Annotated in this window: 44 protein-coding genes and 1 pseudogene; 7 read left to right on the plus strand and 38 right to left on the minus strand. The window is 35.0% G+C overall.

The features are described 5' to 3' along the window. Positions 1 to 222 (plus strand): hypothetical protein (locus QZV68_RS07530; RefSeq protein ID WP_296880110.1); only part of this gene is annotated, 222 nt, incomplete at its 5' end. 276 nt (positions 223 to 498) lie between these two features. Here the strand turns inward: QZV68_RS07530 and QZV68_RS07535 are convergent. From QZV68_RS07535 to QZV68_RS07570, 8 genes are all read right to left on the minus strand, one after another. After that, on the minus strand, positions 499 to 771 hold the full coding sequence (locus QZV68_RS07535) for a winged helix-turn-helix domain-containing protein (RefSeq protein WP_296880112.1): 273 nt from the start codon (positions 769 to 771) through the stop codon (positions 499 to 501). A gap of 296 nt (positions 772 to 1067) precedes the next feature. Next, positions 1068 to 1919 carry a hypothetical protein gene (locus tag QZV68_RS07540; RefSeq protein ID WP_296880114.1) on the minus strand — a complete coding sequence of 284 codons (852 nt, stop codon included), beginning with the start codon at positions 1917 to 1919 and terminating at the stop codon, positions 1068 to 1070. 457 nt (positions 1920 to 2376) lie between these two features. Beyond that, positions 2377 to 2811 (minus strand): hypothetical protein, encoded by a 435-nt coding sequence (locus tag QZV68_RS07545; protein ID WP_296880116.1) that lies wholly within the window; start codon positions 2809 to 2811, stop codon positions 2377 to 2379. Further along, positions 2766 to 2963, minus strand: a complete 198-nt coding sequence (locus QZV68_RS07550) for a hypothetical protein (RefSeq protein WP_296880118.1) — start codon at positions 2961 to 2963, stop codon at positions 2766 to 2768. Before QZV68_RS07550 ends, QZV68_RS07545 begins: the two co-directional genes overlap by 46 nt. Positions 2964 to 3207: 244 nt before the next feature. After that, positions 3208 to 4098 carry a CPBP family intramembrane glutamic endopeptidase gene (locus tag QZV68_RS07555; RefSeq protein ID WP_296880120.1) on the minus strand — a complete coding sequence of 297 codons (891 nt, stop codon included), beginning with the start codon at positions 4096 to 4098 and terminating at the stop codon, positions 3208 to 3210. A 100-nt stretch (positions 4099 to 4198) separates the two neighbouring features. Then, the gene (locus tag QZV68_RS07560) at positions 4199 to 4627 is read right to left on the minus strand and encodes a hypothetical protein (protein WP_296880122.1); all 429 of its coding nucleotides are present in this window, start codon (positions 4625 to 4627) and stop codon (positions 4199 to 4201) included. An 86-nt stretch (positions 4628 to 4713) separates the two neighbouring features. Continuing rightward, on the minus strand, positions 4714 to 5529 hold the full coding sequence (locus QZV68_RS07565) for a hypothetical protein (protein WP_296880124.1): 816 nt from the start codon (positions 5527 to 5529) through the stop codon (positions 4714 to 4716). A gap of 124 nt (positions 5530 to 5653) precedes the next feature. After that, positions 5654 to 6487 (minus strand): SseB family protein, encoded by an 834-nt coding sequence (locus QZV68_RS07570; protein ID WP_296880126.1) that lies wholly within the window; start codon positions 6485 to 6487, stop codon positions 5654 to 5656. Between the two features lie 236 nt (positions 6488 to 6723). Here QZV68_RS07570 and QZV68_RS07575 point away from each other — a divergent pair, with 236 nt between their 5' ends. Further along, entirely contained in the window at positions 6724 to 6951 is a 228-nt protein-coding gene (locus QZV68_RS07575; RefSeq protein ID WP_296880128.1) for a hypothetical protein, read from the plus strand. A 70-nt stretch (positions 6952 to 7021) separates the two neighbouring features. Here the strand turns inward: QZV68_RS07575 and QZV68_RS07580 are convergent. The 4 genes and pseudogenes from QZV68_RS07580 to QZV68_RS07595 form a co-directional block, all read right to left on the minus strand. Further along, positions 7022 to 7212, minus strand: a pseudogene (locus QZV68_RS07580) (hypothetical protein); the annotation flags it as partial. 60 nt (positions 7213 to 7272) lie between these two features. Continuing rightward, complete coding sequence (locus QZV68_RS07585) at positions 7273 to 10341, minus strand: lectin like domain-containing protein (RefSeq protein WP_296880130.1); 3069 nt, start codon at positions 10339 to 10341, stop codon at positions 7273 to 7275. A gap of 245 nt (positions 10342 to 10586) precedes the next feature. After that, a complete protein-coding gene (locus QZV68_RS07590; protein WP_296880132.1) occupies positions 10587 to 11945 on the minus strand; it encodes an MFS transporter in 1359 nt (452 codons plus the stop codon). Positions 11946 to 12337: 392 nt separating this feature from the next. Then, the gene (locus QZV68_RS07595) at positions 12338 to 12616 is read right to left on the minus strand and encodes a hypothetical protein (RefSeq protein WP_296880134.1); all 279 of its coding nucleotides are present in this window, start codon (positions 12614 to 12616) and stop codon (positions 12338 to 12340) included. A gap of 353 nt (positions 12617 to 12969) precedes the next feature. Between QZV68_RS07595 and QZV68_RS07600 the strand changes: the two genes are divergently transcribed. Further along, the gene (locus QZV68_RS07600) at positions 12970 to 13110 is read left to right on the plus strand and encodes a hypothetical protein (protein WP_296880136.1); all 141 of its coding nucleotides are present in this window, start codon (positions 12970 to 12972) and stop codon (positions 13108 to 13110) included. A 392-nt stretch (positions 13111 to 13502) separates the two neighbouring features. On the opposite strand, the gene QZV68_RS07605 is transcribed toward QZV68_RS07600, so the two are convergent. The 5 genes from QZV68_RS07605 to QZV68_RS07625 form a co-directional block, all read right to left on the minus strand. Then, positions 13503 to 13862, minus strand: coding sequence for a cyclophilin-like fold protein (locus tag QZV68_RS07605; protein ID WP_296880139.1), 360 nt, complete (start codon positions 13860 to 13862; stop codon positions 13503 to 13505). Between the two features lie 97 nt (positions 13863 to 13959). Continuing rightward, the gene (locus QZV68_RS07610) at positions 13960 to 15114 is read right to left on the minus strand and encodes a cyclophilin-like fold protein (protein ID WP_296880141.1); all 1155 of its coding nucleotides are present in this window, start codon (positions 15112 to 15114) and stop codon (positions 13960 to 13962) included. Between the two features lie 11 nt (positions 15115 to 15125). Next, positions 15126 to 15515 carry a helix-turn-helix domain-containing protein gene (locus tag QZV68_RS07615; RefSeq protein WP_296880143.1) on the minus strand — a complete coding sequence of 130 codons (390 nt, stop codon included), beginning with the start codon at positions 15513 to 15515 and terminating at the stop codon, positions 15126 to 15128. Between the two features lie 140 nt (positions 15516 to 15655). Further along, on the minus strand, positions 15656 to 16549 hold the full coding sequence (locus QZV68_RS07620; RefSeq protein WP_296880145.1) for an aldo/keto reductase: 894 nt from the start codon (positions 16547 to 16549) through the stop codon (positions 15656 to 15658). Between the two features lie 95 nt (positions 16550 to 16644). Continuing rightward, positions 16645 to 17334, minus strand: a complete 690-nt coding sequence (locus tag QZV68_RS07625) for a hypothetical protein (protein ID WP_296880147.1) — start codon at positions 17332 to 17334, stop codon at positions 16645 to 16647. 186 nt (positions 17335 to 17520) lie between these two features. On the opposite strand from QZV68_RS07625, the gene QZV68_RS07630 reads away from it, so the two are divergent. Then, complete coding sequence (locus tag QZV68_RS07630; RefSeq protein ID WP_296880149.1) at positions 17521 to 18375, plus strand: zinc-ribbon domain-containing protein; 855 nt, start codon at positions 17521 to 17523, stop codon at positions 18373 to 18375. Between the two features lie 119 nt (positions 18376 to 18494). Here QZV68_RS07630 and QZV68_RS07635 read toward each other — a convergent pair whose 3' ends face one another. Next, positions 18495 to 18851: a hypothetical protein gene (locus QZV68_RS07635; RefSeq protein WP_296880151.1), complete on the minus strand. Its 357-nt coding sequence runs from the start codon at positions 18849 to 18851 to the stop codon at positions 18495 to 18497. Positions 18852 to 18947: 96 nt separating this feature from the next. After that, positions 18948 to 19346 carry a hypothetical protein gene (locus tag QZV68_RS07640; protein ID WP_296880152.1) on the minus strand — a complete coding sequence of 133 codons (399 nt, stop codon included), beginning with the start codon at positions 19344 to 19346 and terminating at the stop codon, positions 18948 to 18950. Positions 19347 to 19389: 43 nt separating this feature from the next. Here QZV68_RS07640 and QZV68_RS07645 point away from each other — a divergent pair, with 43 nt between their 5' ends. Beyond that, positions 19390 to 19887 carry a hypothetical protein gene (locus tag QZV68_RS07645; RefSeq protein WP_296880154.1) on the plus strand — a complete coding sequence of 166 codons (498 nt, stop codon included), beginning with the start codon at positions 19390 to 19392 and terminating at the stop codon, positions 19885 to 19887. A gap of 28 nt (positions 19888 to 19915) precedes the next feature. Here QZV68_RS07645 and QZV68_RS07650 read toward each other — a convergent pair whose 3' ends face one another. From QZV68_RS07650 to QZV68_RS07690, 9 genes are all read right to left on the minus strand, one after another. After that, positions 19916 to 20164, minus strand: a complete 249-nt coding sequence (locus tag QZV68_RS07650; protein ID WP_296880157.1) for a winged helix-turn-helix domain-containing protein — start codon at positions 20162 to 20164, stop codon at positions 19916 to 19918. 100 nt (positions 20165 to 20264) lie between these two features. Further along, positions 20265 to 21221 carry a tetratricopeptide repeat protein gene (locus tag QZV68_RS07655; RefSeq protein WP_296880159.1) on the minus strand — a complete coding sequence of 319 codons (957 nt, stop codon included), beginning with the start codon at positions 21219 to 21221 and terminating at the stop codon, positions 20265 to 20267. A gap of 35 nt (positions 21222 to 21256) precedes the next feature. Then, the gene (locus QZV68_RS07660) at positions 21257 to 24958 is read right to left on the minus strand and encodes a UvrD-helicase domain-containing protein (RefSeq protein ID WP_296880161.1); all 3702 of its coding nucleotides are present in this window, start codon (positions 24956 to 24958) and stop codon (positions 21257 to 21259) included. A gap of 2 nt (positions 24959 to 24960) precedes the next feature. Next, positions 24961 to 25806 (minus strand): hypothetical protein, encoded by an 846-nt coding sequence (locus QZV68_RS07665; RefSeq protein ID WP_296880163.1) that lies wholly within the window; start codon positions 25804 to 25806, stop codon positions 24961 to 24963. A 196-nt stretch (positions 25807 to 26002) separates the two neighbouring features. Beyond that, on the minus strand, positions 26003 to 26308 hold the full coding sequence (locus tag QZV68_RS07670; RefSeq protein WP_296880165.1) for a hypothetical protein: 306 nt from the start codon (positions 26306 to 26308) through the stop codon (positions 26003 to 26005). An 81-nt stretch (positions 26309 to 26389) separates the two neighbouring features. Next, positions 26390 to 26740, minus strand: coding sequence for a hypothetical protein (locus tag QZV68_RS07675; protein ID WP_296880172.1), 351 nt, complete (start codon positions 26738 to 26740; stop codon positions 26390 to 26392). Between the two features lie 31 nt (positions 26741 to 26771). Further along, a complete protein-coding gene (locus QZV68_RS07680) occupies positions 26772 to 27299 on the minus strand; it encodes a hypothetical protein (protein WP_296880174.1) in 528 nt (175 codons plus the stop codon). A 642-nt stretch (positions 27300 to 27941) separates the two neighbouring features. Continuing rightward, complete coding sequence (locus QZV68_RS07685) at positions 27942 to 29510, minus strand: AMP-binding protein (RefSeq protein WP_296880176.1); 1569 nt, start codon at positions 29508 to 29510, stop codon at positions 27942 to 27944. Between the two features lie 157 nt (positions 29511 to 29667). After that, positions 29668 to 30240, minus strand: coding sequence for a helix-turn-helix domain-containing protein (locus QZV68_RS07690; RefSeq protein WP_296880178.1), 573 nt, complete (start codon positions 30238 to 30240; stop codon positions 29668 to 29670). 503 nt (positions 30241 to 30743) lie between these two features. Here QZV68_RS07690 and QZV68_RS07695 point away from each other — a divergent pair. Then, complete coding sequence (locus tag QZV68_RS07695) at positions 30744 to 31433, plus strand: hypothetical protein (protein WP_296880180.1); 690 nt, start codon at positions 30744 to 30746, stop codon at positions 31431 to 31433. A 347-nt stretch (positions 31434 to 31780) separates the two neighbouring features. Further along, a complete protein-coding gene (locus QZV68_RS07700; RefSeq protein ID WP_296880182.1) occupies positions 31781 to 32479 on the plus strand; it encodes a thymidylate synthase in 699 nt (232 codons plus the stop codon). Positions 32480 to 32492: 13 nt separating this feature from the next. Here the strand turns inward: QZV68_RS07700 and QZV68_RS07705 are convergent, their stop codons facing one another. From QZV68_RS07705 to QZV68_RS07750, 10 genes are all read right to left on the minus strand, one after another. Further along, positions 32493 to 37352: a C1 family peptidase gene (locus tag QZV68_RS07705; RefSeq protein WP_296880184.1), complete on the minus strand. Its 4860-nt coding sequence runs from the start codon at positions 37350 to 37352 to the stop codon at positions 32493 to 32495. Between the two features lie 237 nt (positions 37353 to 37589). Beyond that, positions 37590 to 38570, minus strand: coding sequence for a choloylglycine hydrolase (bsh, locus tag QZV68_RS07710; RefSeq protein WP_296880187.1), 981 nt, complete (start codon positions 38568 to 38570; stop codon positions 37590 to 37592). Between the two features lie 75 nt (positions 38571 to 38645). Then, positions 38646 to 39191: a rubrerythrin gene (gene rbr / locus QZV68_RS07715; RefSeq protein WP_296880189.1), complete on the minus strand. Its 546-nt coding sequence runs from the start codon at positions 39189 to 39191 to the stop codon at positions 38646 to 38648. Between the two features lie 96 nt (positions 39192 to 39287). Further along, positions 39288 to 39833 carry a rubrerythrin gene (rbr, locus tag QZV68_RS07720; protein WP_296880191.1) on the minus strand — a complete coding sequence of 182 codons (546 nt, stop codon included), beginning with the start codon at positions 39831 to 39833 and terminating at the stop codon, positions 39288 to 39290. A 182-nt stretch (positions 39834 to 40015) separates the two neighbouring features. Further along, positions 40016 to 40729 carry a DUF4013 domain-containing protein gene (locus tag QZV68_RS07725; protein WP_296880192.1) on the minus strand — a complete coding sequence of 238 codons (714 nt, stop codon included), beginning with the start codon at positions 40727 to 40729 and terminating at the stop codon, positions 40016 to 40018. A 131-nt stretch (positions 40730 to 40860) separates the two neighbouring features. Next, positions 40861 to 41832, minus strand: coding sequence for a methenyltetrahydromethanopterin cyclohydrolase (gene mch, locus QZV68_RS07730; RefSeq protein ID WP_296880194.1), 972 nt, complete (start codon positions 41830 to 41832; stop codon positions 40861 to 40863). A gap of 124 nt (positions 41833 to 41956) precedes the next feature. Further along, positions 41957 to 42628: an Ig-like domain-containing protein gene (locus QZV68_RS07735; RefSeq protein WP_296880196.1), complete on the minus strand. Its 672-nt coding sequence runs from the start codon at positions 42626 to 42628 to the stop codon at positions 41957 to 41959. Positions 42629 to 42828: 200 nt separating this feature from the next. Beyond that, on the minus strand, positions 42829 to 43722 hold the full coding sequence (locus tag QZV68_RS07740; protein WP_296880197.1) for a radical SAM mobile pair protein B: 894 nt from the start codon (positions 43720 to 43722) through the stop codon (positions 42829 to 42831). An 82-nt stretch (positions 43723 to 43804) separates the two neighbouring features. Next, positions 43805 to 44305, minus strand: coding sequence for a nitroreductase family protein (locus QZV68_RS07745; RefSeq protein ID WP_296880199.1), 501 nt, complete (start codon positions 44303 to 44305; stop codon positions 43805 to 43807). Further along, positions 44306 to 45865 (minus strand): ClC family H(+)/Cl(-) exchange transporter, encoded by a 1560-nt coding sequence (locus tag QZV68_RS07750; protein WP_296880201.1) that lies wholly within the window; start codon positions 45863 to 45865, stop codon positions 44306 to 44308. It lies immediately after the preceding gene. Positions 45866 to 45913: the final 48 nt, after the last annotated feature.

Here is a 45913-nt window from a genome sequence, read left to right on the forward strand (position 1 = left end):
TTCAAGGAACTCATCAGAAAAACAGGATTTGAATTTCTCAAATGCAGTGGAGGATATGTCATAGACTATACATTCGCCTCAGACGATTTTAAAATGAAAGATGAACTGGAACTGAATGTATGGTTCAGAGTGGGTTCCAATGATAGAGTCTACAAACTGGATTTGGATAAAATGGAGCTTAGCGAAAATTATTTTGAGTATGATTCAGATGATTACATATAATCTCCAGAATAGCATTCCAAATATTAAGATAGAATGTGCAGGAAATCCGGAGTCCACCAGCTTTGAAGTAAAATGACAGTTGGCATCACCACTATTTGCAACATAAACTACTTTAACGCCATTTAAATAAACCGCAATGACATCAAATCAATATGCATTGTTCAGCTCTTTTACAAGAGAAAAAATCATTTCCTTTACAAATTTCAGACAGCATAATTGAATTTGGACTATCTGAATGATTTTGCACACTTCAGGCTGCAAGGCATCCGGCTATAGTTAAATACAATCAATATTATCCAGCAATTCCTCGCCCTTATCAGTCAGTCTGTACAGTCTGCCCTTTCGAACTTCAGGATTAATGCATTCAACAAGTTCATGCTCTTTTAATTCAGAAAGAACTCTTGAAATATGATTCGGGCTTATTTCTGAACTCTTTGCAATCTGAGTCGGTATCAATATTTCCCCATCCAAAGAATTCATCACCCTATACCTGTATTGTGATGTCTTTACATAACTTATTTCTATTAACATTTCATCTGACAATTCCATATTATTACTTATGAACTTCATATAAAATATAATTGTTCCTTTACACAACATATGATAGTGAATTTGAAAGACAAAAATCAGCATTCGCATACAATACTTAACTAAATTATTTTGACATTCATGGAATGCTTAAGTATTAAAATAATTGATTCAAAAAAAGTAATATTAAAAGAGGATTTACCCTTATTAAATCTTTAAAGCCTATTGAAAAGACCCATTCATTTAAAACTGTTTGAAATTTTAGAAAATATCATAAACCAATAGCCTCTAAAAGAATTTATCCCCATTATAATAATTTATCTTTTTAACCCCATCAGTGACTGGCTTTCACGATAATTGTTTTCCAGATAGGTTCCATAAAATGTATTTGATTTGAGCTGATAATTTGTTGTTAAAAACATATTATATGCACGATTTTGTGCAGGATAACGACAAATTCCATAGTTCAATACAATACATACTTTGGCATTTACTGTTTTAAATTTTTTAAATATAGGTTTATACCAGGCAAGATAATAGTTTCCTTTCTTTTTATAGATATTAACATACCCAACCTTACCCCTTATTTTTTTTACTTTTTTGATGTAATAATCGACCCATTTTTCAGCTTTTTTGTATGATTTAATTGTTTTCGGCATCTTTATGGTTAAATCCTTATGACATTTTAATCCAACACCGACCTTCTGTTTGATGGTTTTACCAGTGTATTTTATAAGAGTTCCACCGATTCCACTTTCACCATAGGATATAAGGCCACCAACAAATTCAGTACCCTCAGGATAATAGCCATATTTTGCATATGAGTCAATATTTTTTGCATCAACCCAATTTTCCATTTGGTCTTGAGTCAATACTACTTTATATTTGCCTATTTTAAATGTTCTATCACCAACACTCCATGAATTTCCAACACTGCCCGCTGAAGATATTTCAAATTGTTGGTTATCTTCTAAAGTTAGGGCATTTTCACTTTGTGAAGTATTTTCGACATAAGAAATACCTATTTCACCATTATTGCTTGCGTCCAATGATTCATTATTATCATTTAAAGCATTCAATGTTGCAGTTTCATTGTCCTGTGCAGATACACAGCCGATTATCAAAAACAATACTATTGAAGCAAGCAATATTTTAATTATTTTTTTCATAAAATTTCCTCGGCAATAAAATTTTCCATATTAATGGTATAATTATGTGTGTATGTTGGAATTAATACATTTTACTATTTTGAATCAAAAAAAATAGATAAAACCTATGTTCAAACATTACTGTTTAAGCGGCATCCCGAATCCTACCCTTTAGCTCGGATGCAGAAAAACCTTTCAGATTTGGCATAGTAACTGTTAACAACATTGCTCATTATTTTATCATCACCCAGTCCACAGGATTGCTCATATTCGATTCATTCACAGCAACATTATTAAACATAAAAAAAAGAATTCATAAAAGGACAGACGTGAACAATGAGGATTTAAACAAAATCCGAAATTCCTATGATTTCCAAACAATTAATCCTCTGTTCGTCTTTCAATCAGTTTTTTCCGATTGGTCTGTCTATTTAATTCCCATATTTTCGGGAATTTCAACATTGATTTTTCTATTCGATTAAATTTCAAATATTAACGGAACGTGATCGCTCAGTTCCATCCAGGATTCTGGATCAGGAATCTCCAAGTCCGTAACCCTGCCCTTGGATGCGAATACATTGTCTATGTGAAATGAATCTCCATCCATGAAAAATGTTGATTTGGTTTCTTCGCCGTAATCTTCACCGGTTGTGTCGTGATAGACGTCTACAAGACCTAGTTTTGATAATGTTTCAATCATTTCATAAATATTCTCTACATGGGCCTCATTTACAAGTCCCACATCACATCCAAAGTCTCCGCACATTATCATTTCGTCATTGAAAAATCCTGAATCCTTATGCTCATCATAATAGCGGATTATTTCCTTAGGATAATTAATCGGCTTGTCATAGACATCCGGATTGTTCAGGCAAAAATTCCAAGACCATATTCCTGATTGTGACCTGTCCAAAAGTGATTGGATGCAAATTCACGATATGCATCTGAATCAGATTCTGATGGGTTTTCACATCTCTGGATTACATAAATGTCGGCATCTTCTTCAAGAACAGCCGGAAACTTTGTACTGAATTTACCATTACAATTCCATGATATAATTTTCATTGTAATCACTCACCTAATATTATGTCATCGGTTGTTAATGTTATTTTGCATCCATCAGCCATTAACATTTTTCGACAAAAAACAAATGACTTAATAATAAAATTAAACCATGATTATTTTAACAATAACCCTCAAAAATATCCAAATAATCAACCAATAATTAAAGCAAAAGAAATATGCCTATAAATAACCGCACAAGCATACAGGCACATCCATACATAAAAAAGAAAAAAAATAGAAAAAATCATTCCGGAGAACTTTCAGCCTTCATCCCGATCCAGTTGAATTTTTTCTCAATCAGAAATATTGCGGCAATTGCCACAACAGTCATGATGATTCCTTCAAGAGCGCCTTCAAAGCCGACATTGTTTGAAATTTGAGTTGTAGTGATTCCGGCAATGAAGAATACTGTTATGTTATTTACGGAATGAAGTGCAGAGGACACCTCCAGACCGTCACAGTACCATGCAAGCAGACCGTAGCACAGACCGGAGAACAGCACTGAGACAAGACCTGCCATATTGTATGAGTGGATTGCTGTGAAAATCACTGCCTGAAGGATTATCGCAACGACAGGTATCCTGAACCATGACCCGAAAGTTTGCATCAAAAATCCACGGCACATCAGCTCTTCGGCAAAGCACTGAAGAAGAGTGACAACAATCATTGCCAGAAATGTCACTGCTGTGAATTTGATGTCTATTTTAGCGCCAAAAATCAGGATTTCAACCAATGATATTATCCCGTATACCACAAGTATAATCAAAAATGATTTTGCAAAGATTTTCCAGTTCCATCCGCCTCTTGAAGAGAGATATGATGAAAAGGGCCTATCGCGAACTATCTTGGAAGCGATGAAAAATGAAGGAAAAATAAGGGCAATGTCTATTGAAGTATACAGACCTCCCAGTGTTTCCAGACCTGGACTTGAATTTGAACCCGGCACATATAAGCTGGCCAAAGCCTGCGGGAACAGAGTGCTAACTATAAAGCCCAGAAGCATTGAAAATACGAAATACAGAACGGCTGCCAAAGCGCCAACAAGAATGGGCTTGTACCACCCATACTTTTCAAATGACATTGGAAATGTGCAGAAGTCTTTACCTACATCCTCAATTTTTTGAAACAAATTCATAAATAATTCACCTACATTTTAAAAAAATCAATAGTTAATGTAAATTTAATTAAATATGTCTATAAATAATTTTTCTAAAAATTGAACTGAGATTGACGTTTCAATCTATCAGAGCGTCAATCATTTCAAAAAGCTCATGACATCCTTCAAAAAGGCTTTTGAACTCATCATCGCTTCTTGACATCAAAATGACCTTAAGCCTGTCTTCCTTTTTAAAGACCTTAATCTGGTCGGATTCGCTGTCAATGACATCCAAAACAAGGGATTCGATTTCGTCATATGTTTCCTTGCTCAGGTTATGCATTCTCTGATGGTTGAGGACATCCATGGCATGGACAATCCCATTTTCAGGCATGTCAATGCAGGAAGACATTTTGATTCCGGTCATCATATAGTAGGGAGCCTCGATCTTGTCCCTTCGAAGCACGATTGAAATCTTTGAAACCACATGCTCGTCGCTGCAGTTCTCGTTAACGAACCTGAGCAGCTGAAACTGCTTTATGTTTGCACCAGTATTCATGAAATTCATGGTAATATATTGGTTTTTAAAATATAAAAAATGAGGATAAAACCTCAATTTAAAATAGCTTTTAATAAAAATATGCCATTACTTTATCATAGAGAATATTTTTTATAAATAAATGATGAAGGATAAAGTTTAGACCTGTTTAAGTGGGTGAAAGTAGAGCTGCATTTACATTTGCCGAAATATTTGGCATTTGCACCCAGAACTTTAACCTGATTAAAATAACGGTTATAATATCCATAGTAATGTATTAAAAAAGCCATGTGTTTATAAGCTACACCACTTTGTCCCTGACCATATGAAAACATCATATAAACACGGGAGTTCCTATAATAGACATTTTTATAAGATGTAAGCTTTACCCTAACATATTTATTTGTCATAACAGTTACATATGTCCTTAATCCTGATCCAGTTATATCATAACCCCTATACTTTTCTCCGACATAATAATAGTTATAGTCTTCATCAAAGAAATAATCCTCAATAGGTGAAATCATATAAAGTCTTTTATATTGAGCATTATTGAGAACTACCTTATATCCTCCAATATTGAAAGTTCTCTGATTTTTAGTTGGCTGCTTGTATGTAGGTGAGGAAACACTAACGCTGCTAGCTAAAACATTGCCTGATGATGAAACGCCCAGCACTTCAGCATTTTCACTTATTGTCAATACATCATCACCATTAGTTTCATTTGGGTTTGAAGAATTGCTTTCAACAGCCACTGCTACAGATTCATTTTCGTTTGAAACAGAAATAATATAATTATCCTGCTCGCTAATTGAAATAACATCACTGTTTTGCTCTTTAACAATATCAGTGCTATTATCAATAGCATTAACGCAAGATATACTTAAAATTGCCAATAAAATGCCTAAAATTAACATATATCTTTTTTTCAATTGTACCACCCATAAGTTGTATTAAAGTTATGTTTATTTTAGGATTATAATAAATATTGCCTATGGAAAAATATTTTCACCGGAAGAAATTACCTTATAAAAAAATCATATATCATAAGTCATGCTACACTCCGTTCTTTTCATCATAAAACGGCTGGTCACCGCACAGCCAAAGGTTTTGAGTTTTATCCATTACATCCTGAAGCTTGAATTCAGTTCCAGGAGCAATTATTACATCCAAATCATCATCAGACACTATCGGCAGAATTCTTTTGGATTCGGGCATAAGCAGAATGTTTGTGTATTTGAACTGCCCTGCGTGTTTCGGGTTGCTGCTTGCATGAAGTGGAAGGTCATGGACGAATACGCCGTCAACCGCATTTTCAATCATGAAGTTTTCATCTGAACTGATGAATAATGTAGTGTTTTCTTCAAGCTCGACAGAATGCTTTTTTATAGCATCAAAAAGTTCAATCAAACGTTTTAAAGGATTGTCATCGTCCGGTTCTTCAAACAATCTCAAAAACGCTTCAATCGGCATGTTTATCTCTAACTCAGTAAAAGGATTTACTACAATAACGGAGTATTTTTCACTCTGTTTCAGCATGTCTGCCAAATCGCTCATGAATATTGCAATAGCTGAGCTTTTAAGGCCTGTCTGCTCCATTATTTGGGAGCTGGTAAAGAGGGGCACAGCAATGGTTCCATCCTTTGAAGCCAAACAGTTTATGTCAAAGCTGATCTGTCCTTGCGGTTGGATTACATCTCCAGGTTCTGCATTTTCAATGCCTTCAAAAAGGTTGTCGCTATAGATGACAGGCATGAACAACTGTGAGTCCTTTAAAATCTCGAGAAAATCCCTTTGGGATTCGGGAGTTATTTCCCTTTTCATTATCTCTTCAAGTTCTGAATTGTCAACGCCGTTCTGCTCTTTTAAGTCTTCGAAATCACTGTCCATGTTATCACCTGTTTCAATCATGTTAATTTTTCTTTGACGAATGTAATATATATTGTGTTAAAGGTGTTAATAATATATTCCGGAACAATTCACCTAATGATTTTGAAACCACCGGATCTGATGATGAAGACGATGCCAATTCACCATCATATTCAGAATATTCAAGTTCCGGCACAGGATATAGGAGCATAGACCAAATAACAGTAGGAAATCGTCAAATTTCAATCATCGACAATATGCTAACACTGGATGTATTGAATCAGATATTCAACAAGGACTTCAGAAACGGACACATTCTGGTTTATATTGATGGAATACTTGTGTTGAATGCCACAACCACCGATGATTTGACACAGATTATCATTGACCTGTTAAGCCTGTTGCTTGGAGAACACGAAATCAAAGTAGTGTTCACTGATGGAAACGGAAATACAAACACTTATACCGAGAATATAACAATTTAATTATATTCTCCTTTTTTTAAATTTTTTGAGTCTGTAAAAATTTTATAGGCATATTTAGATATTTTTCAGTTCAATTTTTCAATTGATAGTCTAAAAATGTTAGAATTCCATTTTTAGTCTTGTATAATTTCTTTATTATTTCGGGATTAGTTTGTCTGTAGTAATTTTCGACTTGTTTGATGTTTTCTCAATATTTTCATCATCCAAGTGTCGTACGTATCTGTAAAAGTGATTGACGATGTGTTTTCTTATGAAATCTTTACAGACTAAAAAAAAAGAAAAAATTGGGAGTTTCATGCACTCCCATATAGATGAACCCAATCATCTATTTACTTTAACTGTTGTTTTAATGGTATTCTTAATGTAGGTTACCCCAACGGCATAGGTTCTGCCCTTCCTAAGCTTTTTAATAACATTCTTGTTAAATGTTTTTAGCGCAATACCTTTTGAATTGGTTTTGGCATGATATGTTTTTCCAAGGAATTTAAACTTGATGATTGCTCCTTTGATAAATTTGCCGTTGATTTTAAGTTGAGCCTGCAGGATAAGTCTTTTGGATGTCTTTTTGACTATTACCTTTTTAGCGGATAAAACCTGTTTTACAGTAACTGTGTTTTTAACACTTTTTCCCTTGTATGTGGTTGTTATCGTATATTTTTTAGGAAGCTGTGTGATTTTGATTTTGGCAATTCCGTTATTGTTTGTTTTTACAGCAGTTGTCTTTTTATTGATTGTGAACTTGACAACCTCACCTGCTCCAACAGCGCGTCCGTCAGCAGTTACAACCTTCACGCCGAAGTATGATCCGCCATTATAATCAACTGCAATGTTTTTGTTGTTGATTATCTTGGTATCATCCTTAACTGTGTAGACCTTAAGACAGACTGTCTTGTTTTCAAGTGTTATATCCTTCCATGACTTGCCGTCAGTACCTACAAAACTCATTCCTGAAAGGTAGTGCTGTCTTGAGTAAGCCTGATACGGAAGATTATTGTTGTGGAATACCACTTTAAACTTGTCGCCTGTTTTAACCGGAATGTATTTATTTAAAACTATGGTTCTGAATCCTCCAAATTCACTTACACCGCTTTGAGAGTGGACCTTAACGCCATTGACAAAAATGTCAAATGAATAATTGATTCCGGATTGGTTGAAGTAGGTACCTACCGCTCCGATAAGCTCATCATATTTGGATGTGAATTCATTGGAATAATAGGTATAATTGCTGTCAAAACCAGTCAATCCAGTCAGGTCTGTCTGATAATTCACATGGTAGTCTATATCATTCTCAAAGATATATGCTATGGCAGGGTTTTGAGGAACAAGAGCAAAATAATCCATGTCCATAAAGCCGTCAAGATCATTATAATCGCGATAGTTGATGGACTGTGATAATGAATCCTTGACCAGCCATCCTCCTCTAGTCTCTTCTGCGCTATACTCACTGGCGTAATTGTCATTCCATCCTATGATATTAAAGAAATGAATTGCATGTTCCATGACTGAAATATCATCTCCGCCATAAATAATATCATCCTTATTTTGGCCCAAAATTAACTGAACTGCAACAGCACCATATTTCATTATGGTCTTCTTAATCAAATCAGTATTATTTTTTCCATTCAGAATAATGATTGCATCTTGAACATGGATTCTGGAATCGTTTAAATCAGTATCACCCATTGTTCCTCTGTCATCATATGGAGAATCCATTGGAAGAGCTCCAATCCAGTTTAGAGCATATCCCAAACCGCTGTAACCAAAACCAGTTAAACTAATCCTTAAATCACCCCAAGGCACATATTTCAAGTTTAGTTTCTGAGCATAATTTTGGGAGAGGTTAAAGAATTGCCCTGTTGATTTGAGAAGAGATGATTCCAAAGCTCCGACTGTTGCAAATGCCCAGCAATCATCATTGTCTCCCTGACGCTTGATTGGGCTTACCCATCCCCAGTCACGTAAATCGAACCGGGATGGAATCTTATCAACAACAATGGAGTTATTTGTTAAATTGAGCTTTATTCCATTGCTTTCAATTGAAAGAACATAATTCTTATTGTCAGTCAAAAAGATATCTTCATTTTTTGTGACGTTTTCAATTTTGGAATTGCTTGCAAAGTCCGCATAAACACCAACACCACCATTATCAAATATGGAATTGGACAACTGCAGATTTACGTCATGAGCATAAATTGCATTGGCAACATTTTCTGACTCTTTAATGGCCTTATTCTGGATGAAATTGGACCTTTGAATGGTTAATTTACCTTTATCAAAATATATTGCTCCCGCATTCTTTTCTGCAGTATTGTTGAAAAATGTGGAATCGACTATTGCCACATTGCTCCATGATGAGAAAATCACACTGCCTTCAAAACTTGCACGATTATTTTTAAAGTTGGAATTATTAATGTTCAAATAGCCGCCCTGAATTGCAATGACTCCACCAAAACGTGAAGTGCAGTCAGTGAAATTTGAATTGATGATGTTCAAGCTTTGAGCAATACGATGGGACGCTGAATCAAGGTCTATAAAGATTGCCCCTCCATCATCAGTTGATGTGAGATTTGAAAAGACACAATTTTCAATAAGCATCCTTTCAGAAGGAAGATAACCTGAACCGTTGGAATTTGAGACAGGGAAAAATTTTGCGATAATTGCCCCTCCATTAAAAGCAGCACGGGAATTGAGAAATTTTGAATTTCTAATTGAAAATGTGGCTCCTTTGAAATTTAATATGCCGCCATTATTATTGGATTCAGCAGACTTAACGCAGCTACCGTTTATGCCTGAAGGAAAACTGACATTGTTCAAAGTCATCTCAGAAGTGGTCGCAAATAAAATTTCATCATTGGATTTGCAGTTTATGAACTTTACATTGTTTAAGACAACCTTGCTTGATGAAAAGAAAATTGCTTGTCCTTTAAAATTTTTAAAGGTCAGGTCATTGATTTCAATATTTGCCATGTTTTTTCCACAATCCAAATCCAATTCAAACATGAAATTATAATTTAAGTTGGCACTATCCACTGTGTGGCCATTACCGTTTATTTTTAAATCGGACACTTCAAAAGTTGATACAGTTCCAGTCTCATTAGCATAATGCATATAATCATTATTAATATTCAATGTACCATTACAATTTTGTATATCATGAGTTAAATCATTGAAAGATTTGGGATTACCTGCATCCTCAGGAGCATTCTGATTGACATCATCAGAATTAGCCGAATCAACAGTGTTCAAATCATGATTCAAATCATTGTTCAATTTATAATTATCCTCTGCAGCAACAATATCTGAAGAGTTATCACTTGCTGAAACGCCAGCAACAGCAAATAACATGCAGAGCATAATCAGAATAACAAAAAGTTTCGATTTTAACTTCATTTTATACCTCTATTTATCCGGGAAATAAATCTCAGAGATTTAATTTTAACAATTGTTTTAATTTTGTCGTGCTTTATATTATGTATCTTTTACCTTTTTAAACTTTTTAATGAATTTGATGGTAAAGTGTGCAATTTGTAAAATTTAAATTATATGATTGAACTCATGACCCATTCATTGACTTTCTTTAAGGCATTACAGCCTGATTAATGAACATGTCAGACATGATTATAAAAAGAAATAGCTTAATCTCTAAGCCTATTTAATATCAATAAGACAAATGCGACTGCACCGAGCAATAATGACAGTGCCAATGTAATCTTTGAAGACATCATGAATGGCATTGCATTATTGGCAAAAGTGTCAGCAGACCCCATGAAAAAACCACACATAATTGTAAATATGGCCAGGGCAATACTTTTTCCTACATCCTTATTTGTGGACAGCATTGCAGAGGCATTGCTCAAATCCTTTTCGCTGACCTGAGTGAGTACAAAGCGGTTGTTCGGTGAGGAAAACATCCCATGTCCTATTCCCTGAAGGATACATGCAACCAAAAGCAGATAGAGAGGCACCACATCCATGAAAAACAATAAAGTGACATCTATTAAAATGAACATTAATGCAATGGAAGACAAAATGCGCTCATCAACCTTATCAGATAATTTTCCTGCAAATGATGAGACGAATACTACTGCAAGAGGTGTTGCAAGTAAAAATAATCCTGCAAAACGAGCATCATATCCTAAAATATGCTGCAGATAGTCATTAAGAATATATGAAGCGATGAATGTCATGAAATACATTGCAAAAGCGGAATAATTACCAAGAACATATTTGAAATTTCTAAAAATATTCAAGTCATAACGGGGATTGGAGATGTGGGTTTCGAAATATAGGAAAACGACTAGAATTACCAGACTGGCCGCTATCACGACCACATTATCGTTATCCAATTTAGTAATACCATACAAAAACAGGCCCATGAAAAGAATATAGAGTATTGATCCTATATGGTCAGTAACATCCTCATGGTCAGTATACCATTCCTTGCCCAATTTAACCAGTATCAATATAGAAGCTATATAAATCGGGACCAATGTAAGAAAAACAATTCTCCAGCTCAAATAATAAACGACAAATCCTGAAACTGTATTTGACAGACACAGTCCTACATATCCACAGGATCCCATTATTCCCAGAACATAACCCAATCTGTCAGAGGGCAACTGCAATGTTACAATGACATACACGGAACTGTTGATAACTGCCGTTGCGACTCCCTGAATAATTCTTGAAAGCAGAAGCATGTTAATGTCTGTTGAAACGGCAGAAAGCACCAAACCGCAAGTCATTAACACAAGGCTGATTTTTAGAAATTTGGCAATACCATATCTTGAAACATATGTCCCCAGCGGTATCATCAATGCAACCGATGTGATTAAAAAAGCCAAATTGATAGCGTTTTCCATCTCAACATCCAAATGCAAATCCGCAGATATTGCAGGAAGCGCTACAATTACCATGGTAGCTATGAACTGCACGCTAAACATCAGCAAACATCCAAGTATTGTTACCCATTTATCTTCAATCAACTTATTCATCTTGAACCTCCCCATCTTTTAGAAGAAGGGAATTCTCAAACCAAAAAATTATGGTTTTTTGGAATATTAATACTGCACCGTCATCTCAACGGTTCAGGCAATTTTTTACAATTGTAAATGATTTATCTTTTTTAAAATATGACTATCGTTGAAAAAAAAGTTGTAATAAACTTTTGTCATTGCCATTAATTATATATTGGGCATTGCTGATATTTAAACTTCATCAGAAATCATTTGAAAACAAATTCTGCAATTCATCCCTAACTTATAGAAGCTAAGGTATTCTTGCATATTTAGATAAATTAGGGTTATGCATTTACGATTCATGAAACAGTTTCCTTTTTGCATTTGCACAACCCATTGAAATTATCGATTTCAATTAAAGTTATCCATTAACTGAAAAATTCTAAACCATCCAAATAACCAAGAATTCTTTCAAGATAATCATGGTAAGGTTTCGGCCAGTCAAATCCAAATTCATGTAAAATTTCCATAGTTTGATCGATGTTTGCACCGACTTCATAAGGATCTGTTGATGATTGTGAATCCATAGACATGTCTGATGTGATTAATCCCTGAATATTTTCATCAAAACATTCCCATACCTTAGACAAATATTCATTGAAAGAATTTATTGTATCGCCAACCATATTATCAAGCCCTACATTCAATATTATCAAATATATTTTACATATTTTTAAAACTTTTCATCAATATTGTAAAAATCATACAATATTTTATTTTAAAAATGAATTTCAAGATTTCCATTTTTTAACTTTCAAATATTATTTTGAAATTCCATATACTTATATATAACGGTTTATTTTTATTATTACCATTCTTATGAAGGTTATATTGAAATTGAAGATGTAAGTAAGCACTTACATTCTAAAAACTACTTACATGCCCATATAAATATAAATTATAATGTTTCAGATGAAAACACCCCCCCCAATCATGACTCATTTCACCGGAATATCGTAGAAATTGGCGATGAAATATCAAAAAATACAAACAAAACAAATTGACATATGACATTAATGACCCGAAATCAATCAGCAACCCTGTTAAAAGCCTTAACGGCAATGCAGATTTAAAAACAGACAGTGAGGACATCTACAGCAATTTCCTCAAAAAAATATTGATTCGAAAACACAAGAACTGACAGAGGATGCAATATGCAAATTACTCTTAAGAATCCATAAGGACAATAATGGCGAAAAAAACAATCCTACTTTTGGAGAATTCGCCTTTGGCAAAAAAAACCTGTAAATCCTAAAAAAAGTAGATGTTGGAAAAATAGATTTAAAAGAAATTGCAGACAGCATAATCTAAACAGTTGCATGGATTTAGCTTCGAACTCAACTGCAAAAAAATGCCATAACAAATCAAGGCATAAATATAGCGGGATTCATTAACGCATTTACACCATCACAAATCGACAACGGATAATATGAATCAAGCCGATTTTACTTCCCTTAATTCATGATTTTCCTTATCACTTTTTGGAAAAAAAAACATTATCACCATGTTTATATTTTTTAATATAATCCATAATCATTTTAAACTGAACTCCAATGTAACATTATCGGATCCCAGAACTTCCTTTAGTTTATTGGAGTCAATATTATCTATTTTACCCAGCTTTGTATAGCTCCATGAATGGGAACCATAAAACAAGGATATTTTATCTGCCTGATACAATACAATATCCCCAGGACTGGTATTAATGTTTTCATCACTTGTTGGGAGTGAAAAGCCTAACTCTCCCACTTTTTCAAAACCGCCATATTCAGATGCATTAACTGTGATGTTTCCTTTTTTCAGTTCTTTAATCAATTCCTGTGTGGCGGAATTGTTTTCCAATTTAACATCAAATACCTCATCATTGATTTTGACTTTAACTAAATCATCCATACTATCATCCCCATTAACCGCTGTGCAAGCAATTAAACTAAATATGATTATAAAACAAATTTTTTTAATGAAAGACACCATATCACCCAAATACTTGTTATTTTAAACTTAAAACCAATTTTACATCACCAGTTCCCAAAATTTTCTTCAAATCTTTAATATTGTCTACCTTGCCCAGTTTTGTATAAGACCATGAATTTGAATTATAAAATATTGATATCTCATCACCCTCATAAAGCACAATATCGCCTGCTGATGTGGTTATGAATTTGTCGCTTCTCGGAAGTGAAAAACCCAAATTCCCCACTTTTTCAAAACCTCCATAATCTTCAGCATGAACTGTAACATCACCCATTTTTAGCTTGTTCATCAGTGCCTTTGCTGCGGAATTATCTTCCAATTTCACATTTAAAACATGATTATTGACTTTAAGTTTTATTACATTTGAACGAGCAATAGTTTTAATATATGTTTTTTTAACAGCCGATTGAACCTTAGAGGTTGATTTAATATTAATAACAACATTATGCTTGCCTTTAGGCAATGATTTCATATTGAAACTCACAATCCCTTTTTTATCCGTTTTCAAGAAGTACTTCTTATATTTTTTACCAGTGAAAACCTTTATTATTACTTTAATATTTTTCATCGGTTTTTTGGATTCCCTGTTTTTAATAGCAATATTGTATCTTTTAGATTCCTTATAATATCCTGTGATTTTTGGAGCTGAAATTGTTAGTTTGGCTCTTGAAATTTTAATCGAACTGTATGATATCTTCGATGAAAACTTTTTAGAATCCTTAACATTTATTGTCACTTTATGACTGCCAATGCCTAAATTAGATGCATAATATTTTGCAATTCCCCTGAAATCAGTCGTTACAGGGATTTTTTTATATTTTTTACCAGAATATACTTTTAAAATAAGTTTAACATTAGGTACAGGTTTTTTAGTTTTGCTGTCTATTGCTTTTACATTGAAATATTTGCCAGATTCATATGTAGTTGATAATTTTGAAGCAGACAGCGAAATCGATTTAGATTCGACTGAGTTGTTTTTGGTCAATTCCGTTTGAGCACTTTCATTTGAAACAACATTTGACTCATTGAATATCTGCGCACTGTCATCTATCGATTCATTATTAACAACAACATCAGTTGAATTATCCGTGTTTTCATATGCATTGGCTGCAGAAATACTCAACATTGCTACAATGAAAATCAGCACCAAAACAATTTTTTTATCCAACATATTATCACCAATCATAAGTCAAGAATATCAATATAAATCTCCTTAATGAACATAATCTCTTCATTTGTGTAAAAATCGCCCTCATGAGTATCCAAAGCAAAAATAATCAATTCATACAATACCCTATTTAGTTTCATGCCTTTTGAAGTTAAGAAATATTCAGTTTCATGATCTTGAATCCTTTTTTCAATCAAATTATTGTTTTCCATTGACTTAAGGCATCTTGCAAGAGATTTATTGTCCAGATTTGGACGATTTTCCTGAAATTGTGTAAAACGCTTTTTTCCCAAAAACAAATCCTTCAAAATATAAAATGTCCATTTATTGCTGATTGATTTAATTGCACTGCCCACAATGTTTCTTTCAAATTGATTTCCATACAATTTTTCTTCAAGGGCCATGAAAAATTATTTGTTCATCACTATTTTAATATGTTATAGTGGCAAAAATGCCACAATATATAAAATCCAGATAAAAAAAAGTAAGGAAAAGAATTTATTTCATTTCCTTTTCCCAAATTCTTATTGTATTAACATTGGCTTTATGCCAATTCTTCCATTGTTTTAATTTCATCATCACTTAATTCTATGTTTACTGCATCAGCTGCATCCTCAACGTGGTGAACCTTTGTTGCTCCGACAATTGGAAGTGTTCCTTTGGCTATTGCCCATGCAATCGGCAACTGTGCAACTTTTGCATCATGTTTTTCTGCAATATCTGCAATAGCTTTATTCAGCTCCTCAATTTCAGCTAAGCTTCCACCATAAGCATTTGCCCTGTCTGATCCTTCAGGGAAAGGATGTGCAGTATCATATTTGCCGGATAAAGCACCCTGCTCTAAAACCATGTATGAGAAAAAGATTATATCATTCTCTTTACAGTACTCAAGAATTCCTGAATCTTCAGATGAACGGTTTAGTAGACTGTAATGGTTTTGAACTGCTCCGAGCTTCAAGCCTGCCTCTTTTAAAATCTCATTTGCCTCTTTGATTTCTGCGAGATTATGGTTTGAAACACCAATCATTTTAATGTCATGCTCTTTTGCGGTTTCAACCAATTTTTTAGTCCATTCCGGTGCTCCGACGGGATTGTGAATCCAGAAAATGTCAATGTCTTCAACGTCCAATATTTTTGCGCTGTTTTCATACATTGATGTTACCTCATTTGCCTCAAACATTTCGGCAAGCTGAGGTGTGAATTTGGTTGAAATTACAAAATCCTCACGGTTGGAAGTCTTTAGGAATTCTCCTAAAACCTCTTCAGATTTCCCCATACCATAGACATATGCTGTATCCCAGAGGTTTAATCCCAATTCCATTGACTTATCATAGATTGGCTTTAAATCTTCAAGTTTATGTTCGTTTCCGAAAGTTCCATCATTGCCCCATGCCCAAGCGCCGAGGGCAATTTTTGGAAGATTATCTTTTAATGTCATGTTTAATTATCTCAATAGATAACTATAAAAAGTTAAAGTGTCGGCTATGACACCTAAACATTAAAATAAGACAAAATAGATAGCCTTACATCTTCCTATTTACTTTCATTAATCCTGTTTCCTGCATCATCAAATCCAGGTTCATCCATGTCTATGTATCCATTTTCTCCAACATGATAATTTACCAAACCATATTTGTTTTTCATATAATTATCCACTTCAGACTGACTATACATAGGAGTTCCATCGGCTTTATAGGCAAAAGCGGAGGGGGCAGCATCAACAGCAGCATTATCTCCACTTACATCAGCATCAACTTTGGCACCCCACCTGATGCTGTTGATGATATGGTTTACAACATCCTTATTTTTACTGATGACAATTATATTATCATGTGTTTCATTATTTCCAACAAATACCGCATTGCATTCACCTTTTAAACTACATCCCGCCACTGTAGGATCATTTAAAGTGACATTTCCTGAAAATTCATTTCCAAAAATCGGATTTTTAATTTCCGAAAAGGCCAATATTTGTGGAATGCCTTTATCAGCACTATTGAATAATATTATAATCGTATTCTCGCTTTCAAGAACTATTATGCCACTGTCACTATTATTGGACTTGACGACCATATCAGTAGGTATTTCCATAGAAGTCCCATTTTCAACAACATTCACAGTAATATATTCCGTTTTTTCATCAAGCAAAGTGTATGCAATTCCTAAACACAAAACAACAACTATTATGCTCAATACCACAATTATAACATGTTTTTTATTCATTAAAATGCATCTCCAATATTAAATATTTTAAAAAGTTATAATACCAACATTATAACATATAATATACATTCTATTCGAACCCATATATTAAACATGACTTTTAATGCAAATTATCACAAACTATCAATCATATAATCACAATATTTAAGGTTTGTAAAATGCAAATTACCAACAGGGAGGAATATCATGGTACAATATTGTAGAAAATGTGGAAAAGAACTAAAGGATGATGCCGAATTCTGCGATGGCTGTGGATTTGCACTCAATGATAATCCAGTTAAGGAAAAACAGGAAAACAATAAAAACGAATTTGTAACAAAATTACCTATGATTCTCGCAATTGTAGGTATTGTCGTTTCGATTGCTGAAGGATTAGGCACACCAATGATTATGGGATGGAACGACATCCTGATGGCCATGGGAGTTGGAATCGTCGGAGGTCTGATTGGAATATTTCTAATGGAAAAGATGGACGAACCTCTGATTGCTACTGTCGAATTCATCGCAACTGGTGCACTGATTTTCATGTTCATCGCAAGATTCGGTGAAATATCTGCAGTGATTTTCATAATAGCAGGAATATTGGCGCTTTACTTTAAAGGATATCACTGCAAAAACAAAAAATTATGGGCCATTCCAATTTTGACAGTCGTGCTGATTTTTGGACTGCTGATTGGAGGTGGAGCATTCTATCAGATGAATGCAGAAAATTCAGTTCAAGTTGGAAACATCACACAAAACATTAATGATGGTGGATACGGTTACTATAATGGTTCAGTTTCAGGAGATATCTTTGTAGGAACCAATTTCGATTACCTGGAAGTTACTGTCAATTACTATGACAGCCAAAACAAGATTATAGACTCAACAATTGCATGGAATGATTTAAATCCGGACAGCGGCAAAACATACAAATTTGAAGGACATTACTTCAATCAAAACAAGCCTGCCAAAGCGGAAGTGAAAGTAGTTGACTCTGCAAAATCCACAACACCGATATACACAGAAAACATGACCATCGTTACTGCAAGTGGAGTTTAAACACTCCTACTTTTTTTATTTTTAATGTAAAATTAAAGAATGATTAAAACACCATTTCAGACAGACATTTTAATCAAACCATCTAAAGCATATCTCATAAAAAATTCTATTCACATAGCTCAGTAGCCGTTTAAGCGTTCCCCATCTGGAAGAACTCCTCTGACTTCACATCTGGTTTCATTGCCATTTTTGACTGCAAATGCAATGCCCTGAAATGATTGACCATCTTTCATCACTGTAACATTCAAACTATCGGAATAACCTGGATAGCTACTTCCAACTTCCTTCATATGATCATATTGATTGACTGCCTGTTTTTGCATGTTGTTCCATGTGCTGTTTTTGATTTCCCATTCATAACCTGAAGATGTCTTGAATGTTTTTGCATTCACAGGCTCTGCAAAGGCAACACCCAATGTAACGCCAACAACAAAAACTGCAAGCACTGCCATTAAAATCTTTGTTTTTCTATTCAAAGTTTTCAACTCCCTTTTAGCAAAATTCTCTAATTTCAAGTTTTAAAAATCCCATAAAGAACTGGCAAATTCAAAATTCCTTTTCAATCAGAATCCTCACCAGAACAGCAGTTCTCCGAACTTTTTCAAATCAAGCCCGAATGACCTGTTTGCAAGCTCCTCATCAGTCACCTTCCATTCAAGGCCATGGCTTATAATCTTCTTTTTCAAAACTTCAATGCTTGATGAAGTCAAGTCGCTTCCCCTGTAACACCAAACATAACCTGTCGGTGTCGGCTTGATGTAGACATTCAGGAATCCTGTCTGATTCAACTTGTCTCTTTCGATTGATTTGTTTGCCAAATCCTTATCGATTTTTGACCATTTCAATCCATAAAGACTAACAAGAACCTCCAATTCCTTCAGAGTATTGGCCTTAAGTGACTTTTCACCGAACTGATATTCCCAACTCATGTCATCCAGCTGGTATACATTCATGAAACCTGAGAATTTCATGATAATAAGTATGTTTTTAATGTACTAAAATCTATCTATATTCATGGAAGATGAGAAACTGAAAAACCTTGCAGCGGATTTGGACATGCTGATTGACACATATGGTTTTGGTGCCGAATTTTCAAGAGAAGATCTCAGTACCCATTTTAGAAATAAAGATGAACTGGACTTTAAAATGGCGCTGCTTTTGGAAAATGAACTCATAATTAAAAATCAGATTACTGGCAACTATTATTTTTCAAATATCGTGTCATGCAACATGTTTTTAAGCCAATACCTTGAAAACGAAAGCAACGATGAGTGTAATGACAGAAAAATAGCTTGCAAAGATTCAAAACTTGAAATTGAGGGTTTAATAAAAAAAGATGAACTGAACAAACTTATCGTCATCTTTGAAAAGGATTTTGAAAAGCTTGAAATTACATCAAAGGGCGAAAACTATGAAGTCAATCTTGAAATCAATGCTGAAAAAGAGGAATTTTACAGAAAAATAGAGAATTGCGGTTTAAATTTCAGAAAACAAATAATTAATACACGTTAAAGCAACTTGATTGAAATTATCTGCTTTTCTAATCTTTCAGGTTTTCGGCTATTTCCTCTCCAAGAGGAGTGAGCCTGTAAAGCCTTCCACGTTTTACCTCTTCATTAATACATTCCACAATGCCTGTCTCTTTTAAATCTCTTAAAACATTTGACATGTGATTTCTTCGAATCCCAGTTGCTTTTGATATTTCTGTTGGAGTCTTTACATCATTTTGAAGGGATTTTACTGTCTTGTTCCTGTATGAAGAGATATTTACACGTGCAAATATCTTCAATGTTTCATCATCTATAATAACACCTTCTATTTATTAACTTGTTTCATTTAATTATTAGTTATTAATATGTTAATAAATATTTTGTTACTAATATGTTACCTCACAGTACAATCTGCGAGAGGATTTGTCTTTCGAAAGCGGAATCCATATTTAAATTTTCCAATGCAACGGCTTTTCCTTCAATAGCTGATTTAAAACTTGAATCCATGCGAAAATGATTGTTCAAAAACTCATTGAATGCATTCAACCCATCCTTATAATCTTCAATCTTATTGAAAATCATAGCCTTGCAGAACAGTTGCCTTTTATCTATTTCAATCGCCATTCTTAAATCATCACGACAGTCCCAACCCAATTCATATTTGCAGTATCCTCTGGCAAAAATCGCAACGTCGTTTTTATGACTCTCAATCGATTCATCAAATGTCGCCAAAGCTTCCTTAAAACGTTCAAGTTTAATTAAAACAAAACCCCTTTTATTAAGAAGCTTGAAGAGAATTTTGTTTTTGAATTTAGACGGATTTTTCAATGCATTTTCATAAAATTCCAGAGCTCTTTCAAACTCGCCCTTGGCTACAGCTTCATCTCCCGCATAGATGTTTCTCTTGATTTTTGGAAAACTGTCTCTTTCTTCGGAGGATTTCCTTAAAAGCAGTCGGTGGTATTCAATATCCTGTGGAAATCCTGATTTTATAGCCTTTTTATAAAAACGCAATGACTTGACGAAGTGTCCTTCGCCGAAAAGAGCATGTGATTTATTAATCAGGGCTTCAGGATATGAATCATCATAATATAAGACCTCATCAAGGTATGCGATTGATTTTGAAAATTTTTCTGCATTCAACAGTTCAACGGCCTTATCCAAAGTATTTTTGATTTCAATTTCTCGTGTCAAATGATTAATCCTATAAAATGGATTGATATTGTCATCGGATATTCTTTCCACGAATGTATCGTCAGGACTTATCCATCCAGTTTCGACATCGCCGACAGCAAACCTTATCCTGTCATTCCTTTTGCATATTTCCAATTCACAGGGCAGTTTTTTCAAGCTCATCAGTAATTAATTTAGATAGCATAAGATAAATATCTTTAGTAGAAATTGCTTTCAAACGTGCAGGTAACGCCACTATATTCACAGTTCTTGCAGTTTATTTCATGCTTAGGATAATCCTCATTTTCAATATGGCTTATGACGCTTGAGAGATAATCGAAAATGAATTTTCCTGATTCGTCAAATGCCATTTCGTACTGCTTGTTTTCGTCAAGGACATGGAGAATCAGTGAATTTATCTCAAGGTCTTCATTTTCAAGCAGCGCATATGCATAATATGCCAAAGTTTCCATATAGAAATAGTGATAGTTTCTGATTTCATCCCGAGACCTTATGAAATGGATGAGATTTACCGAAGTTTCATTTTCCCTGACTATCAAATCAACCATTCCGTTGACATCATAGCCATCCACTTCCAGGGTTACCGGACGGCTGTAGTCGACAATTTCATAGTCCTCACCATAATCCAGCCAATAGTCGGCAATATGGTCAAAAAGATTCTTCAATTCATTTTTCATTGAACTGGATGCAAAGCCGTATGACTTTACAACTTCGCTTACCAGATTATGAATATCTTCCCTGCTCCAGTCTTTGGCAAGCTTTGGATTGTGGATTGTGTTGAGCAGAACACGAAGTTTGGAGTTAATGAACTTGTTGATGTTTTTCGGGTTTTGATATTTCAGGTTATTTTCCAGATTATACTTCAATGGACAGTAAAGGTAATCATCAAGGATATCCTCAAATTCAAGCTGCCGGAACATGTTCGATTCGCGATGCATGTGGGAAGTTACCTTCTTAAGCTTTTCAGTATCATCAGGCTCTATTCTTCTTATTTCACCAAAATCATCCTCAAAATCTCTCAACACTTTTGGAACAGGTGCATTCAATCTTGATTGTACGCATGAAAGAATAAGCAGCTCTTCAGCTCTGGTGTTTGCAACATAAACAATACGTTCCTCCTCATGATTCAGAGCTTTGATTTCATCCTCCTCGCTCATCTTATACTTGAGAAACTTGTTTGGAGTCGGATAGCTTGGACGGTCAAGGTCGTCACCCCTGCTGTCCCTGAATACTATAGGGAACTTGTTTTCCTTTAGAGATGCAGTGATTACTACGGGATATTCAAGTCCTTTTGCCTTATGAACCGTCATGATGTGAACCTTTTCTGTGTTGTCTTCATATTCATTGATCGGACAGCTGTAATGCTTCAGTGATCTGTGAAGATAGTTGAAAAGGCCGATAATGTCATGCTTTCCCATGATGTTTTCATAGTCAGATATTATTCCGGATATCAGTGCAAGGTTCAGCGAAGCCTTTCTCGCTTCGAAATCATTTCTTGAAGACAGCTCCTCCAAAAAGCCTGTGCTGTTCAAAAGCCTGTAGAACACATCAAGAGAAGTTGGCTTTTTAGAGTAATCGGTGTCCATGTCAAAGATTTCGGCCTTCAGTTCATTGAGACCTGAAAAGAAGTCCAGATCATGCTCATCAGTGATGCCTATGGCCTTAAGCTGATTTCTTGAGAAAGTTGAAATATCCATCTTATTTGTCTTTTTGAATATGTCATCCAATACCTCATCGGAATAGTCCCTTGCAACGTCCATAAATGAGTTTGACTTGGCGTTTTCAACCAGGGACTCATAGTTGCGGGCATAATTCACGACATTCTGGTGATACTTGAATTCTATCTCTTCAAGAATCTGCATTGTCTTATAGGACAGCTTGAAAATCTTTGAGGAATTGTAATATCTGTCTGTGAATGAAAGCAGATTAATCCAGTGCCCACGGTCACCATATCGTGCAATAAGTGTAGGATTGAATGGCAGCACATACCAGAAAAGAGCCAGAATCGCCTTTGTCTCATCCTGATAAATTAAATCATCTATTCCCTTGAGATAGTATGGAATACCTTCCCTATCGAATACATCAAGGATTTCCTTCTTGTCCCTGTGGGAGCGGAAGAGTACTGCAACATCACTGAACTTCTTGATTTTTTTGTTGATCATCAGATTTTTAATGATGTATGCAATAGATCGGTATTCTTCTGTATCATCCCTGCTTTCAAGAAGATAAACCGGCATCTTGTAGGAATTTTTGGCCTTGAGATTCTTTTGGGTTTGCCTTTTTGACTCTATATACCTTTCATTGAACTCCACGATGTCAGAGCTTGAACGGTAGTTATTGACCAGAATCTTGCTTTCGAATTCATCGCCGTTTGCATAATCCGTGAAGAATTTAGGGTTTGCGCCTCGAAATGAGTATATGCTCTGGTCTGCATCCCCTACAACAGCAAATGTATGAGCTATGCTTTGAAGCCTTTCAAATATCTGCATCTGAATCGCATCAGTGTCCTGAAACTCGTCAATCAGGATGTTTTTATATTCTACACTGGCCAGATTGTCTTCATCTCTTAAAAGCTCCAGCGCCTTTATCAGCAGATAGTTCTGGTCACATACATGTTCTCTTTCCATCAGCTCAATCCAGCGAGGATACGATTCCACAATTTGCTGAAAGCGTGCATTGTACAAATCCTCATCAAATCCCCTGTATCTTATCTCCTTTTTGGAAGGGGCCTGACTGTTTTCAGCAAAATAGCTGTCAATCCATTGCATATATTCATCGCTTACCTTGAAATTGGTCCTGACATGGTCAAGAAGGGATTCCGTATCAACTTCAAAAAGGGCATATTCCTCATATTTTTTCAATGCATGCAGAGACTCGTAGCTTCTCAAAAATGCCTCTCCTGTGAATCCCAACTCTTCCCTGTGCTTGTTGAAAAACAAGTTTCTTTCCGAGTCCCTTTTAAGCAGATTGTAAGGGATTTGTGAAAAATCCGATAAGACTGACCGGCAATAGCTGTGGATAGTACTTATCCTCATCTGATTTATGACGTTCAAATCCAGCTTGGTATCCTTTTTGAAACGCTCCTTAAGCTCATCGGCAGCCTTGTTCGTGAATGTGATGACCAGAATGGATGACGGCTTTTCGCTTTCAAGAAGATGGAGGACCCTCTCAATTATCACGCTTGTCTTTCCGGCACCAGGACCTGCATTAATGACCAATGGCCTGTCGCCGTCATATTCTACAGCATCCTTTTGATAGTTGTCCAACTTGATTTCAGCAGGTATCTCTTTTATTCTACAGTAGTTTTGTCTTATTTGAGCTTCAAAGTTCAGTTTGCGGGTCAAGTCATTTCCTTCGCTGTCAACCAGTGCCAATGACAGAATCTGGTCCCGGATAAACTTATTCATATTGCTCTTTATTAGCTCCAATGCTATTGTTTTTTCCTCTGAAGGCAAATCATCGACAAATACAAAGCCTCCCTCATCACTGCCCAAAAGTTTTGAAGAAATAGAATCGACCTTCAGATTGTTCAAAAACAGAAACAACTCATCATCGGTTATTTTTACATCATCACCCATGAAAGCCAAATCAAAGTCATAATATACCCTCAGAAATTCTTCTCGGGAGTTGAAGTAGTTTTCATAGATTATGTCAAAAATCTGCCTGTGGACATTGCGTGCATCGGAAATGGTGAAATGCAAATCCGAATCGTTGAAAACATCTATTGTAAAATAAAGTTTTTGAGCGGTTTTTTTAGAAAACAAATCAAGGATGACTTTTGCAACTGCTATGGCAAGAGCATAATCCTTAAGGACAATGAACTTTTCCATGACTATGCACAAATCATGCAAATCCTCAAATTTGGTTTCAAGAAAAGAAAAAACGCTGTTTATTCTCATACCTACTCACTGTTGTAATTGATGCATAGCTTAGTTAAAAATGAACCGTTAATCCTATCTGCACAAATCAATCCGTTCAGTATCATTGCCCTGACATTCCTGTTTATCGCTTCTCCGTCACTGATTGTCAGATGCTTGTTTTCAAGCAGCTTATTGAATGAATCTCCATTGCCCAAAACCAAGCTTTCCCATTTGGAAATTGCTTCTGCTTTTTTGGCTTCTGATTTGCGCATGACTTTATCGAAAAATGCATTTTTGATGCTTTTGAAGTTTTTGCCGTCCAGAATCTCCGCATACAATTCATTGGCAATTTGAATAATGTCCCTGTCATATATATTCGGATTTTCCTTTTTGACCTTTTCAACCATCAGCGCATCGTAATTTCTGCCAACGATCATCTCCAGGCTTCTGATATAGGAATCCTGCTTAATGGCATTGGAAAAATAATATTCAAGACAGCGTTTTATTTCAAAATCACTGATGTTGTCCTCATTAATCAGGGTTTCCACCTTTGAATATATGATATCCAGGTCCTTGGGCGAAACATCATATCTTGCCAGATATTTCCTGTAAAATTCACTTTCCGCATCAATTAGATAATTGAGATACTCCACCTTGTATCTTTTCTCCTTTTCAAGGCACATTCCCCTGAAATACTCTTCCAACAGCTCCACCAGATTATCATCACCTGATATGACATCCTGTGAAATGTCATTTCTTATTTTTGAGACTATTATCTCACAATCATGGAGACTCAAATCGTAAGAGTAGAGAAGATATTTGAAGTAGGGGGTATCGTACTCCCCAACAAGTTCATCTAATCGTGAAAGGATAACTTCATTCATCATTTACATAATATATGTTTAAAATTAAATAAAAAGGTTATGTTATCAGACAAAATTTCCCTATTTTAAATTCCAAATTGGGAAATGATGCCGTCCAACAAAACACAGAGGCTGCCGGCGACAAAAAATAGGAGATGAAAAAAAATCTCCGACAGCCCACAGTTTCATTCGATTTCATGCATGTCTTCTGCATTTATCGCTAGTCAACATAATTAATCCCCGATTCATAGCAGAATTTTCTGATTTCTGCCAAAATTTCATCCAGATCCTTTCTGGAGTGCCTGTCTGTGAAATAGTATGAAATTGGAATTGCGCCATTTTCCGATACTATATCTATAATGTTGTTTCGGGAAATTACATTGCAAACGTCAAACTCGACAATATTGCTTTTGATATTCCCTACTACAACATCGTTTTCAACTTCATCTATTACTTTAAATGCAGTCAAAAGATTTGAATTTCTTTTGACCAACTTGTCTATAGCCCCCAAATCAATAATATTCATAGTATACCTCCTTAAATCAATATGCTTCCAAAAGCAAGGCAAATTGCCAAATAACCAATCAGGAACAGCAAATCCTTCAATTCATAACCTCCATCCTTTAGCTAAATCCTCATCAAAGACATACCAAATGCGATTTTCAAGGATGACACTTTTTTTGAGTTCATCCAATGAGTTCGCTTTGATAATGCGCTTTTCCTGTTTATAATACCAGAAGCATCCCCTTTTGGATACCCTAAATATTCCAGTATCATTTTCCAAATAGTTAACTTCCAATTCCACTGTCAGAAGCTCCTCCAAAAATCGGAAAACCTCCCTGAGTTCTCTATCATCAACCTTATGCAGGTCCAAAATTCCATAGTCAATTGCTTTCAATGTCTCATGTGTCAGAAAATCTGCGATTTCATTACTAAATTTAGCCAAACTAACCTTCATTCAAACCTCACAAATCAATTTGGATGAACCGTCATTCATCCAAAACAATCAAATCCAACAACAAATCCACAACGAATTTGTTTAAAGGATTATCTGCCGACAGAAACTCCTCATTTCCCTTATCCGAACCGAATTCGGCGAAGTAAGGAGTATGGTCACATCCTCCCCCAACAGTTGTGCCCAATGTCACCTCGCCGTTTCGAAGCCGGATTCCGAAATCCGCAAATTCGAACACCAAAACATTGGAACTGTCGGTTGCAAAAGTTTTTGTAGTATCCCCACATTCAAGTGTAAACACCGCACCGTCCGGCGTGTTCTCACCTGTTGCTAGAATCAATCTAATATAGATTCCGTTTTCCTTAATCTTTCGATTCAGGTAATCAAAGAAAGCGTCATCCATACTTTCAAAAGTATATTTTTCATCTGCCTTACCCTCATAAGTAGGCATGCAGTCATCGGCTGTCAGTTCATCAACATAGAAATGAAAATCATCATTTCCGCCTACAGCCCTTTCAACAGTCTTAGCTACATTTACATTAATTTTTCTGGATACGTTCATATTTTTTCCTCAATGGTAATGGTTTTAAAGTTCATACGGTAGAAATTCCTAAAATATCCGGAAAATCCCCTGATTCCAATCGCCATGCCAGACAGCATAGCCATGACTACATCTTAAAGCATCTTAAAAATGATTCGAATACTGACAAAAAGCATACGAATTCATCTTAAAGACACAATCATTTAATAATTTTGAAAAAATGCAGTAGCCGCTTAACAAAAAGTCAAATAGGAGTTAAACAATGATATAATGTGAAATACAAGAATATGTTTAAACGACTACTGTCAATTAATAATAGTTGCTTAATCATCAAAGGTGAAATAAATGAACAAACAAATGAACTACAGATTAAACAACGGTAAATATGATTAGAACACCACTCTTCTCGCAGCGGTTGTTTTGTATTGGGTCATGATTATCAACTCCTGAAAATTGATAAATTCGTATAGAGTCACGTTTCCTTTACTAGATATAATGGTGTGGTTAAGTTATACCCATTTTTATTGTGCAGTTTAATTTATATATTGAATTAATATAAATATTTTTCGTTTTTTGGAGTGAATTTTAAAAAATAAGACAACAATTATAAATATTACACAACAAAAAGAAAATAAGATTTTAAAAAAAAACAATTAAAGAGAGCTATAGCTCTCCTCTTTCACGTCTTTCATCCAACAGTTTAAGACCCAGATCACCCAGTTTGTATTTTTGGATTTTTCCACTGGTGGTAAGCGGGAATTCATCCTTGATTATGAATGCTCCTACGATTTCACCGTATTTCTCATCGGGAATTCCTGCCACCTGAACATCCTGAACACATTCGTGGGTAAACAGGAACTCTTCAATTTCTCTTGGGTAGATGTTTTCTCCACCCCTAATAATCATGTCCTTAATACGGCCAACAATGGAATAGTATCCGTCTTCATCAACTGTTGCAAGGTCTCCTGAGTGCAGCCATCCATCCGGTTCAATGGTTTCGGCAGTCTTTTCAGGCATGTTGTAGTAACCTTTCATTACGTTGAAACCTCTGCACATGATTTCTCCAGGTTCACCTACGCCAACTTCTTCACCGGTTTCAGGATCAACAATCTTTACTTCGATGTTAGGGAATTTTCTTCCTACTGTATTGATTTTTTTCTCGAATGAATCGGCAGCATTTGTCTGTGTGAAACCAGGAGCCGCTTCAGTAAGTCCGTATACACTGGTAATTTCCTTCATGTTCATTTTTTCAATTGCATCCTTCATGGTTTCGACAGGACAGGTTGAACCTGCCATGATTCCGGTACGAAGTGAGCTCATATCGAACATGTCAAACATTGGATGATTCATCATACCGATAAACATTGTTGGAACACCATAGATTGATGTGCACTTTTCCTTTTGAATTGATGATATTGCAAGCAATGGGTCATATTCCTCCAAAACAACCATTGTTGATCCGTGGGTTATGACCGCCATTACACCTAAAACGGTTCCGAAACAGTGGAACAGAGGCACCTGCAGGAGCAATCTGTCATCTGCAGTATAGTTCATATTCTCTCCAATGTAGAATCCGTCATTTACTATGTTTCTTGAAGTGAGCATCACACCTTTAGGAAAACCTTCAGTTCCTGATGTGTACTGCATATTGATTACGTCATGCTGTGTAACGGAATCCTTTATCTTCTGGTATTCGTCATCATCATAGTTCATACCGAGCAGAAGCAATTCATTTGTGTTGTACATTCCCCTGTGTTTTTCCTGACCTACATGGAAAATGAACTTCAAATGAGGGAACTTTTCGCTGACAAGATTTCCTCTTGCACAATTCTTAAGCTCAGGTACAAGCTCATTTATGATGTCGAAATAACTTGTATCCCTGAATGCATCGGTCATTGCCAATGCCTTCATGTCAGACTGCTTCAGGACATATTCAAGTTCATGGGACTGGTAAGCTGTATTGACAGTGACTATGGTTGCGCCTATTTTTGCTGTTGCAAACATGTAAGTAAGCCATTCAGGCACATTCTTTGCCCATATTCCAACATGGTCACCTTTTTCAATCCCAATGGCAAGCATTCCTTTTGCCAGGTTGTCTACTCTTTCATCAAATTCTTTATATGTAAATCTTAAGTTTCTATCCGGATAAACGATAAATTCATGATCTGGTTGTTTTTCAACCATTGATTCGAAAAATTTTCCTAATGGTAATTCTGTAAATAATTCAGACATGCTTTCACTCCTAATTAATTAAATCATAAAATAACTAAACCAAAATGCAAATCATAAATGCAATCCCAATTGCAATGTGTTTAAGTGAAAATTCAAAGAATCTGTGTAAAATCTATCTGTTTTTGGTTTTAAAGTTATTTTATTCATTTTATCTACCTCAGTAAGGTGTGTAAAGTACTGCTAATATTTTAGCTGCCTTTTCTCCACTTGCATGTAAGTGATGAGGTACTGCGGAGTCGTAAAAGATTGTATCTCCTTCACCGATTGTGAAAGTGTCTTTTCCATAGATTACCTCAATTTCGCCTTCTAAAACATAAATGAATTCTTCTCCTTCGTGAGAGGACAATTCCTTTTCTCCAGGTTCAAATTCAATGTCGATTAGGAAAGGGTCTATGTTTCTGTCTATTTTACCTGCACCTAATGAATGGAATTGAAGGTTGGTTGCGTTGGTTACGTCTTCCCTTCCGGAGAAATAAAGTGAGTTTTCGGTTTTTCCGCCTCGAGTTATAACAGGCCCAAGTTCAGGAGTATCGTCCAGAAATGTACCTAACCTTACTCCGAGAGCCCTCGCCATTTTTGTCAATGGAGTAAGTGATGGAATTACTTCACCAGCTTCCATGGCTTCAAGAACTTCCTGCTTTACGCCACTTCTTTCAGATAACTCTTCAATAGACATATTCTGTCTAGTTCTAATGTCCTTTATCTTTTTTGCAAAATCTTCGTTTGTCATATTTTTCACATTTTTCTTGAATTTACACTTAAAACAATTTAAGTATGTATAATTATCTTTAACAAGATATTTAAAGCTATCTTAAAATATACAATTTTTTATACTTATATTCTTTATTTTTTAATTTAAATGAGATATTTTGAAAAAATATAGGTAAATATTCAACATTTACAATATGATTTTGATGATAGTAAATTTGCTTTAATTTCGAAAAATTTAGTTTAAAACAACATAATATTATCAATTAATTGATTTAATCACGAAAATAACTAAAAAAAGTAAAAATTGACCTTAAAAATAAGAAAAAAGATATATGCAATGAAAACAAATACAAGAATGTAAAGATTCATCCTCAGATCTTTACAAAAAAATGTCATGTAGAAACTCAAAACAACTATATTCGTTTGTGAATTAACTCCCTTGATGAATAGGACTAGCCCAGCTAGTCTTATTCAAAAACTATTTTTAGATGGATTAACTAATATCAAACAAAGGTGAATAATTTGCAAAAAAACACTAAAATAATAATTTTCATAGCTCTTCTTTTAGTCATTGGAGGATTCGCAATATATGGATTTACATTTAACCACAACACCATCACATATACCACACTTGGAAATACCAGCATCGGAACCGTTGAGAAAGGAATTTCAGGAAATGAAAGTGCGAACACAACAATTGCCCTAATTACCGGAATCCACCCAAGGGAAAAGCTATCCATAGAACCAGAAATCGAAGCTGCAAGAGAATTTGGAAACAATGATGTAAAGATTATCCACTACAAGGTAACAGTAACCGACAGCCCCGACGATTACGAGGTTGGAAGGGCAAACGGAGAGAGTTTGGTGCATGATTATGTCAATCCAGACGTGACCACCTCTGATGCCGATGCAGTAATCATCAGCCACTCCCATAATGCCGATTATGGTGAAGGATTTTATGTTGCAACTCCCGAGATGGACAATGCATCTGTTGAAATGGCGGAAAAAATAGAAAAAAACAGCGATTTCAACTACTATCCTGTAACCGGAAATGAAAGCTACAAGTCAACTTCAGCAGTGCTCGTTTCAAAACCGATTGCACAGGCAGGATATCCCACATTAGTATATGAAATTCCCGAAAACATCGTTGAGAATGATGCAACAGCAAAAACCAAGGAGCTTTTTGGAATGATATCCAATATCGTTTCATGAAAATCAAATGAAAAAATGGTTGGCATTTGCCATGCAAATAATCATAATAATGCATAACTAAAATTAATAATTAATGAATAACTTCAATAATTTTAATGACAATTATTAAAATAATGGATGTTACTGTAAACTCCAATATTATTGAATTAGGTAACCTATATGAAAAAGAAAAAAGTGAAGATTTACGGTTCATATGAACTGCAATCTTCTTTAGCAATTTCCTCTGTGACTTAAAGAAGATGAAGTGGATTTCGACTATACGTTTGTCAAAAATTAATTTTAAAACAAAAATAAATATTATATACCTTACAAAACAAAAATATTATAAATTAAAGGAGCTGTTTTGAATGCTAACAATTAATGAATGTTATCTGGAATTTGTTGACAAAATTCTAAAAGAAGGAAAAGAAACTTACAAAGACTCAAATCACCATTTACTTGAAAGTTTGGGAAATTTTTACATAATAGATGATCCGTTCAATTTAAAATTCAGGGCAAAATACCAACACTACACCCCTGAAATGTTGCTTTCCGACATAAAAAACGGAAAATTCGACATGGAAGCCAATCCAATAAAAAGCGATGCACTATACGAATATGTAAAATCTGCAGAAAATCCTGACGATCAGGGATTCGTATACACATACCCAAATCGTATCTACGCCCATTTTGATATCGACCAATTCAACACAATGAAACAAAGGATTTTGACAGCAACAGGTTCTAACAGAGCAGTGGCAGTTACAATCGATCCAGAAATTGATGCCGACAGGGAAGACATACCATGCCTGCAATTCCTGCAATGCATCGTTCGTGATAATGAACTAACAATCCACTGCATATTCAGAAGCAACGATATCTTCGGAGCATTCTACTCAAACATGTTCTTCATTGCATACCTCGGATTGAAAATGAAAGAAGAGGTAAACAAGGAACTTCTAGGTACAAAGATAAACTTTGGCGGCGTACACTACCACTCAACATCAGGCCATATCTACAATACCGATTTAAAAGCAGCTCGAAATTTAATAAAATCAAATAAATAAGGTTTTTTTAACCTTATTTTTTAACAGTTATTTTATTTGAATTCTTCAGACTACCATAACTTGTAAGTACAGTAAACTTACCTATTTTTGCACCAGATTTTAATTTTACGGCAGCTATTCCCTTGTAGTTGGTCCTTGCCTTATAAGTCTTGGATTTGAATTTGATGGTTATTACCTTATTCTTCATTATCTTGCCGCTAGTGCTAAGCAGTTTGGCAGTGAATGTAAAAGTCTTTGACCTTTTTACCGCAACATTTTTGGTAATGAGCCTAGGCTTGACAACTATCTTGTTCTTAATAGTGCATCCATTATATGATGCATAAGCTATGTAAGTTTTAGCTCTTGCAGATATCTTTAAAGATGCATATCCATTGGAGTCAGTATTTCTGTAATATGTTCTGCCATTGAATTTGATGGTTACCCGAACTCCTTTTGCAACATTTCCTCCATCATCATAAGCCCTGACCTTATAATATTTTCCGGATCCATAATACATTGTTATTCCTTTGCCAACCAAACGGGAAACAACATTTATTGACTGTGTCTTTGCTTCAGTGGTAACTGGATTGGTAAGTGAAACAACATAATTTCCCTTATTCATTTTTATATTATAGGAAATCACTCCATTATCATCGCTTAAGACATTATAGGTCTTTCCATCAATGTTGAGTGTCACTTCCTTATTTTTCAAAGGATTGCCTTTTGCATCCAAAAGTGTAGCTTTGTAAATTGAATTATATGCATATTTGAATTGTTCAGGCAATGTTACTGTGGATTTTACAGTAAACTTATCGGTCAAATTGGATTTGAAATATCTTTCGTTTCCACCGAATGAAATCTCAATAGTATAGTCTCCAACAGCAAGATTCAACTCCACCCACGCAACACCTGAAGCATCAGTAGTGACAGTGTATGTCTTCTGGTTGATTTTTACTGTTAGCTTTGCGCCATTAACCGCATTGCCGGATTCATCCTTCAGAGTTATAGGACATGAAATCTTTTCATTGAAATAGAAAAAGTTGGCACAGGTGATTACAGTTTGCTTGAACTCAACGAACAAATCACGTTCAACAACATCAGAACTGTAAATATAGCTGCTCATTTCTGCCTTTATCTTATGATTTCCACATGCCAGACTGCCAACATCCAAAATTGCCTTTCCCATGGTGGATTTGACCATATATGGCTTGCCATCCACATAAATACGCACATAGTCAGATATCGGCTTTGATATTTCCACAATGATTTTATATGAACCGCCATTTTCCTCAAATTTCAAGGACAATTCCACATTTGTTTTTGAAACATTCAGAGAAACAACCTTGGAAGATGTATCGTAATAATATCCATCATTATAGCTGATTGTAACAACATTTATTCCAGTATTTTTAAATGTATAATTCAATTCTGCCTTACCGTCAACCACATTTACCACTTTATTTTCATCTTTCAATTTAAAAGTGACAGTGCCCATATTGACAATTTTACCATATGAATCCTTGACTGTACAAATAAGGTCAACAGGATTTTTGACATCGGTTGATGGAATATTCAATTCCAAAGCTGTTTTAATCAATGAAACCTCAAAATAACCCATGAAGTGGGATGAATTATACAGGTATGAATCGTCAAAGTATGTGGCTTCGATTTTCATGAATCCGAAGCGGTTGAAAATATGGGTTAGGCTTGCTTTTCCATTGGCAACATTGACCTTATGGTCAATACCTTCAACATTGAATATAACAGCTCCTTTATTAACCTTGTTTCCATTACTATCAGTAATTGAAGCTGTTATTACCGCAGGATTGTGAGGATAATCCATATTTAAAGAAATTGAAGTTCCGATAATATCCATTGAAACTGATTGGACAGTTTGTGATGAATTGTAACAGTATAAATCATCGTATCTTGCTGAAATAGTCTTCAATCCAAAAGTTTTAAAGACATGACTCATGCTGGCAGCACCATTGACAACGTTTACCTTATAATCGACGCCATCTATATTGAAAGTGACAACACCGCTTACTACTGACTTGCCGTATTGGTCCTTGACATAAGCATCTATAACAAGAGGATTATACCTTGAAGAGGAGAATTTTAAGGATATTATTGAGTTGATTAGTTTATTGCTTACAGCAATTTCACTTCCGGATGACTTGTATCCAGTCTGTTTTGGAGTGAATTTTGCGCTAAACTTGTTTATTCCATCTCCAATCACAACTTTTCCATAGTTGGCAACGCCATTTGTGATGTCTACTGTTTTGTCAACACCACCTATAGTGAAAACAACATTTCCCTGACCCTTGAATATATTGCCATATTCATCGAAAACTGTTGCAACAAGGTTGGAGTTTTTATCATCAATTCTTGAAAGGGTCATGACCACCTGAGTATTGATTTCATTCAATACTGTAAACGCCTTAATGCATGCCACCTGGGAATTGTATGTATGATCAGGATATGTCCATTCAAGGTCATAAAGGTCGGCCCATTTTTTGCCGTCATAGCTGATGAATGAAATGCCTTTAGAGTAAAATTCAGTATTGAGAGATACTGCTTCTGAAATAGGCACTGACGCTTCCTTATCGACATTTATCTTAAATACAATGTCAAAGAGATCACCCTTTTTGAGCGGAATTAACTGACCCAAATCAATAGTCTTATATCCTGGAGATGCAGTTCCTTTCTTAGTGAGCTTCAAAACATTGTTGACATAAACGGACAGTTCCCATGTGGTGTCCTTTGAGAAAAATGTTGAAGCCGCAGAAAGATATTCCGCACCTGTTGCAGTGAACCTGTTCTTATACCATACCACAGATGTGGAGTTAATAAAGTAATCTGTGCAGCCAGGAATATCATATTGATAGTTCTTATCATATTTGATAGTGTCATTTAAAATGAATGTAAATATTGATGCAGACTTATTGATAGGGGCGCATTTACTATCATAGTATGAAACATAATAATATCCCTTGTCTCCAGAGGAAGTTCCCCAACTGTTTCTTATAATCCATGCCCCATCACCTTCAGGCTTGTTTTTGAAATTATCCTTGGAATATGTCTCGTCCCAACCGACTATGATAACTGCATGGTTTGGACTATTGCTTCCATCATAATAATAGCTCTTTCCTTTGGCATAATTGCTGGACCAATAAATGCTGGTTTGAACAGCACCATAATCCATTAAAGCCCTTTTGATTTTGTCATTGTCAGTGCAATCTGACCTTGTTAGATATGCAATATTCTGGATATGGAAATAACTTTTCAATACAGGAGACAGCAATGATTTTGCATCATACGGGTCATCGCTTTCATTTACAGGACCAAGCCATGATGTAAGATATCCTATTCCCATCTTATCATATCCTCCCGTATTTGTTTCCAATGGCCATCCATAATCAGAATAAAAGGCCATCAGATTCTTCATGTTTTCTTCAGATAAATCATAAGAAATGCCGGTTGCCTTTAAAATACATGATTCAAGAGCTCCCAAAGTTGAAAATGCCCAGCAGTTTCCTCCATTTCCCTGATTCTTTACTGGAGTTACATAGCCCAAATCCTTAAGGTTGAAATATGAAGGCAGATTTCCGCTGCCGGAAGAATTGTACTTGACTAATGTATAATTTCCATTTCCAATAAACACATCAGGCACTTTGGATTCAAAAACATCTTTGTTGACCAAAGCCTCGTTGTTGATGAATGTATTGTTCAAACCCTTATTCATAATTGAATCATAGTAGCAGTCGCTTCCAACTGAATAAACTGCACCGGCAGAATTCAAAGCAACATTATTAACAAATGTGTTGGATTTTATGACGAAATCTTCCACATTATTAACGTGTAAGGCTCCTCCATCATTTGCCAGGTTATTGGTCAAATATGAATTGACAATTGAAAAAGACCTGTACATTACATAAATGGAACCACCGTCATATTCCGCCTTATTGTTTTTTCCAGTAAAACTGTTCAATTTTAATTTTGAGCTTAAAGAAACAATTGCACCACCAAATGTTGAAGTACAATTAACAATTTCCATATAATCAGAATCCATATTGGAATCCAATAGATAAATAGCTCCTCCACCATCACCAACTGCATATCCGTTCAAAAATTGAGACCTGCTTATAGTAACTTTTGCATTGCCCTTTGCATAAACAGATCCTCCGCAGATTGTCGCATAATTCGAATTGAATATAGTGTTTTCGATTGCTAAATTTCCACCGTTAATATTGATTGCTCCTCCCCTAATTGCATGATTATTGATAAATTGACTGTTTTTTATTGTCAGATTACCATCAGACACAGAAATTACACCATCTGTAGGAGCATAATTACCTGAAAAAGTACAGTTATTCAAATCAACAGCAGACACTTTGGTTGAAGAATGAATTGAGTCACCATATTCAATATTTTTGAATATTGTATTTTCAATATTCAGACTTCCCTTATTGGATATTGAACACCCAAGAAGAGTTACATTCTTAAGAGTTAAACTGCCGGATGAATCAAATCCCTTACCTGAATAGGAAATTACTGTCTTTTTGGGATTGTTTCCTACAACATTCAAATTTTCAAGTGAAACATATTTGTCCAATGAATATTCACCATCGGCAAGATGGATTGTTGAGCCTTCCTTAATGCGAACGCTTTTTAAATACTTATATGGATTGTATTGTGAACCGTCGCCTGAATCACTTTCAATATTTGAATCAAAATATATGTCTGAAGTCAGCACATCGCCCTGACTGACGGAAACTGTCTGATTTGAATAATCAGCTGCAAGCAGAGTCTCGTTATCCTCTGCAAATGACATAGGAATTATCATCAATAAAAACAATATTGAAAACAATACTAATAATTTAACTTTCCTCAAGTTATTTCCTCCATTTATACAATTTAACAACATAAAAAATGTTAAAATGTATAGATTACTGTAATTTATAGCACTTATAATATAAAAAGATAGAGTATTAAAAAGGCTATTTTCATGAAAAAAAAGCAAAAAAACAGTTTCAAAGAAAAAAATTATGTAGGAGTGAAAATCCCCTATCTTTATATTTTGATTCTATTGCCACCTGATGTGACAAGACTTATCACATATTGTTCATTGCTAGTTGATATGGTTGATACTTTCAGTATCAATCAGCTTATAGTCAATCAGTTCGTTAGAGTCCAAATCTTCATTTTTTAAACTGACTGCATTTATTTGAGAATTGCCATATGTCCTGTAATACAGGATTCCATCATTTGTATTGTAGCAGGAGGAATATATTGTATATTCATAGAAATCAGGCTCCCTGATGAATGTGGCACCGTTTTGCTGTTCCACGGATTGTAGAATATGGAAAAACTGACCTACGCTAGCTTCCTCACAGGCATCAGAATATGAATTTTCACGGGTGAACGCTACCTTTACGAAACGGGACATTGACGATAAATCACCGGGCAGACCCATTGCGCCCATTCCCCTGCTGTACTCATCAAGGTCAACATTTTCAAGAAAAGTGTTTTCATGTGCCCTGTTTGACAGATGCCTGTAGTTATTCAGATTAAACATCTGCCTGTCGAATGGTGGATTATTTGTCAAAACACCCACAGGATTATCATATATTCTCAATTCATTTTCAAATGGTTCAACGACGATTGAATCACCGGAACTGTCGGAAAGCATCCAGTGAAGCGGAGATAATGGAAGCTGCTTTGAAAAGTCAATATTTACAAGGTTGATTTCCTGAAGCAACTTTTTTGCAGAAACTACACTATCTGCACAGCTGAGTATATATGGGATTAACTCAAATGGAGTAATGTTTATCATTTCACCGTTAAAGTCATTATATACCGCATTATCAGGGAAGTTCAAACCGGCAATGGCCAATCCCATTTCATTGCATGCATCATAATAAAGAGGATATTCATCAACGCCGGCGGCAATACCAATAATTGCATAATGAGACTTGATGGAGTCTATCTTTTTAAATTTGAACTCGTAGTTTCTTGGAACAATAGTAACCTTTTCATTGTATGATATCTCATAATCGAAGTTACGTCCAAAATAACAATTGTCTGTGATATAATTACTTGCAGTACACATGATTTTAGATTAAAATCTTTTTGTATATACAAGTTTTGGTGAATATTGAAAAAAAAAGAAAAAAGAAAAGAGGATTTAGATATAGCTGGTATCCTGTTTTCTGAAGTGTGCTTGCGGGTGATCACATAATGGGCAAACTTCAGGAGCGTCCTTTCCATAATGGATGTATCCGCAGTTATTGCATTTCCATGCAATTTCCTCATCTTTTGAAAATACTTTGCCTGCTTTGATCTTATCAGACAATGCATTGTATCTGTCTTCATGTGCCTTTTCAGTAGCACCTGCGGCATCGAATAAATCTGCAATATCATCAAAACCTTCTTCACGAGCGGTTTCAGCAAATTCTTTGTACATTGAAGTCCATTCTTCATGTTCGCCTGCAGCTGCATCAGCAAGATTGGTTTCAGTATCAGGTACGCCTCCACCGTTCAACAGTTTGAACCAAATTTTGGCATGTTCCTTTTCATTGTCGGATGATTCCTGGAAAATTTCCTTGATTTCCACATATCCGTCCTTTTTAGCTTGGGATGCATAAAATTCATATTTAACACGTGCCTGGGATTCACCAGCCAGTGCTGCTCTTAAGTTTTCTTCAGTTTTTGTTCCTTTTAAATCTGCCATGTTATCTACCTCAAAATTAAATTTGTTTCAAAAGAGTATATAAATATTTGGTGATAATTAAGTAACTTAAAAATAAAAAAAGTGAAAAGAGTAAAATTATTTATAATTTTGAGCTCTTTCTTCAAAGTGTGCTTTTGGATATCCGCAAACTGGGCACATTTCAGGTGCTTGAGGACCTTTGAAAATGAATCCACAGTTTTCACATTTCCATTCAATTTCTTCTTCTTTTTTGAATACAGTTTCTGCTTCGACGTTAGCAAGTAAAGTTCTGTATCTTCCTTCGTGTTCTTTTTCGATTTCTCCCACTTTTTCGAATAAGAATGCGATTTTAGCAAATCCTTCTTCACGAGCGGTTTCAGCAAATTCTTTGTACATTGCAGTCCATTCTTCGTTTTCACCATCAGCCGCTGCATTTAAGTTTTCAATTGTGTCAGGAATTTCTTCATCATGTAACAATTTATACCAGATTTTTGCATGTTCTCTTTCGTTTTTGGAAGTTTCCATGAAAATATCGTGGATTTGAACATAGCCTTCTTCTTTTGCTTTTGCAGCAAAGTATTGGTATTTAGTATGTGCTTGGGACTCACCAGCAAAAGCTGCTTGTAAGTTTGCTTCAGTTTTTGAACCTTTTAAATCTGCCATTTTATACATCTCCATTATAAAATAATTGAATTATTTATTCTATATAGAATGATAAAATATATATCAATTATCATTTAAAAATTTATTGAAAAAATTTTTAAAATTGAGTCGATTCATACTAATGAAAATAATAAAATAACTAAACTATTGAAAAAAATAAAAAAAGAGAATAGAAATGTTATCTATTCTGCATATAATAAACCTACACCATAATTGACGAATAACATAATGAATCCGCCAAGAAGGATATCGACTATTATGATACCAATGTATGGAATTACTGTTACAACGGATAAAATTAAACTTAAAACGATTAAAAGAATTAATACAATAATTAAATATAATACAATTTTCAATATTCCAATTCTTTTTACATCCCCAAATACTTCACCAATGCTTAATGCATCACCGATACTGCCGGATGCAGCAAATCTTGCTTGAGCAACTATTCCAAATATTCCAAATATGATAAATATAACTACTGCGAAAACCGCCCAAATTCCTAAAGATCCTGCCATTTTATCCAGTCCTGCTCCAATTGCACCAAACATGAATAAGAGAACAAGAGTTATAATAATAGGAATAAGGAAGTAAACAAGTTCTACAATTATTAATTTTATACCATTTACAAAATTGTTTGTAAAATCTAAATCTGGAATATAATTTGAGTTGTTAATACCTTCTTTAATTACTTCAATTGAATAACCATACAGAATAATTGAAAATACTATAGCAATTATTATTCCAATGATTTCCATGGATGACCCGGACCCATATAATCCGCCCAAAATTCCATCCATATCAGAAATAAGATAAAGAAGACCTATTATGAAAAATTTTGATAAATCAGAAAACGGATAAGAAATTGAATTTGATAAAACATCACCTAAACCCATATTTTCACCTTATAGCAATTTATTTTAAACAAACACTATATTTTAGTGTTAATATTTATTTTGTTTTAGAGGATATTTAAATATTATGTGAAAATTTTTTAAAAAAAAGAAAGAATAGAATAGAATTAAATCTATTCATCAACACCAAAGGATTTTTTAAGCAAGTCTGCATTAACAAATCCTTCTTTGTAAATTTTACCAGTAGTTAAATCGTTGATTACTACTTCTGCAGGAGCAAACATTCCTTTATCAATTTGGTAGAAATCAAATCCTGCTTCTTTAAATACATCAAAGAACGGCTTACCATATCCATCAGCAGCAGAAGATGGTAATTGAGCTGCTACATTAGCAATATCATCGCCTTCTTCAGATTCTACATAGTAATAGGTTCTTCCACCGAATAATACTGCATCGTTGGTTTTACCCATAGCTTTAAGTCCATCTGGGTCAACAGGTGCAATTGGTGCAATACCTGCAGCGTGTTTTACTTTGGTTACATCGAATTTAATGAATTCCAACATTTTGTAAGTTCCGTTTTCAACAACCCTACCGGAAATTTGAATAGATCCGACTAAAGAAGAAGTAGGAGCTACAAGCAAGTAGACATTTTTAACATCAACATCACATTCATCAGCAATGTATTGAGCTACATCATCACCAGGCAATACATCTGCTTCTAAAGTTAAGATTGCTAAATCAGCACCTTTATCATCATATCCGATTTCTTCATAGGTTTCTGCTGGTTTTAAAGCTATTGCTCTAGCAGGACCAGAACCTAATGCAAAGAAATCTCCTACAGAAACAGACCAACCAGCTTTTTGTGAACCTAAGGTTGAAATAGAAGGTGAGTCGGTTTTAATTTTAACTGAAGGAAGAGCGAATTTTTCAGACAAATCTCCAGGAATTGAAATTCCAACATCTGCAAGTCCGCCAAGACAAACTTTAGTATAAAGTTCTCCTGCCTTGAAACTTCCATCAACATTTACACCACAGTCAATGACAGTAGCGCCATTGGCTAAAGTTTCTACAGCGATGTTTAATTCATCTGCTTTTTCAATCATTACATCTACGGTTTTTTTAGCTTCTACGTTTACACTTACCATAGTTTAACCTCATATAAAATATTAACTTAAATAATTAAGTTATTAATTAAAGGTTTATTGCTATTATTATTTAAAACTGTCTAAATGAATTCGAAAAAGAAAAAATAAAAAAAGATGGAAGTATTTAATACACTTCGCTTGAAGAGCCATAACCAGAATAATCTGAATAAGACCCTGAACCGCTATCATAGCTATAATAATCATTATCACTACTATAACTGCTGTAACCATTAGAATAGTCACTATAATCATTAGAATAACTGCTGTAACCATTAGAATAGCTACTGTAACCATTAGAGTAACTATTATAATCATCTGAAGAACTGCTGTAATCCTGACTATAGTCTGAATAGCTTGAGGAGCTATTGTTTACCTGAGCAGACGAACTGTTAGTTGCATTATTGGAACTTCCTTGAATAATTTCAATTATCTTAAGTGTTGAATTAGAGTTATGCTTGTCATCTCCTCCAAATGAGGCATTTACTGAAATCCTTCCAGTATCATTAGTTTTGATGATTGTTTCTGCAATACCCACAGAATCAGTAACAGCAGACAAGGATTGCCTATTACCCTGACCATCCAACATGTTTATTTTTACCGTTTGATTAACCAATGGATTTCCACCTGCATCACTAAGATTAACTTTTAAATGATCTCCGTTTTTTAATGTATCGGCAGATACAATGTTAATATGAGAATCCTTCAAACCTTGAGCAGGACCCATCATAAATACTGCAAATAGGACAACAAAGGCAACTACAACCATTCCAACAATTATCACATCACCTTTTTTCAAAAAATCACCCTTGCATATATCATTTTTATCTATCAAACTGAATGCAATCCCACATTATGGAGACCTTAATCCATAAACTCCATGAATCTGAAATTTTAGCCTAACCGTAAAGCAGGCATCAGGATTCATTCATTATATACTAATAATTATAATACCATATACTTAAATGTTTACATTTTTATTCGCAACGGAACAAATGATTATTTTCTGCATCTCTTTTTCTTGGCGCTTTTTGTTATCTCCTCATGGTAGAAGTAATTTACAACTATTGGAGGCTCATCAAAAGGTCTTTTAATGGAATCATCATCCCTAACATATAATAATCCAATATCCTCACAAAAGTGCTTCAAATCCTCATTTAAGTATTCCCAATAGCTTCTATCTTTTTTAATGTAAATTTCATGGTACAACGGAGCCAAATCAGGAAAAGTTTCTTTAATGTAATTAAGAATAACTGCCTTGTAATTTCCCCTCAAATTTAAATTTTCAAGCCAAATTAAATTACAATAGTCCTTTGTTTGATTGATAATGGATGGGACATCAGTAATTTCCGGAAAAATTGGAGAAATGAAGCATGTTGTTCTAATACCATTATCATATAATGTTTTCATAGCTTTCAAACGTCTTTTAATGCTTACCGCATCATCCATATCCTTTTTGAATTCCTCATCCAAAGTATTTATCGAGAATGAAACTCTGACATCGGGGAAAGTCTTCAATAAGTCCAAATCCCTTAAAATTAAATCTGATTTTGTTAATATACTCAGCTTAACATCAGCACCACTTAATTGCTTAAGCAATGTTTTTGTTCTTTCAAATTCCTCCTCCATCGGCTGGTAGGGGTCTGTAACCGAACTTATAACCAGACTCTTACCGTCATACTTTTGAGGATTCCTGATTTCCGGCCAGCATTTGACATCCAGGAACTCTCCCCAAGGCTCATCGTGTTTTGAAAACCTTTTCATGAAGGAGGCATAGCAATATTTGCATGCATGAAGACATCCCAAATATGGATTTACTGAAAAATCACCTACCGGAAGATTGGATTTGGTCATTATGCTTTTTACTTCCTTTTTAGATATCATGGGATCCATGTTTTTCCTCATCTAAATCAAACAGTGAAAACTGCTTTAAAAATATTCTGTTTTAAAATTGCATCAAAAATAAGTCTTATTATCAAAATCTGTCGAAATGAACCTTGCTTTCATCATAGCGAAGCTTGACTTCACTTTCACTATCAGGATATCCGACACAGATTACTGAAAACGGAATGCAATAATCAGGAATGTTCAGGTATTCCTTTAGCTTTAAAACCCTATCTTCAATCGGATGGAATCCTAGCCATACCGCACCCAATCCTTCATAAGTCGCCTGAAGCAGGATATTTTCATTGCATGCTCCCAAATCCTGTTCAATCATTCCATGCACTTTGGATTCGTTGAGATTTCCAAGAGTAATTATCAGATGTGATGCCTTGGCCGCAGGGGTTGCGAATTTATGCATCTTTGAAATTGCCCGCTTGTCCTCATCGCTGCTTACGACAATGAACTCCCATGGCTGAGCATTGCATGCCGATGGAGCCTGCATGCCCGCCTTAAGCAAGTTTTCAATTACATCATCAGGAATTTTCTTGTCTTTGTATTTGCGTATGCTTTTTCTTTTAAAAATTAAACTCATCTAATCACCGAACAACTCTTCAATTTCCTCTCGAATAAATGGATAATCATTACTGTCAGCCAAAATCTGTATCTGGTCTGAATAATTGATTTGGAAATCCTCAGTTGGAATTATGTACTTGCCATTTCTTATTACTGACACCACTATAGCATTTTTTGGGAAAGGAACATCCTTGATTTTAAAATTAATATAATTACAGTCCAAAGGCACCACATACTCTGAAAGAACATGCTTTGAAGGTTTCTTAACATATTCCCTGTTCTTTTTAAACAACAGTCTATCATATAATGATTCATAAATTGGCTCGTTTCCAAGCAGGGTCGGAACCACATAAGCTATCAGTGAAACAATAATCATTGCGACAAGAGATTCCGTGGATCCTGACATCTCTGCAAGAAGAACAATGCCTGTAATCGGAGACCTTACAGTAGATGCGAAAAATCCTGCCATGGAGATTATGATAAATTTATATATCAAATCATGCTGCCATCCGAATGCCGGAACAACCACGGACCCGAATATAGCTCCAATATATGCACCCAATACCAAAATAGGCAAAAATATGCCCCCTGGTGCACCGGATGAAAATGAGAACATTGAAAAGAGATACTTTAAAACAAGCAACATCACCAATACTCCCAGTGAAGGAATGGTTAAATCCAACATGTCCATCATGAAATGGCCCCCATCACTGATTTCAGGAATCATTAATGCTACAATTCCAGAAACCATGAAAACCAATACGAATTTAAGCCATGAAGGAATTTTAAGATTACTTACTAAATCGCTTGATTTTATCATCCCAATATTATATACATAACCCAAAAGACCAATCAGAAAGCCCAAAGCGATTAAAATCCAATATGATTCCAAAGGAATGTTTAAAACAGGGAAATTTAAAATTGTTGATTGGCCAAAAATTACTTTTGAGATAAAATCAGACACTATTGCAGATACAAGTGCAATGAATACTAATGTCTTGTCAAATCCATGATTTATTTCCTCAAAAACAAAGATTACTCCTGCCAGAGGAGCATTGAATGCTGCTGTAATACCAACTGCAGAACCGACAAGAATCAGCCTTAATTCATCTGTCTTTGACCCTTTGAATATTTTGGCAATACCCTTACCTGCCATACCACCAATCTGAACTGAAGGACCTTCAGGACCCAGAGACAGTCCTCCCAAAGCAGTTAGGACACCTGCTACAATTTTTGAAAACAGTACCTTCGCCCAATTGGCCTCCATATGTCCTTTTACCTCCGCATATATCTGAGGTATTCCGCTTCCAGACGAATCAACTTCCCATTTTGTTAAACGGTCAATTAAAAGACCCATTATCGCAAGGGCTATGAAAAATAAGATAATGTATAAGACATTTCCATGTATTATTTTTAGATAACTTCTTAAAACATTTTCAGAACCTGCAAGTAAAAAACGATAGAGACAAACCATCAAACCGGCAAATATACCAACCAATACACCCTGAATCGTTAATCGGAATATATATTTCGGATTTTCACTTACAGACTTCAATGTTTTTTCAAGAGTTTTCATCATCTAATAATTTATTCCAAATCATATAAATTATTTTCAATCAATTACAAA

The organism is uncultured Methanobrevibacter sp., from assembly GCF_902801725.1.
Lineage (GTDB): Archaea > Methanobacteriota > Methanobacteria > Methanobacteriales > Methanobacteriaceae > Methanocatella.

Bases quoted from the DNA above. Each gene is read 5' to 3' on its own strand.
- QZV68_RS07535 (WP_296880112.1), bottom strand. From the start codon at position 771: ATGGAATTGTCAGATGAAATGTTAATAGAAATAAGTTATGTAAAGACA.
- QZV68_RS07540 (WP_296880114.1), bottom strand. From the start codon at position 1,919: ATGAAAAAAATAATTAAAATATTGCTTGCTTCAATAGTATTGTTTTTG.
- QZV68_RS07550 (WP_296880118.1), bottom strand. From the start codon at position 2,963: ATGAAAATTATATCATGGAATTGTAATGGTAAATTCAGTACAAAGTTT.
- QZV68_RS07555 (WP_296880120.1), bottom strand. From the start codon at position 4,098: ATGAATTTGTTTCAAAAAATTGAGGATGTAGGTAAAGACTTCTGCACA.
- QZV68_RS07560 (WP_296880122.1), bottom strand. From the start codon at position 4,627: ATGAATTTCATGAATACTGGTGCAAACATAAAGCAGTTTCAGCTGCTC.
- QZV68_RS07570 (WP_296880126.1), bottom strand. From the start codon at position 6,487: ATGGACAGTGATTTCGAAGACTTAAAAGAGCAGAACGGCGTTGACAAT.
- QZV68_RS07575 (WP_296880128.1), top strand. From the start codon at position 6,724: ATGCTAACACTGGATGTATTGAATCAGATATTCAACAAGGACTTCAGA.
- QZV68_RS07585 (WP_296880130.1), bottom strand. From the start codon at position 10,341: ATGAAGTTAAAATCGAAACTTTTTGTTATTCTGATTATGCTCTGCATG.
- QZV68_RS07590 (WP_296880132.1), bottom strand. From the start codon at position 11,945: ATGAATAAGTTGATTGAAGATAAATGGGTAACAATACTTGGATGTTTG.
- QZV68_RS07605 (WP_296880139.1), bottom strand. From the start codon at position 13,862: ATGGATGATTTAGTTAAAGTCAAAATCAATGATGAGGTATTTGATGTT.
- QZV68_RS07610 (WP_296880141.1), bottom strand. From the start codon at position 15,114: ATGTTGGATAAAAAAATTGTTTTGGTGCTGATTTTCATTGTAGCAATG.
- QZV68_RS07615 (WP_296880143.1), bottom strand. From the start codon at position 15,515: ATGGCCCTTGAAGAAAAATTGTATGGAAATCAATTTGAAAGAAACATT.
- QZV68_RS07620 (WP_296880145.1), bottom strand. From the start codon at position 16,549: ATGACATTAAAAGATAATCTTCCAAAAATTGCCCTCGGCGCTTGGGCA.
- QZV68_RS07625 (WP_296880147.1), bottom strand. From the start codon at position 17,334: ATGAATAAAAAACATGTTATAATTGTGGTATTGAGCATAATAGTTGTT.
- QZV68_RS07630 (WP_296880149.1), top strand. From the start codon at position 17,521: ATGGTACAATATTGTAGAAAATGTGGAAAAGAACTAAAGGATGATGCC.
- QZV68_RS07640 (WP_296880152.1), bottom strand. From the start codon at position 19,346: ATGAAATTCTCAGGTTTCATGAATGTATACCAGCTGGATGACATGAGT.
- QZV68_RS07645 (WP_296880154.1), top strand. From the start codon at position 19,390: ATGGAAGATGAGAAACTGAAAAACCTTGCAGCGGATTTGGACATGCTG.
- QZV68_RS07655 (WP_296880159.1), bottom strand. From the start codon at position 21,221: ATGAGCTTGAAAAAACTGCCCTGTGAATTGGAAATATGCAAAAGGAAT.
- QZV68_RS07660 (WP_296880161.1), bottom strand. From the start codon at position 24,958: ATGAGAATAAACAGCGTTTTTTCTTTTCTTGAAACCAAATTTGAGGAT.
- QZV68_RS07665 (WP_296880163.1), bottom strand. From the start codon at position 25,806: ATGATGAATGAAGTTATCCTTTCACGATTAGATGAACTTGTTGGGGAG.
- QZV68_RS07670 (WP_296880165.1), bottom strand. From the start codon at position 26,308: ATGAATATTATTGATTTGGGGGCTATAGACAAGTTGGTCAAAAGAAAT.
- QZV68_RS07675 (WP_296880172.1), bottom strand. From the start codon at position 26,740: ATGAAGGTTAGTTTGGCTAAATTTAGTAATGAAATCGCAGATTTTCTG.
- QZV68_RS07680 (WP_296880174.1), bottom strand. From the start codon at position 27,299: ATGAACGTATCCAGAAAAATTAATGTAAATGTAGCTAAGACTGTTGAA.
- QZV68_RS07685 (WP_296880176.1), bottom strand. From the start codon at position 29,510: ATGTCTGAATTATTTACAGAATTACCATTAGGAAAATTTTTCGAATCA.
- QZV68_RS07690 (WP_296880178.1), bottom strand. From the start codon at position 30,240: ATGACAAACGAAGATTTTGCAAAAAAGATAAAGGACATTAGAACTAGA.
- QZV68_RS07700 (WP_296880182.1), top strand. From the start codon at position 31,781: ATGCTAACAATTAATGAATGTTATCTGGAATTTGTTGACAAAATTCTA.
- bsh (WP_296880187.1), bottom strand. From the start codon at position 38,570: ATGTGTACTGCAAGTAATTATATCACAGACAATTGTTATTTTGGACGT.
- rbr (WP_296880189.1), bottom strand. From the start codon at position 39,191: ATGGCAGATTTAAAAGGAACAAAAACTGAAGAAAACTTAAGAGCAGCA.
- rbr (WP_296880191.1), bottom strand. From the start codon at position 39,833: ATGGCAGATTTAAAAGGTTCAAAAACTGAAGCAAACTTACAAGCAGCT.
- QZV68_RS07725 (WP_296880192.1), bottom strand. From the start codon at position 40,729: ATGGGTTTAGGTGATGTTTTATCAAATTCAATTTCTTATCCGTTTTCT.
- mch (WP_296880194.1), bottom strand. From the start codon at position 41,832: ATGGTAAGTGTAAACGTAGAAGCTAAAAAAACCGTAGATGTAATGATT.
- QZV68_RS07740 (WP_296880197.1), bottom strand. From the start codon at position 43,722: ATGGATCCCATGATATCTAAAAAGGAAGTAAAAAGCATAATGACCAAA.
- QZV68_RS07745 (WP_296880199.1), bottom strand. From the start codon at position 44,305: ATGAGTTTAATTTTTAAAAGAAAAAGCATACGCAAATACAAAGACAAG.
- QZV68_RS07750 (WP_296880201.1), bottom strand. From the start codon at position 45,865: ATGATGAAAACTCTTGAAAAAACATTGAAGTCTGTAAGTGAAAATCCG.